Here is a 57,671-nt window from a genome sequence, read left to right as displayed (position 1 = left end):
TAGTGTCGTGATGAATAGGGTAATAACGTGGAGAAATGTCTGCAACCAAAAGTTTTTGAACTAGCTCTGGATATTTTGTAGCAAACAACATGGCTGTTTTTCCTCCCATAGAATGTCCTAATAAAATGATATCTTCTAGGTTGTGTTTGTCGCAATAGTTTTTTAGATCCTCTGTCATTAGCTCATAATCAAAATCGTGAGCATGAAAACTACGACCATGATTGCGTTGGTCTACTAAATGTACTTGGTAATTAGATTCAGAGAATTGTCTGGCTAAGGTTTTCCAATTATCTCCCATACCTAAAAAGCCATGCAAAATAATAAATGGTTTTCCTTCTCCTATAATGTTAGAGTGTAAGATCATTTTAGTTTTTCTAAATACATTTTTATAACATTTTCAGCACCCAAGTATAGGCTTTCTGAAATTAACGCATGTCCTATAGATACTTCTAAAAGCCCAGATATATTGTCTTTAAAGTACTTAATGTTGTCTAATGATAAATCATGTCCTGCATTAACGCCAAGGTTTAATGTATTGGCTAAATTAGCACAATCTGCATAAGGTTTTATAGCATCTTTGTTGCCTAATTTATACTCATGTGCAAAAGCTTCTGTGTATAATTCAATTCTGTCGGTTCCTGTAGCTTTAGCTCCTTCTATTTGGTTTAAATCTGGGTCAACAAAAATAGATGTACGAATGCCATTGTCTTTAAATTCTTTAATTACGTCAACCAAAAAATCTTTATGCTTAATTGTGTCCCAACCTGCGTTAGAGGTGATGGCATCTTCAGCGTCTGGTACCAAAGTAACCTGAGTTGGTTTTATCTCTAAAACCATGTCTATAAATTTTGGAATTGGGTTGCCTTCTATGTTGTACTCAGTATATACTTCTGGTTTTAAGTCGTAAGCATCTTGGTAACGAATATGTCTTTCGTCTGGTCTTGGATGAATAGTTATGCCTTCTGCTCCAAAACGTTGCGCGTCTTTTGCAAACTGAACTACATTTGGTAGATCTCCGCCACGACTATTTCTTAACGTTGCAATCTTATTTATGTTAACACTTAATTTTGCCATTTTATTCAATTTTGAAACACAAAAATACAGAACTCATCTTGGGTTTTTATGGTTATTTTTGATTAATTTGCAAGATATAGAAGCTCATAATATGCAGTTACAGAATTTCGTAATAAATGATATAAAGCCACTAGGGATCGCAGATAAAATAGGTGATTTGCAATTGTTATTTAATCAGTTGACATATTCACATATTCCTATTCAAAATGAGGGAATATATATGGGTTGCATTTCTGAAACAGATGCACATTGTTTTGATAGTGCAAAGCCTATTAGTGAATATAATTATACCATTGAAGGGTTTTTTGTTAGATCTACAACCAACTGGTTAGATGTGCTTGAAGCGTTTGCTTTAAATGATTCTAATATAATGCCAGTGTTAGATGAAAATAATAAGTACATAGGTTATTATGAACTTAATGATATTATACATTTATTTAATGAAACTCCGTTTTTTTCAGAGCCAGGAGGAATTTTAATTGTAGAAAAAGGTATACATGATTATTCGTTTAGTGAAATAAGTCAAATAGTAGAAACGAATGATGCTAAATTATTGGGAGCATTTATTTCTAAAATGAGTAGTGATTTAGCACAAATTACGATTAAAATTGGTAACTCAAGTTTAAATGATATTATTCAAACTTTTAGGCGTTATAGCTATAATGTAGTTTCTGGCCACGAAGAAGATTCATATATCGAAAGTTTAAAGGAACGTTCGCAATATCTCGATAAATATCTAAATATGTAATGATGAAGATAGCTGTTTATGGTCAGAATTATGCCAAAGAATCTTCACAAAAAGCCTTTGAAATTCTTAAAGAAGTTCTTTTTAAGCATAACGTTGAGGTATTTGTAGAGGAAGCTTTTTTTAAGCAACAAGATGACGTTTGTCAAGAAGAAGATACGATTAATACTTTTACAGAGTTAGATAAAAGTTATGACTTATTGATAAGTATAGGTGGTGATGGTACTATATTAAGAGCTATAACTTACGTAAGAGACTTAGCTATTCCTATAGTAGGTATTAATACAGGTAGGCTAGGGTTTTTAGCAACTATTCAAACAGATGAAATTGAGGTGTCGCTTTCCGAAATTTTTAAGGGTGACTATAAAATCTCTGAACGTTCTTTGTTGAGTGTGTCAACGACACCTACTAATAATAGTGTAGCAGAAACAAATTTTGCACTTAATGAGATTGCATTGAGTAGAAAAAACACCACATCTATGATAACTGTAGAAACCCATCTCAATGACGAGTATCTTACATCGTATTGGGCAGATGGTCTTATTCTCTCAACACCAACAGGTTCTACAGGATATTCTTTAAGTTGTGGAGGGCCAGTAATAACTCCTGAGGCAAATAGTTTTGTGTTAACACCAATTGCGCCTCATAATTTAAGCGCACGTCCTTTGGTAATACCAGATAATACGGTTGTTACTTTTAGAGTTAATGGTAGAGAAGATCAGTTTTTAATGTCTTTAGATTCTAGGATTGTTACACTCGCAAATACAACAACTGTTGCTGTTAAAAAAGCAGATTTTACTATTAAGTTAGTTGAGCGTTTAGATGAAACCTTTTTAGAGACCCTTAGGAAAAAATTACTTTGGGGAGAAGATCGCCGAAATTAAATTAGTTAGCTGTTAAAAATAGATTATTGGTTGAGGTTTTTTGATAGATTGTAATTAGTTTTCATGTACTTTAAGTTTCAAATTCTTCTTTGTTCGTTTTTGTGTTCAACTTTCTAAATTATACAATAAATGTAGATAAAAACTGTTTATCTGTAAAGACATTTAGTGTCAAATTATTATAGGCTAATCATAATTGTTATATTTGCAAACTTTGAAAGATTTATGAGGTACTTATTCCTGGTTTTTATAAGTATGTGCTTCCTGCAGAAAACAGATGCCCAAATCTATGAGATTGGTGTGTTTGTTGGTGGAAGTAATTTTATTGGTGATGTTGGTGCTACCAATTATATCTCACCAAATCAAGCTGCTTTTGGAGCTATGTTTAAGTGGAATAGAAGTCCTAGGCATTCGTTTAGAGCTTCAATTATTTTTTCAGATTTAGAAGGTATAGATGGGAAATCGGATGACCCAAGACGTGTGCAAAGAGGTTATAGTTTTAATAATAGTATTTTAGAAATATCCGCTGGAATGGAATTTACGTTCTGGGAATTTGATTTACATACAAGTGGTATACAAGGAACACCATATTTGTATTCAGGTATATCTCTTGCAAAACATGATAATTATTACTTCGCACAAAGCGGACATTATACATCAGAAGGCACAAGTAGTTGGGCTTATGGTATTCCAATGGTGTTGGGATATAAAACCAACATCAGTAATCATTTAGTGTTGGCTGCAGAAATAGGTGCGCGTTACACCTTTTCAGATGAGTTAGATGGAAGCGTGCCAGATAGTGAGCAAAGAGAACAACTTAGTTTCGGAAATACAAATAGCAATGATTGGTATGTGTTTTCAGGAATTACATTAACTTACACCTTCGGGAGAAGGCCTTGTTATTGCAATTTTTAAATGAATCTAAAAGAACAAATAAACTTAGAAAAACTTCCCAACCATTTAGCAATTATAATGGATGGTAACGGTCGCTGGGCAAAACAACAAGGCTTAATGCGTGTCATTGGTCATGAAAACGGAACCAAATCTGTGAGACAGGTTGTTGAAGCTAGTGCAGAATTAGGCATAAAAAACTTAACACTCTATGCATTTTCTACTGAAAATTGGAATAGACCAAAAATAGAGGTGCAAACATTAATGAAGCTTTTGGTTAAATCTCTAAAGAAAGAGATAAAGACACTGCAAGACAATAACATAAAGTTATCAGCTATAGGTTGTCTTAATGATTTGCCTAAAAAAGCACATAGCGAGCTATTAGATGTTATAGAAAAAACAAAAAATAATACTAATATGACATTAACCTTAGCGTTAAGCTACGGATCTCGTGAAGAAATTGTTAATGTTATTAAGGAATTATCAGTTAAAGTTAAAAATAATATAATTTCTCCTGAAAGTATTGATGAATCCATTATAAATAAGCATCTTTACACGCAAAATTTACCAGATGTAGACCTGCTAATTCGCACAAGCGGTGAGCAAAGAATCAGTAATTTTTTATTATGGCAAATTGCCTATGCAGAATTATATTTTACAGATATTTTATGGCCAGATTTTACAAAAGAAAATCTGTACGAATCACTCATAAATTATCAAAATAGAGAACGAAGATTTGGAAAAACAAGCGAACAACTTACCTCATAAAGAAGCACTAAACACTTTTACTAAGCTTATTATCTGTGTGGCATTATTTATTACAATGCCATTCATTGGTAATGCTCAAATTAAAGACGGAGCAAAATATTTAATTAAAGAGATAGTAGTAACAGGAAATACCAATTTTAGTCCGCAAACCATTATCGCTTACTCTAAGCTTAGAAAGGATGAGGAGATACAAGTAGGTGGAGAGAAAATTGCTAATGCAGTTAAAACCCTATGGAAATCTAATCTTTTTAGTAATATAGATATTTTTATCACTAATATAGAAGGTAATACGGCAAATTTAGAAATTCGTCTTATTGATTTGCCTGAGCTTAAAGATGTAACCATTAATGGTATTAAGAAAGGTAAAAAAGAAGAAATTATTAAAGAGAATAAACTTCAATCTGGTGTAAAGGTTACAGAGAATCTTATTGCTACTACCAGAAGTTATCTTACCAACAAATACAAAAAGAAAGGTTTTCTAAACACTAAAGTGAAAATTGTTACCACAGAGGTAATTGATTCTGTTGAAAAAGAACGCGTTAATATGCGTGTTAATATAGATAGAGGAGAAAAGGTTAAGGTTAAGAATATTAATTTTATAGGTAACGAAAAACTTAAGGATAAGAAACTTCGTAAAGCAATGAAGAATACGAAGAAGAGAAGTCTTAGTCCACTGAGAATTTTCAAGCGTTCAAAATATATAGAAGAAAATTTTAGAGAAGATTTAGTTAGCATTGTAGATAAATATAAAGAAAAAGGATACAGAGATGCTAGGATTATTTCAGACTCAATTATTTACAATAACGATAAGACAATTAGTTTAGATATTAAACTAGAAGAAGGGGAAAAATATATATTCGGTAAAATTGAATTTATAGGAAACACGGTTTATAGTGATAGGCAACTTGCGTCATTATTAGGTATTAAAGAAGGCGATACATATAATGGTGTTGAATTAAGAGAGCGTATAGATGATCCTAATAATCCTGATGCTGTCAGTATAGCAAATGCATATCAAAACAGTGGTTATATGTTTTCTACAATAAACCCTGTTGAAGTAAGCGCTGAAGGTAATGTTATTGATATGGAAATTCGTATTTCCGAAGGTAAACCTGCCTACTACAATAATGTAACAGTAGTTGGTAATGATGTTACAAATGATCATGTCATTTATAGAGAAATTAGAACCCGTCCAGGTGAACTTTACAGTAAATCTCAAATCATTAGAACTTTAAGAGAATTAGGGCAGTTAGGTTTCTTTGATGCGCAACAACTAGTGCCAAATATTAAAAACCCAAATCCAGTAGATGGTACATTAGATATTGAGTATGAAGTGGTAGAGCAAGGTTCTAGCCAGATACAACTGCAAGGTGGTTATGGTGGTGGTGGTTTTATAGGTACCTTAGGATTATCGTTTAATAACTTTGCAATTAAAGATATTTTTAAGAAAGAAGCATATAAGCCTGTACCAAGAGGTGATGGTCAGAGTTTAGCATTAAGACTGCAAGCAAGCCAGTTTTTCCAAACGTATAGTTTTTCATTTAGTGAACCTTGGTTAGGTGGAAAAAAACCATTTCAATTATCAACATCATTATCATACTCGAGACAATTTTTATTTGATTCACAAACCCGTAGAGCAGATAGAGATAGGAGGTTTAATATTCTTGGGATAACAGTAGGTGTGTCTACAAGGTTAAGAGAACCAGATGATTATTTTTTATTGTCCCAATCAATAAGTTATCAAAATTATGATTTAAATAATTATAATACAGGTTTGTTTACTTTTGGCGATGGTAGTGCAAATAACTTATCTTATACCATTGGGTTAAGTAGAAATAATTTATATACAGACCCTATCTTTCCAACAGGAGGTTCAAATTTTTCGGTATCAGCAAAGTTTTCTTTCCCTTATTCTTTAGTTAATGGGGTGGATTATAAAGCTCTAAAAGAAGAGAGAGATACTTTAGATCCAGATAATGCAGACGATATTGTTCGAATAGGTGAAATAGACCAAGAACGTTTTAAATGGTTAGAATTTTATAAAATAAAATTTAAAGCAGATTGGTACACAGCATTAACAAAAAAGTTAGTTCTTAGGCCTAGTTTAGAGTTTGGTTTCCTAGGGGCTTATAATAATGATAGAGGTGTAATTCCGTTTGAACGTTTCTTTGTAGGAGGTGATGGACTCGGAAACTTTGCTTTAGACGGAAGAGAAATAATTCAGCTTCGAGGTTACCCTAATCAGTCATTGTCTACCTCAGATGGTGGATCTATATATAATAAATTTTCTCTAGAACTACGCCATGCTATTACTTTAGGAGCCCAAGCAAAAATATATGCTCTTGCCTTTTTAGAAGGAGGTCAGTCTGTTAATAGCTTTAGAGATTTTAACCCTTTTGACGTGCATAGATCAGCAGGTGTAGGTTTAAGAGTGTTCATGCCAGCCTTTGGTTTATTGGGGATAGATTTGGGTCATGCCTTTGATGATTTACCCAACGGTAATTCTCCAAGAAAATGGGAAACACACTTCATAATTGGACAACAATTTTAAGTTTGGCACGATATTTTCAAACTGCTAAATAAGTATTTCATTATGGTGTTAAAATTTTTAAGAATATATTTCGTTAAATTTGAAGATTAGTAACACTAATAAACACGACAAAATATTGTTTAACCATAAACAAGTCTAAAAACACAAACAATCATGATGAAATTTAAAGTTCTTTTTTTATTGGCAATAATAGGTCTAATGAGCTTTAGTGTTAATGCACAACGTGGTGTTAGAATAGGCTATATTGATACCGAATATATTTTACAAAATGTACCAGAATATCAACAAGCTTCTACACAATTAGATAAAAAAGTTTTACAATGGAAATCTGAGATAGAAAAAAAACTCAATACCATTGAGCAAAAGAAAAAAGAGCTAGAAAATGAAAGTGTGCTTTTAACAAAGGAGTTGTACGAAGAGCGCATGGAAGATATTTCTTTTGAAGAAGCTGAAATTTTAGATTATCAACAAAAGCGTTTTGGACCTAATGGTGATTTAATAATACAAAAGCGTCAATTAATAGAGCCAGTACAAGATCAGATTTTTGCAGCTGTTCAACAAATAGCCGAAACAAAAAAGTTTGATTTTGTTTTCGATAAGTCAGCTGATGTTGTTATGCTTTATTCTGCTGAGCGTTACGATATTAGTGAACAAGTTTTAAGAACGATAACAAGGACATCTAAGCGTAGCCAAGCTAAAAGTAAAAAAGAGCGCAAAGCTTTAGAGGAAGAGGAAGTTGTACCAGTAGTTAGTGAGGAAAAAGACGAAAGACAAAAAGCCCTAGAAGAACGTAAAGCAGCAAGAGAAGCAGAATTAGCAGCAAAACGTGCAGAGCGAGAAAAAGCTTTAGAGGCTAGAAGAGCAAAGCAAGACTCAATTAGAGCTGCTAAAAAAAGAGAGGCAGATGAGCGTAGGCAAAAAGTTTTAGACGCAAGAAACAACAATGCAGATGAGGATAAAACTACTGTAAAAGAAAGCCAAGCAAAAGAAAGTACGTCTAAGGTGAAAGACAGTACATCTAAAGCAAAACCTACTGTTAAAGGAAAAAGTAATGTAAAGTCAGACAGCACAAAAGCAAAGTCAACTATAGAAAAAGATACTTTAGGCACAAAAAAGCAGCCTACTGTTGCAGAAATAAAAGCGAGAGATAGAGCAAAAAGAAAAAAGGCTCTTGAAGCAAGAAAGAATAAAATATTAGAACAAAGAAAAAAAGCTCGAGAAGAGCGTGAGAAACAATTAAAACGAAGAGATTCTATAGCAAAAGCTAAGAAAAACGAAGAGGAAAATAATTAACAATTTATAACACACAAATACAATTTAGAAAAATGAAGAATTTAAAAACACTATTAGTTGCATTAGCACTTTTTGTAGGCGCATCTACTTTTGTAACCGCACAAAGTAAAATTGCACATATTAATAAGCAGGAATTAATAAAGGCTATGCCAGCATATAAAACTGCACAAACTGAAATCGAGCAACTTGGAAAAACATATGAAGCTCAATTTCAAGATTCTTTAAAAGAGTTAGAGAATAAGTTAAAACAATACGATGCTGAAGCACCTCAACAAACACAAGAAGAGAACCAAAAGCGTATGCAAGAGGTTGAAGGTATGAAACAAAGTATTGGACAATACCAACAAAAAATGAATCAAGATTTACAGAAAAAAGAGTTTGATTTGTTAAAGCCAATAGTAGAAGAAGCAGATGCAGCTATTAAAGCAGTTGCAAAAGCACAAGGTTTTCAGTATGTTTTAGATTCTGGTATGTTAATCATGGCTGAAGGTAAAGACCTTATGATAGACGTTAAAGCACATTTAAAAATATAATTACAAACAAAATAAGTTTTTTAGAAAGTCGCTTTGTTAAAAGCGACTTTTTATTTTTGTAATATAGCATAAAGATAAAATCTCGATTATCGGGTGAGTAACAAACCAATAGGCATATTCGATTCTGGTGTAGGTGGTACATCAATTTTTAAGGAAATACATATGTTATTGCCTAAAGAAAATTGTATCTATTTAGCAGATAGTAAAAACGCACCTTATGGCAATAAATCAGAGAAAGAGATACAAGAGCTTTGTATTAAAAATACCGAATTATTACTTAGTAAAGGTTGCAAACTTATAGTGGTAGCTTGTAATACTGCTACAACAAATGCGATTACTTATTTAAGGGAGAATTATAACAGTTCATTTATAGGAATAGAACCAGCAATAAAGCCAGCAGCACTTAGTACCAAAACTAAAGCCATAGGTATATTAGCTACCAAAGGAACACTAAGCAGTCAATTGTTTCATAAAACATCAGATATTTACGCTAATGGTGTTAAGGTTATAGAGCAAATAGGAGAAGGCATAGTACCCTTAATTGAATCAGGTAAATTATATTCTGAAGAGATGAAGAATTTACTAGAATTATACTTAAAACCAATGCTAGATAAAAATATAGATTATCTAGTTTTAGGCTGTACGCATTATCCTTATCTCATACCTGTGCTCACAGAATTGTTACCTAAAAAAGTGAAAATTATAGATTCAGGATTAGCAGTAGCCAAACAGACCAAAGCTATTCTTTTAAAAAGCAATTTGTTGAATAATGAAACAAAAGTTCCTTCTATAAAATTATATTCTAATGGGAATCTAGAAGTCTTAAATTCCATATTAAAACATCAATTTAAAACAGAATATTTAGATTTTTAATAAAACTTATTCCTTAAACCAACCAGAGTATTTTACATAGTTATTTGCGATCCTATCAATTTCACCCGAAATTAATTCTTTACTTATATCCTTAACTTTTTTAGCAGGTACACCTGCATAAATGCTTCCAGATTCTACAACTGTATTTTTAGTGACTACTGCTCCAGCAGCAATAATACTATTGCTTTCTATAACACAGTCATCCATAACGATACTTCCCATCCCAATAAGTACATTATCGTGTATGGTACAGCCATGTACAATAGCGTTATGACCAATGGATACATTATTTCCTATAGTAGTTGGTGATTTTTGGTATGTAGCATGTATAACAGCTCCGTCTTGTACATTAACTTTATCACCCATTTTTATAAAGTGAACGTCTCCTCTAATGACTGCATTAAACCAAACGCTACATTGGTTTCCCATAGTAACTTCGCCAACAATTGTTGCATTATCTGCAATAAAGCAATCTTCAGGAATTTGCGGATCTATATTTCTAACAGGTTTTATTATTGGCATATTTAGTTGTTGTTTTATAATAATGCAATTTAAGGATTAAGAAAAACCTTATCAAGTAATTGTAGAAGAAAAGCCTTCTCTTTGGGAAGATTTAGATGGGCTTTTTCAGTTTGCTAAAAACATCCCAGATAACTACACCACAACTCACAGAAATGTTCAAAGAATGTTTAGTGCCAAATTGAGGTATTTCAATTACACTGTCACTTAGATTAACCACATCTTGAGAAACACCTTTTACTTCGTTGCCAAATACAAAAGCATATTTTGTATTAGGAGATGGTTTAAAATTATTTAGCATAGTTGCATTTTCTGCTTGTTCAATAGAGCATACTTTTACCGCATTAGCTTTTAGTTTTTTAATAACACTTAGTGTGTTTTCGTGGTATTCCCAATCTACAGTTTCTGTGCTGCCAAGTGCTGTTTTTCTTATGTCATTATGAGGTGGTTGAGCAGTAATGCCACACAGATATATTTTCTCAATTAAAAAGGCGTCACTTGTTCTAAATACAGAGCCAATATTATTTAGGCTACGGATATTATCTAAAACTATAATAATAGGTGTTTTTTTAGCTTGCTTAAATTCAGTAACTTCAAGTCTGTCTAATTCGCTATTTTTTAATTTTCTACTCATTTATCTTATTCCTGCTCAGATAGGAGTCTTATGTTTTAGGTTTTTTACTTAGTTCAGAATAATAATTTATTATTGTTGAAATCTATATCTAATTGTAAATAACTTATGCTCAAATGACTTTATATAACAAGGCTATTTAACTAAATTAGCAATCTTACAATTCCGATAACCATCGGGCAAAAATAAACAAATCTCTTGGTAAAAAAGGCAAAAAAAGAAACACCATTAATGAAGCAATACAATGCTATTAAGGCAAAATATCCTGATGCTTTGTTGTTGTTTAGAGTAGGCGATTTCTACGAAACTTTTGGAAGTGATGCTGTTAAAACAGCTAAAATTTTAGATATAGTTTTAACTAAGCGAGGTGCAGGTAGTGAGAGCGAAACAGAACTTGCTGGTTTTCCGCATCATTCTTTAAATACCTATTTACCAAAACTTGTTAGAGCAGGTGAGCGTGTTGCAATCTGCGATCAGTTAGAAGATCCTAAGCAAACTAAAAAAATTGTAAAGCGTGGTGTTACAGAATTAGTAACTCCTGGCGTGGCTTTAAATGATGATATTCTTCATTCAAAATCTAATAATTTTTTAGCAGCTGTTCATTTTGATAAAAAGTATATAGGTATTTCATTTTTAGATATTTCTACAGGTGAGTTTTTAACCTCGCAAGGTGATGCCGATTATATAGATAAATTACTTCAAAATTTTAACCCAAGTGAAGTATTAATTTCTAAAAAAAGTAGAAAGGAATTTAACCAAACCTTTGGCGAAGATTTCCATACATTTTATTTAGAAGATTGGGTGTTTCAGGCAGATTATGCTAATGAAACGTTGACCAAGCATTTTAATACAAAGACCTTAAAAGGGTTTGGAGTAAATGAGTTGTATGAAGGTATCATAGCTTCTGGAGTTGTGCTTCATTATTTAAGCGAAACCAGACACAATAAGCTAGAACATATTGCTACAATCTCTAGAATTGCTACAGATGATTACGTGTGGATGGATAAGTTTACCATTAGAAATCTTGAGTTATATCATTCTACAAATGCAAATGCAGTTACGCTTATAAACGTCATTGATAAGACCATTTCTGCTATGGGAGGCAGAACATTAAAAAGATGGTTGGCACTACCTTTAAAGCAAGCTGATAAAATAAAACAACGTCACCAAGTCGTTCAGTTTTTATTAGATAATAATTCTGTTCTTCAAAAGATCCAAGGTCAGATAAAGCATATTGGTGATATTGAACGTTTAATATCTAAAATTGCAACTACTAAAGTAAGTCCGCGAGAGGTCATTCAGCTTAAAAATTCATTAGAGGCTATTGTGCCAATAAAATCAGTAGCAGAGTCTTGTAATAATGAAGCTTTAAAGATTATTGGTGAAAACCTTAATAATTGTGATGTGCTAAGAACTAAGATAAAGCAAACACTTAACGAAGAGGCTCCTGTAAATGTTCTTAAAGGAAATACAATAGCTGAAGGGTTTTCAATAGAATTAGATGAGCTTAGAGGTTTGTCTAAATCTGGTAAAGACTATTTAGATAGTATGCTTCAGCGAGAGAGTGAGCGTACAGGTATTCCGTCTTTAAAAATTGCTTCAAATAATGTGTTTGGTTATTATATTGAAGTACGAAATACACACAAGGATAAGGTGCCGGAAGAATGGGTTAGAAAGCAAACTTTAGTAAGTGCAGAACGCTATATTACAGAAGAGTTAAAAGAGTACGAAGCCAAAATTCTTGGAGCAGAAGAGCGTATTTTAGCTATAGAACAGCAGTTATTTACCGAATTGGTGAATTGGATGCATCAATTCATAATTCAGGTGCAACAAAATGCCCATTTAATAGGTCAGTTAGATTGTTTGTGTGGATTTGCAAGTCTAGCAAAATCTAATAAATATAATTATCCTCAGATTGATGATAGCTTTGATTTAGATATAAAAGATGGTCGTCATCCTGTTATAGAAAAACAGTTACCTATAGGAGAACCTTATATTGCTAATGATGTATATCTCAATAGAGACTCTCAGCAAATGATTATGATTACAGGACCAAACATGTCTGGTAAATCGGCAATTTTAAGGCAAACCGCTTTAATTGTATTATTAGCACAGATAGGAAGTTTTGTGCCTGCAAAAGAGGCTAGGATTGGTTTAGTAGATAAAATATTTACACGTGTAGGTGCAAGTGATAATATTTCTATGGGAGAATCTACTTTTATGGTAGAAATGAATGAGACAGCTTCAATTCTTAATAATATTTCAAACCGCAGTTTAGTATTATTAGATGAAATAGGACGTGGTACAAGTACTTATGATGGTATTTCTATAGCTTGGGCTATTAGTGAATATTTACATGAGCATCCTACAAGACCGAAAACACTTTTTGCGACTCATTATCATGAGCTCAATGAGATGACTGAGACTTTTACGAGAATTAAGAATTTTAATGTTGCTGTTAAAGAATTAAAAGATAATGTACTTTTTGTTCGTAAACTTGTAGAAGGTGGTAGTGAGCATAGTTTTGGGATACATGTAGCAAAAATGGCTGGTATGCCACAACAGGTTATAAGACGTGCCAATAAAATTTTATCGAAGCTTGAAAAATCTCATTCTAGTGAAGAATTAACAGATAAAGTAAAGTCTATAAAAGATGATATGCAGTTGAGTTTCTTTAATTTAGATGATCCATTGCTTGAAGATATAAAAGAAGAAATCCTTCATACGGATATTAATACTTTAACACCTGTAGAGGCACTTATGAAGCTCAATGAGATTAAGCGAATGTTGGTAAAGAAAAAGCAAGCTTAAATATATTTTAATTTATTTTAAAAAAGTCTTTGCATTTATAATAAATAGTTTAAATTTGCATCCGCTTTTACAGCGAAAAGTTCATTAAAAAAGACTACGCGAAAGTAGCTCAGGGGTAGAGCATCACCTTGCCAAGGTGAGGGTCGCGGGTTCAAATCCCGTCTTTCGCTCTATAAAATATATACCAATTAAGTTGCAGACTGCAACTTGGATGCTGAAGTGGTGGAATTGGTAGACACGTTGGACTTAAAATCCAATGGCCATTATGGCCGTGCGGGTTCAAGTCCCGCCTTCAGTACTAAATAAAAACCTCAACCGTTTGTTTATTAACGAGTTGAGGTTTTTTGTTTGTTGGTGTTTTGTTGTTTATCCCCATATTTTCCCCACAATTTGATGATAGGTTAATTATTTGTCTCGTTTATTCAATGTTCAAAACTTTGAATAATCTCATCGAGTCTTATAATTAGTTCTTCTAAAATTATTTTATTAGGATTTTTTAATTCATTTGATTTAATATACGCTGTTATATTCTCGTGAAGGGTTTTAAAAAAAGGTAGTTCTTTATTTGGTTCGGAAATGTATGTTTTCTTATAAATATCAACAAGGGCATTGCTAAAGGTTAAGATATTTTTATTTTTCAATTTGATTAACGAGTCAAAAAAGTCTTTGCCGTTTATAAACTGGAAAAGACCATTTTCACGATTTAAGGTTTCTTTTAAGAAGTCATCTACCTCATCATAATCTAAGGATATTATATCAAATATTCTGTTTGCATTCTCCTTCTTTAATTGTTTGTTTTTTTCGTCATGCAACTCAAGAATTTTTACATCTATTTCATTTAACGCTTCATCGCCTTTGAAGACTCTTATACCTTCAATCTGTCTGTATTTACCAAAATTAATTTCGCACTTTTGATTAGCGATTTCCAACCCTTTGTGAAGTTTTGCAGTTAATTCCTCTTGACTCATATTTAACGCGCCTATCTTGATAAAATACTTGTAATTATTGAAAAGAGGCTGGTAGTCATAAATATCATAGATTCCTTTTTCTGCATAATCTAAGACATCAATTAAATTTTTTTCAAATTCTTCATTCTCAAGTATTCTAAAGTTATAGCCCATTAGGGAATTAAAAGGCTTGTATTCTTCTGCCCCTTCAATTTTACCATTGTTGCGGTCAATTTCGGATTTTAAATTTTCTTCGTTTAGGTAGCCAGTTAAAATAAACTCATATATGGTAGTTGAAAATGAATACATGTTTTTTTCGTTTTCACTTCCCAAATATTCTTCAATAAACTCATCTTTGTAACTTTTTTCTTTTTCAACTTCAGGCTCTGCACCGATAATTGGTTTGCCGAAATTATTATTAAGTGATGCTCCAAAATCGATGAACATAGCAAAACCATCGATTCCTTTGTTGTCGTCTAAATCTGAAATTGTCAATCTGCCTTTTTTAAACTCCGTACTTATAATGGCTGTAAAGAATAACATTCTATCCACACTAATATCTTCTTCATCTGCATATAATTTATAAACCTGCTTTACATTTTCTAAGTAAAAAATGAATGTTCTTAAGTTCTCGATTTTATGTCTCTTGAAGAAATTAATTATTGTTTCCTTTTTTGAATTCAAAAACTTTTTAAAATCTTCTTCCTTAATTTTTTTGACATAGCCTTTAAATAATTCGTCGTAATTAGCAGTATAATAAAGTACTCTGCCTACTACCTTTTCCTTTATTCTGTCATAACTATTTTTTTCTTTTATTTCTTCTTCAGCAGAACAAATAATGACTTTGGTGTTCTTATGCTCGGTATATTCATTGATGAGACCTAAAATATTTGCTGAATCAACTGGACACCGCTCTAAATCATCGAAACAAAATACTTTTTTGGAGACATCGAGATTAATATTTATTCCTTTAGTTAGGTCAGTTAATTGAGTGCCTCTCCCAAATATTTTTCCACCAACATTAACCAAATTGTTTAATGCCTTCAGAACATTTTTAACACCTTTATTTTCTAATGTGTCAGAAAATGGTAGAAGACGACTGAATATTGTCCCTTCAATTTCTTTTATGCTTTCAATACCATTAAGGCTTATGTATATTGGGTCAAATCCTTTCTTCTTTGCTATTTCTTCAAGGGGATTTTTCCATAAATGGGTTTTTCCACTTCCCCATTTACCACTAATTAATATTGCATAACTTGTCTTTTCCTTAGTTAGGTAACTGTCAAATATTGCTTCTATTTTTTTTGATTCCATAGTTTTATACTCTTAGTATTCTGCAAGTTATTTTGAAAATATGAGTTTTAATATAATTTAGTAAAATTATATTAATAGTGATTCTTAGAAAAAATGCTATTTCCAAGTTGATTAGGTTAATTGAATCTGCCGCATTTTTTGGTAAATAAGCAATGAAATAGATTGCCTAATAGCCATCATTTTACCACCGTTAAGCGTTGGTGAGCAATTATTTTGAGTCTATAAGTATAAATAATTCTTTACTCCTTTTTTACGTCTCTTCACCGTCGTTTTACCGTTGTTTTACTACGGTTATTATATTTTTATTCAGAATAGGTTTCATTCCTCTTCTAATTCTTCAGAGAGATTTAAATTTAGTTTTACTGGACAATCAATAATGTTGAACTTTTCATCTGCTAAAAACATTTTATTGTCACTCCAAGATAGTGAGTCTGCTTCAATTAGTTTTTCATTTACTTCTTTAAGGAAAGGTATTGTGTCAGGAATAGTTTTTCTAATTGTTGTGTAAACTTTATAGTATTTATCTTCTTTTGAGGTGATAGAATACATTTTCTGTAATGTGTCTATCTGAGAATTACAATACCTTAACAGTCGTAAATTCTCTCCTCTGTTTTCGTTAGAAATTTCTAGCCAATGTCTATAGCCGTTAGCGGATTCATTAAAGGATTTTAATTCTGTTTCTAAATATAAATACTTAGGGTAATCAACTAAAGAATCTATTATAATTGAATTTAAATCGACATTTCTTGGAACTCCAATTGTGTTTTCGTTAGAAGTTATATACTTTCTAACACTAAAAGTTATTTCATTTTCATTGTAATTTTTGTTGCTACACGAAAATATAATTAACAGTGACAGGATAATTCTAAAAGACTTCATTTGAAAAAAAAAAGTTGCACTGCCAGTGCCAAACAGTAGTGTTAAAAAAGAAGCGTGGAACTGAATCATACTTTCTAAAGGTATCGCCAAACACCTAATTCCAATACAGACAGCCCACGCCCTTTCGGACGTAGTCATATATCTGTATTCTTCGGAATTGTTTGAAATTGGCGATTTCTTAGAAAAAGAATACGATTACGCTACTATGCTTTTGTATGTCAATTTACGGTTTTATTCCGTTCTCAAATATATTAAATAAATATGATCTTAAGCTGTGATCACTATTAGGAGTTGAATCGAATTAACTATTAATTATTATATGATTGAAGTTATTATTTAAGATGAAAGCCTTTATTTTACGATTTTTGATATTTTCCGATTAATAAGTCTTCTCAAATCTTGTTTCACATCATCCAAGTGTTTTTCTCCATCAATTATATTTACATAGTCTGGAAATTCTTCTTCTAAAATTTCTGAATCATCATTTTCATAAAAATCCTTAATTATGTTTTCGGGAACATATTTAGTTGGAATTTGTCCAGAATATTTTCTGTTAATATTTCTTTGTAAACATGTTTTAACAGATGTATTTAGATAGAATATTAATGACTTTTTCATTATGTTTTTACTTAATAAGCTTCTATAAAAATCGTAATAAACATTTCTAGAAAATTCTACAATTAAAATTTCGTTTTCTGAATTATCAATCCTATTAATTAATTCTAATTCGCATCTATTATAAATGTCATTTTCAGTAACTATAAATCCATCTGGTTCATGATGTTCTATTCCGATAATATTTATGTCTTTTGACCAATCATGTAAAATATTATAATCATCAATGTAACCTATGGATTCTTTTTGATAATTTAACTCTTGAAGATATTCAAAAAGTTCATTTGCTATTTCTGATTTTCCTGAACCTGGACGTCCAATCAAAAAGATATATTTGGGAAAAGCATTCAATATTTGATCTAAATATGCTTCAGTAATTTTAAACATTTTTGGTATCTCAATTCTATAATCTAAATCAAAAGAGCTAAGTTCGTTTTTTTTTGATATTAAAAACTCATTAAATGATAAGCTTCGTCTATTACTCCATACATTTAGAAATGTTTTTGTCAAAGCGTAATTTAGTGCTGAATCGTTTACTAGCAGTGCATTTTTACTTTTCTGTTTTTCTTTTTTAAGGGCAAAAACTGAGTGTTCATTATTAAATAATGTAAAATTCAAGTGTTGACCAATATTCCCAGAAACAAATTTCAACTCGATTCCTTTTGTTATCATCTCATAAGCTCCTTCATATCTTTCATTAATTGATGATACTAATACTTTTACTTCTACTCCTCTATTACTCTGATTTAATAAATTTTCTTGAAGATTTCTTATAGATTGATTTTCATCGGCTGAGTCAAGTGTATTAACGCATAAGTAACATGAGGAACTAGTTAATAAGATTTGATTGTTTATTTCATTAAGGTACTCATTTCTACTAGCTATATATTTTAAACAATCGTCAGTTAAATAATCTATCAAACCTGTTTTAATTCTATTAATAAAATTAATTATCATTTTACTAAATCTTTTAACGTCTCCTACTTAAGTTTATAGATTGTATTCCCTTGTTGGCTTAAGGTGCTTTTTACTTTGCCGATATTTTTAAGCTTTTCTAACTCAGACTTAATACTGTATGAGTCGAATTCCCTCAGCTTCTCGAAACCATCTCTCTTACCACCCCATTTTTGGATTCTTAAAGGGGAGAAGTACCACTTGTTATAGGCTTTTAGAAACCTCAATATTTCATTTGATAGTGTGATTTGAATTCCTCCACCTGGTTTGACAATTTCATTTGATAGGGACTTTACTTTTTGACTATCTTGACTTAATAGTGTTTTGCTTTCATGAATATTTTTGATTGTTTGTAAGATTCCTTCTGTTACGTTTAACCATGCTTCATCTATATTCTCCCAAGTTGTAATTGGCTTGCCATCCCTAGGTAGAGCTTTTAATTCTTTAAAGGGACCTTCTTTCCATAGGCATGGCTTTAATATTATTGGAATTACGATTGTTTTCTCCTCTTTTGCTTGATCCATAGCAAATATTGTCTCACTATCGTAACAATAATCTGATGCTAAGAAATTAGAGCTAATTAATAATAATATGATTTTGGCTGATTGCATATTGAGGTTTATTTCTTCTTTCCAATTATTGCCAGGGGCAATTCTTCGATCATACCAAGTTTCAATAATACCTTGCCTTTTAAGTATTGTAAGGTGCATCTCGAGTTCTTTTCTAAAAACTTCATCCTTGTGAGAGTAACTATAAAATATAGGTATGTTATTGCTCATATTGTTCTGTATTAAAGAATATTTATTCAGTGTGATGTATTTTTTTTAATTGTTTTAATGACTTCTCGTATGTTGCTTTTTGCCAATCAAGTGGATTTAATTCATAAAATTTATCAGAATATACTTTATGCTTTTTAGCATTTTTTATTCCTAGATAACAATGAGATAAAGTAGCATATACCCACTTTAAATCACTTCTGATTTCAAAATCCTCTTCTTTGCTTAATTGATCAATAATTTCGATGATTTCTTTTCGAGCTTTAATTGCTGCATATTTTAGGTATGTTTTTTCATCAAAATCGTGAGTGACCTCAGACTTTAATTCAAGACATAAAGCATAGTTTTCTCCAGTGTAATAATCTTGATTAATGGTAAACCCTCTTTCATAATATTCAATTGATCTATCTAAATATTCAATTTCCATTTTATTATTTTCCCATAGTCTTTTGTAAATTGCTCCTGTTATACCTAAAGTCTCAGGGTCTATGGTGTTTCTATTATCTGGCTCTAGCTTACTAATTATTCTTAACGCATCTATTAAAGCTATGTTTGGTTTTACTGTCTCATCTTTATATGTACAAAATGCTTGTTGCTGTATGTAATATTGGTCGTTTTCAATTTTATCAACTAGTTTTTTCCATAGCTTTTTAGCTTGAGTGAAGTTGTTTTTAGACATTTCGAACTCGGCTCTTTCCGTAAGTGAAAAAATACTATCTTCTTTTTCTTTTAAATTTTTAATGATCTGATTATACTCATTTTCTGGTAATGAGTATGGTTTTACACTCGGAATATGATAAAATAAAGGACTATCGATTTCTTGGTTTTTGTCAACACTAATGATTAACTCTCTCAATTCTTTAACACACCTTTTGACCTCCTTGTCTTCTATATTATTACCCATGTGAGAGTAAGAAAATATTTTATTGCGACTAATATCAAATGGAATAGCTCCTTCTTTTTCTTTTATAACAATTGTAGCAAAACGCTTAGCGCCATGTCTTATGCCCAATTCATATGTAGCATTAAAATTAAAGGTAGTTATATCAGCAATTACAAGATCAGCTTGGATCAATAAAGCATACATATTTTTGTCTATGATACCAGATTCAATGATTTCATCGCTCCTTATACAAGTAAATCCAGCTTTTTTAACCGCAGGTTTTATTATTTTATTATAAGTAATATTGAGGTCGTATGTTTTACCTGATAATGGATCTGTTTTTTTTCCATATCCCATTATTACAAAACATATTTTTTTCATGATTATGAGTTTTTATTTAAAATGATATATTTTTACCTCTCTTTCAGCAGCTTTAGAGCCAATTTCATAGAGTAGTTCTTTGTTTTTAGATTCAGACATTTCTCTTAGAGAATTAATATGTTCTTCTGTTAGGTCTGTATATCCTAGATCATTCAGTTCGTTCTCGTCTAATAGCACATTGTATCTTATATAATGTAATAAGGGTTTAGAGGTTAAATTGTCGTTTTTCAGATTGCCTATCTCCCGATCTATTTCCTGTGATGTTGATGGAGGTTGAGACATATATTGAAGTAATGTTTGATTTAAATAATTAGCATCTTCCATAAAGATTTCAGGCATTAATCTTGCCCAGCCAAGTTTTCCTTTCTTAAGCATCTTTTCATAATTATATCTTTTGGTAGAAGTTCCTGTGCCTATCGAATAAATAGATAGATTATTTGCTCCTGTTTCCCAATTATAAGGGAAGCCTTTTAATGTTGTTAATAGGAATAGTTGTAATGAAGGATTGTTAGCCAAACTTACACCACCATCAATAAAGGTTCCTATTTCATTTGCTCCTACATTGATTTTTTGTGGTTGAAAATAGGTGGGAGCTGCGGTGCTAGCTCTAATTAATTTGTATAATAAAATACCTTTGTTTTTTTCATAATATTTGGCTTTTGGATGATTTGTTAGTGGCCATGTGCTAAGTGTATCGATTCTTTTGGTTATTATACAAAGAGATGTCTTTATTTGATCAGAACCTAAAGTATAATCTCTGAACACTTTTTTTAACTCTTCTTCAAGAGGTTTATAATCATAATCAGCTTTATACCATTTAAAGGGGTTCTTGAAGAATCTTCTCTTTTTTCCAAAAATTTTATCACCTAAACGAAGGTATAAGTCTTTAATCTCAGAAGCTGTCATACCTATACAGAGACCTGCTGCTATAATTGCTCCAGTACTTGTGCCTCCGATTAAATCAAAATATTCGTATATTTTTAACTTAGGATTATTCTCTTTTTCTTGAATTGTTTTTTCTATCTTTTCAAGGTAACCTAAAGTCAGAGCTCCTCTAATTCCTCCTCCGTCTAGTGACAATATTCTTTTCATTTCATTGAAGTTTAAATAGTGTATTCATCCAAATATGAACGGAGTGGATGGTAGTAATTATTATGCCCCTTTATGCGATTCGAATTAATTAAGGTTTCTTTGTTTACACCTCTGATATTGCTTATGTGAGTGTTCAAATCATAAATATCTCTTATGATTTTTGCAGTTTTTGTATAATCTGGGATGTCATCTTTTGAGATTCCCTTTAAGGTTAAAACAGCTAAATCCGTTTTATCATACCCATAACCAATTTCAAAAGGAACCCAATTAGATTTCATGGTTGTGGGAGAAACAAGCACTAGCATATGGGAACTATTATTAATACCTTTTGTCAAGGCACTTGTTACTTTTCCAGGATTATTTTTTTGATTTGATAACTTTAAATCTCCATCATATTCGTCAAAATAAACATCGATCCTTGCATCAATAAGATAATCTGCTACTCTTTTTGCATGTGATTTATCATTATTCTGATATGAAATAAATACACATTTTATATTTCTTTTTAAAAACTCAGATCTTGAGTTGTATTTTGTAGCAGATTTAATTCTATTTATCGCCATTATTTTAGAATTTCTTTTATTGAATTAATGTTGTTGCCAATTACTTTAGATGAATTTCTTCTTATAAACTGCGGTATACTATATTGCCCATATGGTTTTATGGCAACTATTTCTTTCTTTAATTCCTTGGCAATTTTAATTTCAGTCATTACAAATGAATTCTCTTCTAAGCCAGAATTTCCAAGAACTAGAATTTTACTGCAGTAAAACATTTGATTTCTAAATATCTTTTCTAATTTCTCTTGTTTTTTTTCGTTGAATGCTTTGAATTCTGGGATAGAATGATCATAAACTTTAATTTTATATTTATTCAGTTTCTTCTTTAAGGACAAGTAATCATCTGACCCTTTCTTCCATGAGTGACTAATGAATATTCTTCTTTGTTTGCTAGTATTATTTTTAAACAGATAATTTAAAGCTTCATTTATTATGAGTCCTCCTGCTATATATTTTATAATACGATTCATGGTCTTACTCTAGTCTTATCAGCAATAGGAGTTTCTCTTTTTTGAAAGGTTTGTTCAATATATGCTTCGGGGTTTTTTATAAATTCATGCCATGAAACCAGAACGCAATAGCGATCATCTTCATCATGATGACATTTGTCATTTGGGATATAATAATTGTAACTGAATTCACTTATTGTTGTAGAGTTATCTATTTTGACTACATTATGTGAATTTCCGCATTTAAGGCAATGATAAGAACCCTGAAAGATGGCATTATTGGCTTCTGGAAGCACTATTCCTAAAATTCCATTCCTTGTATTTCCCTTACCATTATATAGGGATGCTTGTAACTCTCTTTTTATGAAGCGTTGTTCATATGTACCTTGGTTTTCTGAGCTGTGCGCGCCAATTAAATGAATTGTTACAGTTGATTTTGATAGATAATCTCTCCTGATAACACTTAGGATATAATCGATATCATCTGAATCTATTGATACGTTAAGTGATTTATCAATCATGTCAATATTTAGATTATTCTGGATATATTCTTTATATTTTTTATCCTCCATTTTAAATGAGATAAAGCATTTTCTAGCCATTTCGTTTTTCGAATTTTATTAATGCTACAAATATCCAATCATAGTATGTATGGGTCAATCCTAAGAAATAATGTATTTGCATCCTTAATATTGAGGATATAAAACACTAAGTTCTGACTATTGATTTAGGATTCATTTGGTTAGACATTTGTAACTGAATTTTAAAAGACTTTAATTATGAAAATTGAACAGACTAATGAAAATGAGATATGTGCCTTTCCAAATGATAAGGACAAATCTCCAATTCTTCCTGATGATACAGGGAGTGAAAATGGAAAACCACGACCTGATGGTGAAACAATGGGGAAACAAGAAGAGGAAGAGGAAGAAGATGTAGATTAGTGATTATTAATTGCTTATAATTTATTACTTTTATTATAATGTAGGTTTTCTATAAGTTGCTAGATAACCTACATTTTTCTTTTCAATTTATATCTATGAAAAAAGAACTAATAATTACGGTGTTTTTTTTAATTAATTTTTGCAACATTTTATATGGTCAGAAACCTAATTCTAATGAAGAATTAGATGCCTTAAAAAATGATACAACTAAGGTCAATCTTTTAAATAAGTTAGCTTCGGATTTCAAGTCCAATGATTCAATAGCGAGATCATATGCACTAAGAGCCAAAAATATTAGTGATTCAATTGGCTTTAAGAAAGGTGTTTCAGAAAGCTTATCTAAGTTAGGTCTTATTGAAAAGACAGCAAGTAATTATTATGAAGCCATTGGTTATTATAAACAATCATTAATTATTGATTTGGAAAACAATAACATATACGGGCAGGTAAGGGCTAATATACAGATTGGACGAGTATATCAAAAACTGGAGGAATATCAAACGGCCTTAAGTTTTAGTCTAGAGGCCAAAGAAAAATGTAAAAAGATTAATAAAAAAGAGCTATTAGCTTCAATTTGCGGAACTATAGCCTCGATATATAAAAGTCTTAATTCTTTTGATTTAGCCCTTGAGTCATATCATGAAAGTATTAGAGTTAGAGAAGAATTAGGTAATTCTTCAGATTTAGCTAAATCTTATTTGAATATAGGTGTTTTATATAATTCTTTACGTAATGACGAGCAAGCATTGTTTTATTTGAGAAAAAGTGAGTTAATATATACCGAACTAAAAAAATCTTCTTCGATAGCTAAAGTTTATAATAGTTTGGGTTATAATTATGCCATTCGAAAGGACTTAGATAGTGCTCTTGTTTATTACCAGAAAAGTTTAAACATTAAAAAAGGAATTAATGCAAGTAATCAAGAGATTTTACTTAATAACATCGGGGGTATTTATGAAGAAAAAAATGAATTCAATATTGCACTAGGTTATTACTTAGAAAGTATTGAGCTGGCTGAATCTTCATCAAATAATCAGCAACTTGTAACTAGTTTTTATAATATTGGTAAGTTGTATAGAAAAATGGGTAATTTCTCTGAAGCTCTTAATTATTTAAATAGAAGCTTAGATCTTACTAAGAAATATCGAGATGACATAGTACGATTAGAGCTTTTAATAACATTAGCAGAGGCGTACGAGAGTCTAAAAGACTATAAGAATGCATCTTTATATAATGAAAAACATATTGTCCTAAGAGATAGTATTGATGAAAAATACAGAGATGCTGAAAAAATAGAAACTAAATACCAAAATGAGATAGAGAAAAACAAACTATTGAGAAAAGAAGAAGAAGTAAATCAAGAAAAAATTTTAAGGTTGGCTTCTGAGAGCAGAAGGAAGAACTTAGTTTTATATACGCTAATTGGTGGTTTAATTTTATTGGCACTATTATTTTTTGTTTCATTTAAAGCTTATAAGGCAAGAAAAGCTAAGGAGATAGCAGAGAAAAATCAGAAAATTGAAATTCAAAAAAATATAGAACTATTAAAAAAACAAGAGTTGAGGTCAATAAAGGCAATGATAAATGGTCAAGAAAGTGAAAGAAAGAGAATAGCTCAAGATTTACATGACCGTTTGGGAAGCATGTTGTCTGTAATTAAGTTGCGTTATAAAAATGTTGAAGAAAGTTTAGATAAACTTAAAGATGAAAACAAAGAGCAATATGAACAAGTGAATACATTATTGGATGAAGCATGTGAAGCTGTTCGAGAAATTGCACATAATATGGTTTCCGGAGTGTTGACGAAATTTGGACTTTTAGCAGCATTAGAAGACTTGAAAAATACAATTGAGGGTACAAATACTTTTAAGATTGAATTACTTTCTCATGGCTTAGATGACAGATTGGAGAATACACTAGAAATGGAGTTGTATGGAATAATTCAAGAATTAATTCATAATATAATTAAGCATGCTAAAGCCAGCGAAGTAAGTATTCAGTTAGTTAAAAGGGCAAATGAAATAAATCTTACTGTTATAGATGACGGTATAGGTTTTGACTATATAGAAAGCTTAGAGTATAATGGTATGGGATTAAAGAGTGTTATTTCAAGAGTAAGTTCTTTAAATGGTGTATTCAGTATAGATTCTGGAAAAGGAAATGGCACTACTATTAGTATTGATTTACCTCTGTAAGTATAAATAAGGTGTAAGAAATGAGAAAAATTAACATATTAATTGCTGATGATCAGCAAATTATCATTGATGGACTTAAGTCTTTATTAGCTGAGAAAGATGATATACAAGTTGTAGGTGAGGCTGTTGATGGCGAAGCTGTATTAGATTTTATTAAAAATCAACCTGTTGATATAGTTATTCTAGATATTGAAATGCCAAAGTTGTCTGGTATCGAAGTCACTAAAATTATAAAACGAGATTTCTCTAAAGTTAAAGTACTTATATTATCAATGTACAATAACGAAAAATTTGTTCATAATGTAATAGAGATTGGTGCTGATGGTTATATTCTTAAAAATAAAGGTAAAGAAGAACTTGCTTTAGCAATTAAATATATAGCTGAAGGCGATGAATATTTTGGAAGGGAAGTTGAGAAAACCTTCAGATTAAGTCAAAAGAAAAAGAATTTAGAATCGCAAAATGTTCAACTTACTAAGCGTGAAATTGATGTCCTTAAATTAATTGCCATAGGGGATACCACACCAATTATTTCTGAAAAGCTATTTATTGCTCACAGTACAGTAGAGACACACCGAAGAAATCTTATAGAAAAAACTAATGTAAGAAATTCAAAAGGTTTGGTTAAATATGCTATAGATAATGGATACTTGTAAGCTTTCTCTTATCCTCAGTATTGAGGATAAAATTAAATAAATAAATCAACATTTCTGATGTTTTATTATAGCTACTAATATAGAAGATTTGTAGTGTTTAATTATAAATTCTACAAATTATGTCTAAACTACATATTGATTATTCAAAAAAAATAGTAAGTCAAATAGGTAAAGCTGCAGTCGTTTTACCTGGCTCAAGTGTACAAGTTGGTGATATTCTGCAATTCCCTGAAGGTAAAAGTTTTTTTAAAACGGCACCTTTTGGGAGTTTTAAGAAAATTACAGATTTATCAGGATTAAAAGTGAACTACGATGTCTTTGATGATGATAACTCACCTGATACTTATGAATTTAAGAGTAATGACTCTTTAGATTTTGATTTTGAGTTAAATGGGAAAGGAGATCCAGGATCGGACATATTACCTAAAGCAGAAGCCAAAGTGAAAATTTCTTTCTCTAAGGAAGGAGCCATTTTTTTTCAAGCAATTGAATGTACAACACAATCTCTCAATAATATTCATGAGCTTGAAAATACCGTGATGAATAATGAAAGTAAGTTTGTTTGGAAGGATACTTATTTAGTAACATCAGTAACCACTGCAAAGAAGGCACTGGTTGCTTTTTCTAATTCAAAAAAATCTGAATTAGTATTGGGAGGAGATGTAGAAAACCTTAATTCAAGAAATGCCTCTCAATTAAGTCTAAATACAAAGTTAAAACGTGAAAAGCTTAGTGGTAATGTGCTGTTTAAGGATTGGTCAGATGATGTCACTATATTTATGGATGTGATAAGGTTTAAGAAAAAGGATTTTGCAAGGGAGAAAGATATGAGCTTTGATTCCAACCCTGCCATTGAGGAAAACTTTAATGAAGAAAGGATTGAATTAAAGGCCTTGGATCTTAAATCTTTTTTAAATGAAGAAAATCAACTCTAATCAGAATGATATGAGAAGAGCGTTGATAGTGGGCATAAATCATTATGATAGAAGTCCTTTGGATGGTTGTATTAATGATGCAATGCACATGTATGAGGTTTTGAGCCGAAATGATGATGATAGTGTGAATTTTGATTGTAAGTTATTGGTTTCTGAAGAGAATTCGAGAAATAAAATAACAGTAACGAGATTGAAAAAGGAAATTTTCAATTTACTTCAACAAGAAGCAGAAATAGCTGTATTATATTTTTCAGGTCATGGTGCAGCAACAGATATTGGTAGTTACTTAGTAACTCAGGATGCTCGAAAATATCTAGAAGGTGTTTCTTTAGATGAGGTGATAGCATTGGCGAATTCTTCTAAAGTCAGAGAAGTGATTTTAATTTTAGATTGTTGTCATAGCGGGCATTTAGGAAATATAAAAGGAATAGGTTACCGAAAAGCATTGTTACGTGAAGGGGTGTCAATTCTTACTTCTAGCAGGGATACGCAATATTCCATGGAAAACTCTGACGGTCAAGGTGTATTTACGTCTATTATTTATCAAGCCTTACGAGGAGGAGGAGCAGATATTTTGGGAAATGTTAATGTTTCAAGGGTATATAATTATGTGGATCAACTTTTAAATACATGGGAACAAAGACCAATTTTTAAATCTCACGTATCCAAGATGGTAACTATAAGAAAATGTAAACCTAAAATAGAATTCAGTGTTTTAAGAAAGCTGATTGAATATTTTACTAAAAGTGATACTAAGTATATTCTAGATAATTCATATGAAAGATCTCTGGGATCTAATAATGAAACCAATATTAAGGTTATGGAGTACTTGCGAGAGTATTACAGTTTAGGGTTATTAAAGGTAAATGGGGTTAAATATCTATATCAAGCAGCAAGAGATAACAAATCCTGTGAACTTACTTCGCTGGGACAGTACTTCTGGAGGATGGTGAAAAACAATAGAATTTAGGAAAAGCATCAATATGAATTCAAACACGAAAGTATTTATAAGTCATAATCACACAGATGTTTTTTATGCGGAAATTCTTATTGACATATTTAAAAAAATTGGTGTTTCAAGTTCTAATATTTACTGCTCCTCAGTTGATGGCTATGGAACTTCATTAAGGGAAACTTTTTAACTGAAATAAAATCTTGGTTGAATAATGATGTTGTTGTTAAAGCTAACATTTACTCTACATTTTATTGTTAGTGTATTTATTTATATATAATCCTTTTATTATTGTAACAGATTTTGTCATCGATATCTTTTGAAGCGGAGACATGGCTTAAAATTATCAGGGTGTACTATTATTAATGAGCCTTTATGGTAAATAGGGAATGAGTTTTCTGCCCAATTCTTCCGTAATTCCCTAATGTTCAAATTCTTGTTAATTATTTTGACTCTCTCATTCTTTTTGATTCGAATAACAAAACCGTTTTCAATTGCTAAGATTTTATAAGATTGAACAGTAGAGGCTGGGATTTTTAATAAGTTTGATAAATAAGAAATTGAAATAGGGTACTGTAAATCAAGGATTGGTAATGAGCCTCCTTTTTTTCGCTCCTTCCATTCAATGTGCTTTTTAAGCTTACATTGATAAGAGATTACAGCACCCATAAAATATCCTAAAAAGGCATCTTTGATAATATAGTTTTGATGAAATTCCACCTTAGAGGTGAACCTAAGTCCAGTTGTTATCTCTAGTCGCTTCCAACTTCTTAAAAATAGATTCCCATGTATATCCTTGTTTACCCAATTTAAACCTATCAAAATAGCCAAATGACGATAGCTAGTTCTTTTGCTGATTGCCAAGTATGTTAAAGTTTTCTGAGAAACTATGTCAGTGTATTTAACCATGCCGTTTCTTGATTCATTCTTAAGATAAATATAGAGTCTCAGAGGCTTAGTGATGTTTTCTTTTAAAGAATGTTGGATTAGTTGAATAGGAACGTATTTAACCATCTAAATAGACTTTTTTAGAGCATTGCTTCATTAATATTCTCTAGAGAATAAAATATACGTCTGCCAATCTGTTTAGGCTTTAGTATACCTTGTTTATTCCAATTATGTAAGGTGCTGATATCAACTTTTAACAGTTTGGCAGTTTCTTTACGTGTAAGATATTTTGGCTTTTGAAGTTCTTTCTTAGAATGGTTTTCAATGAGATCTTTGATGCCTTTTATAATATCGGCTTTTAGCTCTTCAGCCGATATACCGTTTAATAATATTTGATTTTTTTGCATAGTGATAATTTTTAATTACTATGCAAATATTGTTTGCTAATCCTTCTTATGAGGTAACAAAATTGTAGTATCTAGGGTTTGATTTTGTATCGGTTTAATTAAATAAATCTTTTATGGTTGAATAAAGTGCATCTCTTTTGGGATTACTAGTGGAACGAAAATGTTTTAATTTTCCTAAAAAAATTTCATAATTGTCATTAAGCCAATCTATATAATCTGATTGCTTGATTATTTTGTTTATATAATTATCTCTTATCATAACAAAATAGATGTAACTCATATCAGCTAATTGAGATTTTGGGTCGCTAAGCATGTTCCATTTCTCAAATATTTTAAATGCATTTAATGAGTTAAAAATTTTGGGGTAAGGATTATTAATTTTTTGTGGGGTAATCTCTAGATGAATGTTGTTGTTAGTAACAGTACTATTTTTAATTAATTCCTGAAAAGTTTTAAAATTCTCATTATTTACTTTTTTGTTAGGTTTGCCGAACATCTGGTTTGATAATTCTTTAGCTGTAATCTTTATTCTATAAGTCTCGCTAACATCTTCTAAAATATCCAATCTTGATTTATTACTTTCTATAATATCCAGCATTTCTAATACGTTTGATTTATTGAATGCTAATCTTTCAAAGAAGTCATCATAATTCATTTCAAACAGCTTTTAAATTTTCAGTTTTCTCCACTGGAGTAGTTTTTTCGGTCAGATTAATTTTGTCATAATACTCGGCAATTTGTTGAGCGTAGTCTGCGCTCTTTTTGCCTATGTATTTTAAAAACATTTTTTCCGTACTGTGTGCAGTTACTTGCATTAGAAGTACAGTCGGTATTCCACTACCGTAATAATTGGTTGCGTAAGAACGTCTGCATACGTGGGTGCTTATAAGTTGCCATTTCTCATATATACCTATTTCAGTCCGCTTGGTTTCATTATTGAACAATTGACCTTTAGTAGGTTGGTTGATTTCGGCAAGTTTGCATACGTCTTTACAGTATGTATTGAATTTTTGTATTGAAATCTTATAAGGTAAACCATTATCGTAAATTTCTTTGGCTTCTTTATTAAGTGGTATAGTTACCTCCTTATTAGTTTTTTGCTGCACTATCTCAATTACTTTACGTCCATTTCGGTAAACAAAGTTGTTGTCGGTTATATTTAGTAAGTCGGTTGCCCTTTGCCCTATATTACAGCCAAGCAGAAGCCATTTTCGGGCGTTTTCCAAGGCTTTTGAATGCGATATGTCTAATTCCTTGATTTTTTGAAGTTCGTTATTGTCAAGATAGATTATAAATTCATTCTTTATGGATTTTGTTTTTATTTTTTTTAATTGAGGGTTAATCTCAATATTTAAAGTCTCAGCATTATTACATACACTTTTGACATTACTTAAAATCTTTAGAGCATAATTTTTTGTAAACTGCTTTTCATTAATTAGAAAACTTAAAAATCTTTTTTTGAATTCTAAATTCACATCATAAACTTTCAGTCTTTTACGTTTGAGTTTTTCGAACTCTAATATTAGGCGTTTAGTGTTTTTGTAAGCATTAATACGACTTTTAGATAATCCGTAGCCACCTTTTTGGTTTTCTCTTACGGGGGCATCTTCTAATAAGTAATCAATATTATTAGTTAGGTAGTTTGAATAGGTTTTGTTATTGTTTGGGTTGTTAAAATTGTCTATTTCGTTTTTTAGCCAGTCAGATGTGATTTCAGACTTTGGAAAGTCATTTAGTTTATTTTCAATTTTAGACTTGAGGCTTCTTATTTGGTCTTTCAAGGAATTAAAATGCTTCAATTCCTCTTTTGGTGCTGAAATGGTGGTTTTGAAATCTTTGGTTTTGTCACTCCAGTAGTTAGACTTTATATATTTGCCAGTTGAAGCAGTGATATCGACATCTCTGCCAATTCTTAACCTTAAATAAATTGAATAATTATCTTTTTTGGAATATTTCCTTATGAAATGATTCAGAGTAGCCATGCTTTAAATTTTATTAAACACATCAAATATACAATTGCATCCCCGCAATATCCCCACATTTTCACGATATTATTCAACTTCTTTAAAGTCGGTTAGTTCACGAACAGTCTTTTATGTAATGTTTTATGGGGTTTTTGATTTTCATTCAATCTTAAGTGTCATTAGTTTAAAATCCCGCCTTCAGTACAAAAGCCGAAACATATGTTTCGGCTTTTTTGTTTTTAATCAGTTTATAAACATTATTTCTACAGGTTTAATAAGTGCTTTTTTTGTAAAGTGTTTCTTATATAATTAAATTTAAATTGTCTTTTGTGCTGAATTATAGGTATTTAAACGATGTTTGTGTGGTTACTAAAGTCATTTTTTTTACTTTTTAATAACCAATTGACATTAAAATCAACTATTTATTTTCATAACACTCAGAATTTACATTGTTTATTTAAATCCTAATAAAAATGAATGTACCTATCTGGTTCGGTAAATTCTATTTAGATTCTTTTAGTTAATATTTTGTCGTTTGTAGCAATTAATTCATATGTAATTGCTGCCCTCACTTTCTACTTTTTTTTAATAATCCGATAGCTTATGATTGTTATAATAAACTATAATGTTCCATATTATGAAATATTTTATTTATTCATTTTACCTTGTAACATCTTTAATTTTATTGAGTTCACTAAATTTATTTAATTCTAAATTAGTAATAAAAAATGCAGAAGTAAGCGAAACTTCTGTATTAAAAACTGTTGATGCGTTTATTAGTCAGGGGCAATTACGTTTATCTTTATATGAGAGCAATGCATTAGCTAATAATGAATCTGCAGCAGATGGTTTGTTGATTTTTTTCGATACAGAAGGTAATAATACTATTGATGAAAATGATGCGCTTGATATTCCAAATTTAGATGAAAACTTTTCAGTTAATAATAACGGTATTTTATTAAGCATTGAGAGTAGAGCAACTCCTATTAATGATGAAGAACTTCAATTAGAAGTTAATACATATAGAGATACAGAATATACTATTGTAGCAGAAGGTATCTTTATGCAATGTGCAACAGCATTTTTATATGATGTTTATACAGATGTTTTTACCGAAATCCCTCAAAATGGAACGGTTAATTATAGCTATTCTGTTAATCCAGGTATATCTTCATCTGTTGCTAATAATCGTTTTAAGATAATTTTTGAAGTTGAAGATTCTCAACTCACCTGGAATGGTTCTGTTTCTAATGATTGGGATGATTCAAATAATTGGACTCCAAATGAAGTGCCAGGTATATGCTCTGAAGTAACAATACCATTAACTGAAAATCCACCGCAAATGTCAAGCGATATGACCATTGCAACTATAGCTATTAATCCTGGGTCAAACTTGTGTATACCTCTTGGTGAAACTTTAAATGTTACAGGCGATTTGAATATGTATTCTCAGTCATATTCATATTCTGGGTTAATTGTAAATGGAGCAATTTCAGTAGCAGGAAATACCAAATACCATAGATACACCAACTCAGAATTAAATAATAGAGATTTAATAGCACCTCCATTAGCAGGGCAAAGTTGGACGTCTTTTTTAACTAACGATAATAATCATAACGCTAATATTCTATATAATAATGGTGCTGTACCACCAAATACAAGTTATTTATTTGGTCCATTTGAAAAAGGTGCAATCGACGATTATTTGGTTTATAATTATAATACGGTAGAAACGTTATCTTCTGGTCGAGGCTATAGAGTTGCAACAAATATGCCTATAGAAGATAGTAATGGTGAAGCATTAGTTTTTACAGGATCTTTAGTTACAGGTTCTGTTAATGTGCCTATTTGGAACGATGTTACAGGTAGTTTTCCTGAATGGAATCTTATAGGTAATCCTTACGCTTCATACATAGACGTAAATGTTTTTTTAAATCACGTAGGGTCAGTTTCAGGCGTATCTAACCTCAGTTTACTAGATGAAAATACAGCAGCTATTTATGGTTATGATGCAAATGATACTGATGGTTCTAATTGGACAATTACAAATTTTATTGAAGGGCCAGCTTTAATAGCACCTGGTCAGGGCTTTTTTGTATCGTCTAATTTGTCATTTGCAAATTTAGAGTTTACACCAGATATGCAGGTTGAAGGTAAATCTGATGATTTTATTATTGGTAGAACATTAAGTGATTTAGATTTTGTTAAAATAAAGATGAATACATCTTTAGATAGTTCTATAACATCTATTTATTTTCACGAAGACGCAAGCTTAGGTTTAGATGTTGGATATGATGCAGCAGTTTTTGGAGGTAATACTTTGGGTTTTGCATTGTATTCTCATTTGGTACAGGATAATGTAGGGACTCCAATGGCAATACAAACGCTTCATTCTGGTGATATTTTAGATGTTGTTATTCCGTTAGGTGTAAATGCAAATCCAGGGGAAGAAATACGATTTAGCATTGAAGAAATAACATTGCCAGCCACTACTAACGTATATTTAGAAGATACTGTTGCTAATACATCTACTTTGTTAACTAATTCAGACTATATCATACTGTCTACAGCTTTTATATCTGGAACAGGGAGGTTCTTTTTAAGAGTTAATGAAGATGCTTTATTAACCATTAATAATGATTTAGAGACTTTAGATGTTTTTTTATTAAATAGCTTAAATGAATTAGTAATCAGAGGACAATTGCAAGAAAAAACTAAACTAGCCTTATACGATATTCATGGTAGAGAAATACTTTCATTCAATTTAGATGTATTTGTTTATGAACATCGTATTAATTTATCTTCACTTAATGAAGGTATTTATATTGCAACTATTCAAAATAAAATATGGAGTAAATCAAAAAAAATTATTATTGAATAAATAGGCAATAGATGTACTTAAGAGCTAATGCAAGTAAAATTAGAATAAGTTATTAAACAGACTAGAAATAAAAAAGCCTGATAATAATCAGGCTTTAGTTTTATACAAAGACAACTTTTTAGTGGCCTTTCATTTTATCTACTGCATCTTTGCCAGCTTCTTTTGCTTTGTCAACAGCATCTTTTCCTGCATCTACTGCATCGCTAGCAGTTTCTTTAGCGTTATCTACTGCATCATTTGCAGCATCAACAGCATTGTCAACTGCTTCTTCAGCAGCATTAGCCGCATCATTTGCAGCTTCTTTAGCACTATCAGTAGCGTCATTGGCCGCGTCAACAGCATCGTTAGCTGCTTCGTTTACAGCATCTGTAGCATTTTCTACTTCAGCTTCAGTTTTTTCTTTGGTTTCTCTACAAGAAGTAAACGATAAACCTAATGCAGCAACAAGCGCTAAGCTTAATACAACTTTTTTCATTTTAATATAGTTTTAGTGTTAATTATTGTTAAAGCACTAAAGTACTAATTTTAATGAAATTTTAACAAAATTTCAGCATTTATTAATAATGCAAATTTATTATAGATTAATGTAATCTTGAATTTTAGTCACAGCTCCTCTATTTTTTTCTATGTAATCAGCATTGATTTTACCTTGTTTTTTTCTTAGTGAGGGATCTGTTTTTAAGTTGCTTATTATTTCTTTAAATGCAACAGGTGTTTTGATTGATGTAACTCCTTCGAGCTTAATAAGTGTTTTAGCCTCAGGGAATTTATCATAGTTTTTACCAATTATTATTGGAACGCCAAAAACGGCTGGTTCTAGTATGTTATGTAAACCTGTATGTCCTGCCGCACCACCAACATATACCATGTCTGCATAGCTATATACTCGGCTTAAGTAACCTATGGTATCTAGGATAAATACGTTGCTATCTGATATGTTTTTACCACTCATCATTTCAGAATAGCTAATGGTTTTTACCGTTAATTGCGATTTAATTGAGCTAGTGTAGCTTTCTTTTATGTTGTGAGGTGCGATAATAAATTTAATATCTGGATTTTGATTAATGTAATCTAAGAAAAGTTTATCATCATCTGGCCATGTACTTCCAAAGACAACACATAATTGATTGTTTTTAAATTTTTCGATAAAATCAACCGTATTATCTACTTTTAATTGATTGGTGACACGATCAAAACGCGTATCTCCTGAAACAGAAACATTATTATAGTTTATATTTTTAAGTAGTGTTTTAGAATTTTCATCTTGAGTGAAAATATGTTTAAAAGCAAATAAAGAAGCTTTCATAAAACTACCATACCATTTAAAGAAGTTTTGAGATTCTCTAAAAACAGCAGAAATAAGTATAGCATTTAGATTGCGTTTTTTTACTTCTAATAATAAATTTGGCCATATTTCGTATTTAACAAAAACAATGTAATCTGGATTTACAAGATTTAAAAAACGTCTGGCATTTGTTTTTGTATCTAACGGAAGGTAAACAACGACATCTGCAATTGTTGTATTTTTTCTAACCTCATAGCCAGAAGGAGAAAAAAATGAAAGAACAACTTTATAGTTAGGATATTTTTCTTTTAAAGCTTCAAAAACAGGTAAACCTTGTTCGTATTCTCCTAATGAAGCGCAGTGATACCAAAAGGTTTTGTCTGTAGGCTTTATAGAGGATTTAATTTTATTAAATGTAGCTTTTCTTCCATTAACACCTAATTTTAATTTTAAATTAAAAAGGGCTAATAGTTTAATTACAACACTTGCAATATGAATTCCTATGGAATAGAGTAATCTCAAAAAAATAGATTTGCGCTAAAATACACTTCTTTCGATTAATTGCATTGACTTAGCAGTTACAATTTTGTATTTTCGCCTAAAGCATTTTAAATCATGCTTTTTTTTGAAAATATTATAATCCTTCACTGAATGAAAAAAATTCAAATGGTTGACCTTCAAGGTCAATATGCAAAAATCAAAGCTGTTGTAGATCCTTCAATTCAAGAAGTTATGGACAGTGCTGCTTATATAAATGGCCCTAAAGTTCATCAATTTCAAAAGAATTTAGAGACGTATTTGGGTGTTAAACATGTTATTCCATGTGCTAATGGAACAGATGCGCTTCAAATAGCAATGATGGGCTTAGGTCTTAAACCTGGTGATGAAGTTATTACCGCAGATTTTACATTTGCTGCTACCGTAGAGGTTATTGCACTATTGCAATTAACACCTGTTTTGGTAGATGTAGATCCTGTTACATTTAATATAGATGTTGATGCAATTGAAAAAGCAATCACACCAAAGACTAAGGCTATAGTGCCAGTACATTTATTTGGCTTGGCTGCCAATATGGATGCTATAATGGATTTGGCAAAAAAGCATAATCTTTATGTTATTGAAGATAATGCCCAAGCTATTGGAGCAAGTTATACGCACAAAGATGGAAGTAAAACAAAAACAGGAGCCATAGGAGATGTCGCTTCGACTTCATTTTTTCCGTCAAAAAATTTAGGATGCTATGGAGATGGTGGAGCCATTTTTACAAACAATGATGATTTAGCACATACTATTAGAGGTATTGTTAACCATGGTATGTATAAGCGTTATCATCATGATGTTGTTGGTGTTAACTCTAGACTAGATTCAATACAAGCAGCAGTTTTAGATGCTAAATTACCACATTTAGATGCATACAATAAGGCAAGACGAGAAGCTGCTAAAAAATATTCTGAAGCATTTAAGAACCATCCTAAAATTACAACACCTTCAGGTTTAGAGAGCCATGATGAAGATGATGTGCATGTATTTCATCAATACACTTTAAAGTTAGAAGGAGTTGATAGAGATGCATTGGTAGCTCATTTGCAAGAAAATAATATACCATGTGGTGTATATTATCCTATTCCTTTACATAACCAAAAAGCTTACCAAGATGAACGTTATAATGAGGAAGATTTTAAAGTTACTAATCACTTAGTGAAGTCGGTAATATCTTTACCAATGCATACAGAATTAGATGATGAACAGATTGAATTTATTACGTCTACAGTTTTGAATTTTATAAATAACGATTAAATGAAAATATTAGTTACAGGAGGTTTAGGCTTTATAGGTTCTCATACAGTTGTAGAGCTACAGAACAAAGGTTTTGAAGTTGTAATTATAGATAATTTAAGTAATTCTTCTATTGATGTTTTAGATGGTATTACAGCTATTACAGGCATAAAACCTCATTTTGAAAAGTTAGATCTTAGAGATAAAGCCGATGTTATTCGCTTTTTTGAAAAGCATAATGATATCATTGGTGTTATTCATTTTGCAGCAAATAAAGCTGTTGGTGAAAGTGTACAAAAACCATTAATGTATTATGAAAATAATATAGGAACATTGGTTTATATGCTTCAAGAAATATCTAAACTAGAGAAGCAAAATTTTATTTTTAGTTCGTCTTGTACCGTTTATGGACAGGCAGATGAATTACCAATTACTGAAAATGCTCCAGTAAAACCAGCAGAATCTCCTTATGGAAATACAAAACAAGTAGGTGAAGAAATTATTAGAGATACCTGTAAGGTTAATGAAAGTTTAAAAAGTATAGCTCTAAGATATTTTAATCCTATAGGTGCGCATCCTTCAGCAGAGATTGGTGAGTTGCCAATTGGTGTGCCACAAAATTTAGTACCTTATATTACGCAAACAGCCATTGGTTTACGCGAGCAACTATCGGTTTTTGGTGGTGATTATCCAACACCAGATGGTACTTGTGTAAGAGATTATATTCATGTGGTAGATTTAGCAAAAGCTCATGTTTTAGCATTACAACGTTTATTAGATGATAAGAATAACTCTAATTACGAAGTATTTAACTTAGGTACTGGCAAAGGAAGTTCTGTATTAGAAGCCATCCAGTCATTTGATAAAGTCTCTGGCGAAAAATTAAATTACCAGATTGTTGATAGGCGAGAAGGTGATGTTACTGCAGCTTATGCAGATACTAATAAAGCTAATGATATTCTTGGTTGGAAAACTGAATTAACCTTAGATGATGCTATGGCATCAGCCTGGAAGTGGGAGCAAAAAATTAGAAATAAATAAAATCACAATTTTATTTATTTCTAATTTTGATTAAATATTTATTTGGTTTCAAGAGGAGTATGTTTTGTACTCCTCTTTGTAAAACTACTAAATAGTAACATAAACATACCAGTAGTTACTGAAACGTCTGCTAAATTAAATATTCCTGTTTTAAAGATTCCTCCTAAATTTATAAAGAAAAAATCGGTAACTTCTCCAAAAACGATTCGGTCAAAAACATTAGCGATTCCACCTCCAACAATGCAGCAAAACGCAATAAGACTTAACCGATCGAGTTCTTTTGTTTTTACGATATAGTAGATGACATATATTAATACCAGAGTTGGTAGTATTAAAAGAAATATTAAACGTAGTATAGGGTTCATATCGCTTCCCATACCAAGAAAAGCTCCTTTGTTTTCAACCCAAATAAGCTGAAAATATTTGCCAATAACATCAATTTCACCTTTTCTTCCTGGGATCATAGAGCCTCTTACTACAACTTTAGTAATTTGATCAATTGCAATATTGAATATGATAAGGAGTGTTATAAATAGATTCCTATTCAAAGCAGTAGATTTAGGCGTTATTTTCGAGTGTAGCAGAAGCAGTTTGAGCTTCTCTGTTTATTTTTTTAACTAATCCTTGTAAAACTTTTCCAGGGCCAACTTCAGTAAAGTGAGAAGCTCCGTCAGCAATCATTTGTTGTACAGACTGTGTCCATCTTACTGGCGCTGTTAATTGAGAAATTAAATTTGCTTTTATCTCATTTTCATCTGTTATCGCAGAAGCAGTAACATTTTGATAGATAGGACAATTAGGTTTGCTAAATGTTGTATTTTCTATAGCAGCAGCTAATTCTTCTCTAGCAGGTTCCATCATTGGTGAGTGAAATGCTCCACCTACAGGCAATACTAAAGCACGTCTTGCTCCTTCTTCTTTTAGAGTTTCACAAGCTTTATTTATAGCTTCAATTTCACCAGAAATTACTAATTGACCAGGACAGTTATAGTTTGCAGCAACAACAACACCTTCGGTTTCGTTACATACTTTCTCTACAACTTCATCATCTAACCCTAATACAGCTGCCATAGTACTTGGTTGTAATTCGCATGCTTTTTGCATGGCCATAGCACGTTGTGATACTAGTTTTAAACCATCTTCAAAAGTTAATGCGCCAGCAGCAACTAAGGCAGAAAACTCACCAAGTGAATGACCAGCTACCATGTCTGGTTTAAAATTATCGCCCAAAGTTTTTGCTAATATTACTGAATGTAAAAAGATTGCAGGTTGTGTTACTTTGGTTTGTTTTAAGTCTTCAGCAGAACCTTCAAACATAATGTCGGTTATAGAAAAACCTAAAATATCATTAGCTTTTTCAAAAAGTTCTTGGGCTAAAGGTGAATTTTCATAAAGGTCTAAACCCATACCAGAAAACTGAGCTCCTTGACCAGGAAATATATATGCATTCATGTGGACTAATTTTTTTAGTGCTGCAAAAATAGGAATTTAATTCATATTGTAACTTACAGCTCTACTAAAGGATGTCAATAAAGAAGTATAGTTTTAAAACAATTATTCTTCAGCTTCTACCCTTACAAATACACCAAGTGCATTATCTACATTTAGATGAAGTTTTAAAGTGTCAGAGGAAATACTAATTATTTTTGCCAAATCAGATGATATTTTAGAATTATATAATCTTATTTGTGATGAGAAAATCTTAAAAGGTACTCTTGGAGTATAGTACCCATCAACTTTTTTATTAAAATAAAGATTATCATAAAAATTAAGATAAGTTGAATCTATGAGTTTTTCTAGCTTAGGATCGCCTGCAATTAGCTTCCAAGTTCCAAATAGATTTTTTTCTTTAAAAGTTTCATATTCTGTTGTTTCAATTTCTGTGATTGGTTCATCAGCTAATGTATTTTCAGTTTGATTATCAATGTTTTGACTTTCTCTGTCTTCATCATTTGATTTACAGCCTTGATTGAGAAAAATAAACAATAGAATTAGAGAATAACAACGCATTTTATTTCTTTAAGTAAGTTATAAATGAAAATGCATAGTTATGATCTTCATCAGCTTCATGAGTAGTTCTAGAAACTTCTTTCCAGATGTTTATATCAACGTTAGGGAAGAAGGTGTCAGCTCCATCAAAAGAAGCGTGTACTCGTGTTAGTTCTAGCTTGTCCGCAAGATTAATAGATTGTTTATAGATTTCTCCACCACCAATTATAAACGGTTGACTGTCCTTTCTAGCTGCATCTATGGCATCTTCTATATTATTAACAACAATGACTCCATCTGGTGCTTTGTAATCTTTTTGTCTAGTAATAACAATATGTGTTCTGTTAGGTAATGGTTTAGGAAAACTCTCAAACGTTTTGCGACCCATAATAATATGATGACCAGATGTTAATTTCTTAAATCGCTTTAGATCATTGCTGAGGTGCCAAATAAGGTCGTTGTCTTTGCCTATGGCATTGTCTTCACCAGCTGCAACAATTATGGTAAGTTTATTAGCGCTTTTTTTTTCTAAAGATTGAGTTTCGTTATAAGCTTGCGATTGCGCTATTTTTTTTTCTTCTTTTAAAAATTCTTCTTTAAGCTTGTTTATACGTTGTTGTTGTTGATTTACAAGCTTGTTGAGTTGTTGTTTTTCCCAATCTTTACCCATAAATTTATTGGTGATAAAAACGTTTATAAAATGATATATAAATAAAAACAACCAGATAAGTATGGCATAAACAAACCAATTAATACCTGCTATGGTAAAATCTTTTCCTATACCAAGAACCGTATTAGCAAGAATTAAAAACACGGCACCAATTAAAAACACAACAAAATGAACATATAAGCGTTTTTTCTGTTTTATGCGTTTTTGAGCATTTTCTATAAGCTCTAATTGGTCTTTATCTATTGTTGAAGTTTGTTTTTTCTTTCCGAACATAATCCAAAAATTATCTGATAAATATACTTCTTTTTCATAAAAAGATTTCACCAATATTATATAGTATAATTTTAGATTTATATAAAAAATATTGATTATAAATGCGGCACACTTTAAATTAAGTAATACAGATAATACTTAAGAAGTTATAAGCCTACTCTGAAATAACAAACACAATAGGTATACTGTATTTAACATCTACAGGTTCATCACCATAATATCCTGGTTTGTCAAATTTAGGCACTAAACTTATTACGCGTATGGCTTCTTTCTCTAAAGCGGGATGAGGACCTCTTGCTATAACATTAATAATTTCTCCTGTTTTGCTTATGGTGAAGTTTATAAAAATTCGTTTTTTACCTGGTGATAGACCAAGATCTGAAGTGAGTTCTGTACTAAAATTTTCACCAATAATTTGGTTTATTTTTTTATTGGTACAACGTTTCATACTAAGTTTATCTAAGTTAGAATCACAACCACTATATGCAGGGAATTCATCTACTTCACGAAAAGGCATTTCTTTTGAAGAATCTACTTTATATTTTTCTAATTTTATAATTCCATAATCAGTCTCAACAATTTTATAATCTATTTTTATACCATACCTAACTGAAGGTAAAGAAGCATCTATCTTGGTTTGGTCAAAATCTATCTTAGGGAATTTATAGAGTAGGGAATCTATAATAGCACGTTCTTTTTTAATTGTAAAAAAGGATTCGGTACCTTCGTTGATTAGATTTCCTGATAAGTCAAAATTAAAAAACAAGTTTTCGCTTAAACGACCATTTTGGTTTATGTTTTTTAAAAAAATTAAATCCTTTTTACTTATGTTTTCAATAAAAAGAGAAAAAACAAGATAGTCAAAGTAATTTTTTTTGTCTTTAGCAGTGTTACAACCGTCACAAATGATAATATCAAATTCTTCTATAGATGAAGTTTTTGCAGGTGGAGGTGCAATTTTATTTCTATATTCAGAATAATCTTCGGTTTCATTTACTTCTTGTACTTCTTGTGAAAAAGTGTTTGTAAAAGAAATTAAAAAGAGAAAAGAGAAAAAATAATATTTCATAGAAAGCTTAAACTGCAACAACACCCTTTATGTGAGGATGCGGATTATAATCTACAAGTGTAAAATCTTCAAACTTAAAATCGAAAATATCCTTGACTTCAGGATTAATAATCATTTTAGGCAAAGGTCTTATGTCTCTAGAGAGTTGTAATTCTAATTGCTCTAAATGATTATTGTAGATATGTGCATCACCAAAAGTGTGAATAAACTCTCCTGGTTGATAACCACAAACTTGAGCCATCATCATTGTAAATAAAGCATAAGAGGCTATATTAAACGGTACGCCTAAAAAGATGTCTGCACTGCGTTGGTAGAGTTGACAAGATAGTTTGCCATTTGCAACATAAAATTGAAAAAAAGCATGGCAGGGAGGTAACGCAGCTTTACCATTAGTAACATTTTCTGAAAACGATTTTGAGGTGTCTGGTAAAACAGAAGGATTCCAAGCAGATACTAACATTCTTCTGCTATTTGGGTTGTTTTTTAGTGTGTTGATAACTTCCTTTATCTGGTCAATATCTTCACTTGCCCAATTGCGCCATTGATGTCCGTAAACTGGACCTAAGTCACCATTTTCATCAGCCCATTCGTTCCAAATTCTTACACCATTCTCATTTAAATAATTGATGTTAGTATCACCTTTTAAAAACCAAAGTAATTCATAAATAATAGATTTAAGGTGTAGTTTTTTTGTGGTTACCATAGGAAACCCTTCGCTTAAATCAAAACGCATTTGATAGCCAAAAACACTTTTAGTTCCTGTGCCTGTTCTATCTCCTTTTTCGTTACCGTTTTCTAAAACGTACTTTACTAAATCGTGGTATTGTTTCATAACATTTCCCACGAAAGTGGGAATCTCTTTAATTTAACTGATTTTTTAGGATGAGATGCTGAAATTGGTTCAGCATGACAAAGAACGAAGCTAAAAAAAAAGCTTCAAACCATACAGTAAGAAGCTGCTTATAATATAAAAAGTTATTAACGAAGTATTTGATAGATTCTTGCCTTCGCGGGAATAGGACTAGCCAATAATCATACCTGCAATAGTTGCAGAGATTAAAGAGGCAATAGTACCACCAATTAATGCTTTCATACCAAATTTAGACAATTGTTTACGTTGACCAGGTGCTAAAGAACCGATACCACCAATTTGTATGCCTATTGAAGCAAAATTTGCAAAGCCACAAAGCATATATGTTGCCATAATAATGGACTTTTCATATGTAAGGTGCGTAGCGTTTGATACATTTTTTAAGTCTGCTAACTGAATATATCCTACAAACTCGCTAGCAGCAAGTTTGATGCCTAGTAATTGTCCCATCATCATCATGTCTTCTTTTGCAACACCAATAAGCCACATTAAAGGAGCAAAAACAGTTCCTAAAATAGCTTCTAAAGAAAAACTTTGGTAAGGTGTGTTCGCTACCATCCAGCTATTAAGCGTTGTTACGTCTCCAGCCCAGCCTAATATACCATTTATCATGGCTATAAAAGCTACAAAAACTAAAAGCATGGCACCAACATTTACTGCTAATTTTAAACCTTCAGTGGTTCCGTTGGCAATAGCATCTAGTATGTTGGCTCCAATTTTTTCTTGAGATACTTTAACATCTGTATTAATGTCTTCAGTTTGTGGAAACAATATTTTTGAAATAACAATAGCACCTGGAGCAGCCATTACAGAAGCTGCTAATAAATGTTTGGCATAAACTAAGCGTAATGCAGGATCGTCACCACCTAAAAAACCTATATATGCAGCAAGTACAGCACCAGCAACTGTTGCCATACCTCCAATCATAACTAAAAGGATTTCAGACTTATTCATTTTTTCTAAATAAGCTTTTATTAATAAAGGAGCTTCAGTTTGTCCTAAGAAAATATTACCAGCAACACTTAAGCTTTCTGCTCCAGAAATTTTTAAAAGTTTACTAAGTAGCCAGCCAAATGCTTTAACTACTTTTTGAATAACACCTAGATAAAATAAGACTGAAGTTAATGCTGAAAAGAACAGTATTGTTGGTAATACTTGAAAAGCAAACACAAAGCCAAAAGTATCCATATCTACAACTAGTCCATTAAATAAAAACTCACTACCAGCTCTTGTGAAATCTAATATGCTAACAAATAAACTTCCTACCCATTCAAATGCTACTTTCACAAAGTTTACTCGCAAAACGCCAACTGCTATTAAAAGTTGAAATGCCAATCCAATTCCTACTGTTTTCCAATTTATAGCCCTTCTGTTACTGCTAAATAAAAAGGCAATGAATATTAGAGTTACCATCCCTAAGGCACCTCTCCATAAGCTATTAAATGAAAAGCCTTGACTTGGGATAATTGTATCTTTAGGTTTTTGAGCTAATTCTGATTTTGCAGCTAAATTGTCGTTAGCTTTTAAAGCTTTAAAACTATAAGATGTTAATTTTTCAGTAAACACAAGTGTTGAGTCTGTAAACTCACGTACTTTATATTTTCTTATAGTATCCTTAGGTTTGTTGTAATAAAAAACTAAAAGATTGTTTTGAAATGTATAATGACCAGATGCTTTAATATTGTCTTTGCGTGATAATTTATAGTCAAAATCACCATCTTTAAATTTTAGCATATCTGAGTCAGAAACAGCTAAAGATTCACTTGTTTGTGAGTTCTCTATGGAAACAAACTGCCATGTTTTCTCAAGTTCTTGTGCTTTAATTGATGAGAGTCCAATAAAAATAGCAAAAAGAGCTTTGAAAAAAAGTTTCATAAAATGTAGTTTGTTAGTTAGCGCTTAGAGATTTCATCTCTTATTTTTGCCGCTGTTTCGTAATCTTCATTATTAACGGCTTCTTCCAAGAGGCTTTTTAGTTCTTCGAGAGATTTGTTTTTATAGCCTTCTTGTTCGGCTACAGCACTTTCAATTTCTTCTGCAATAAGGTCGTCAACCAGAATACTATCTTGCTCTTCATCCTCATTTTTAGGATTTACTTTAAGATAAATACCTGCCTTATCTAAAATGTTTTTATAAGTAAATATTGGTGCCTGAAAGCGTAGTGCTAAAGCTATTGCATCACTAGTTCTGGCATCAATGATTTCTTCAATTTTATCGCGTTCGCAAATTAAACTAGAGTAGAAGACTCCATCTACCAATTTGTGGATGATTACTTGTTTAACAACGACATCAAATCTATCGGCAAAATTTTTGAATAAATCGTGAGTTAGTGGTCTAGGAGGACGAATTTCTTTTTCTAAAGCAATTGCAATAGACTGCGCTTCAAAAGCACCTATTACAATTGGTAGTTTTCTATCTCCATCAACTTCATTAAGAATTAAGGCATAGGCACCATTTTGTGTTTGGCTATACGAAATACCTTTTATATTTAAACGAACTAAACTCATATTTGTATGTAAGAATTTCTCAGTATTTTAAACTGAGATGTCCTAATTTGTCTTTCTTTTTTGAAAGGTTATAACTCTATTTTAGAATTACAAATAAGGCATAATACAAAGAACTGTTTAAATTTGGACTTTACCAACTACAAAATGCAGATTTGGATATTTTCTTAATACTTTTCGATAAAATGCTTAACTATTAAGAACATCTAAATTTAAACAGTCCTTGTGTATTACAAGGTAATAAAATTATGCGTTTTGAGCTTTAAAAGCTTTTAGTTTTTCTATTAATGCAGGAACTACTTCAAACGCATCACCTACAACTCCGTAATCAGCAGCCTTAAAGAAAGGAGCTTCAGGATCTGTGTTTACTACAACTTTTACTTTAGAAGCATTAATGCCTGCTAAATGTTGTATTGCGCCAGATATACCTATAGCGATATATAAATTAGATGCTACTGGTTTACCTGTTTGCCCAACGTGCTCTCCATGTGGTCTCCAGCCTAAATCAGATACTGGCTTAGAGCAAGCTGTTGCTGCACCTAAAACTTCTGCTAATTCTTCTACCATTCCCCAATTTTCAGGGCCTTTTAATCCTCTACCACCAGAAACTACTATTTCTGCATCAGCAATACTTACTTTATCTGTTGCTTTGTCTACAGACTCAACGCTAACACCTGAGTCTGGTAATGAAGGTGAAAAATCTTCAACAGAAGCACTTCCGCCAGATTCAACTATTCCGAAAGAATTATTAGACAATCCAACGATTTTTACATCTGTATTTATTTCTGTATTTGCAAAAGCTTTATTAGTGAATGCTGTACGCTTTACTACAAATGGAGATGTGCTAGAAGGTGCTGCAACAACATTAGATGCATAACCTGCTTCTAAGCCTACAGCTAGCATTGGAGCTAAATATTTACAATCTGCACTAGAGCTTAAGATAACTACTTTTGCATCATCGTTTTTTACTGCTTGCTCAACTGCTGCTGCATATTTTTTTGCATTAAATTCATTTAAAGTATCATCTTTAATAGAAAGTACTTTTGTAGCACCATAGTTCCCTAAGCTTTCAGCATTATCTGCATTAATAGCAACAGCTGTTACTGTAGTGCCCATTTGTTCTGCAACGGCTTTTGCATAAGATACAACTTCAAAAGCTGCTTTTTTAAATTTTCCGTTTTCTGATTCTGTATATACTAAAACTGACATTATTTTTAAGTTTTAAAATCTAAATCTCAAATTTCAAAATCAATCTTTTGAGATTTAGATTTTGTTATTTATATGACTTTAGCTTCGTTGTGAAGTAAGCTTACTAATTCATCAATGTTGTCTGCATCTATTAATTTTACAGCTCCTTTAGGTGCAGGTTTTTCAAAGCTTACATCTTTAGTTTCTGAGCTAGCATCAATAGGTTCAATAACTGTTAGAGGTTTTTTACGAGCCATCATAATTCCTCTCATGTTAGGAATACGAAGATCACTTTCTTCAACTAATCCTTTTTGTCCTCCAATAACTAAAGGTAATGAGGTGCTAACAGTTTCTTTTCCGCCATCAATTTCTCTTATTGCTTTGGCGTTTGTACCATCAATTTCTAAGCCAATACATGTGTTTACAAAATTAGCATCTGTCATAACAGCTAACATGCCCGGAACCATTCCGCCATTATAGTCAATAGATTCTCTACCTGCTATTACTAAATCATAGCCACCATCCTTAACTACTTTAGCCAATTGTTTTGCTACGGCAAAACCATTAGTAGCTTCAGTGTTTATTCTTATTGCAGAATCTGCACCAATAGCCAAAGCTTTTCTTAGTGTGGGTTCAGTTTCTGGTCCGCCAACATTTACCACGTCTACACTAGCACCTTGTTTTTCTTTAAGCCACATTGCTCTGGTTAAGCCAAATTCGTCATTTGGGTTAATTACAAATTGGACACCATTAGTGTCAAACTTGGTGTCTCCATCAGTAAAATTAATTTTGGAAGTCGTATCAGGCACATGGCTAATACATACTAAAATCTTCATACTTGTATCTAATTTAAGTTATGTTATTGTAAATAATTGTACTAAAACGCTTGTGTAAAAACGATAGTAAAATCTCTGTTTTTTGCTAATTTTTAAGACAATTTTTATCCTAAAATATTGCGGTTACGAAGGTAATTATTTTATTTGAAATTTTTATTATGCGTGCATAATAAATTTTAAAGAAATTTGAGTCATCTATTTTTTCTTTTATTTATATTTTTGCTATTCGTTTAAAAACAAAAGAATGAAGACTATTCAATTTAGAGAAGCCATTGCAGAAGCTATGAGCGAAGAAATGCGCAGAGATGAAAGCGTTTATCTTATGGGTGAAGAAGTTGCCGAATATAATGGTGCTTACAAGGCATCAAAAGGCATGTTAGATGAGTTTGGACCTAAGCGAGTTATCGATACTCCAATTGCGGAGCTTGGTTTTGCTGGTGTTGCTATTGGCTCTACAATGACAGGTAATCGCCCTATAGTTGAGTATATGACTTTTAACTTCTCTTTGGTTGGTATTGATCAGATTATTAATAATGCTGCAAAAATTAGACAAATGTCTGGTGGACAGTTTAAGTGTCCTATTGTTTTTAGAGGTCCTACAGCATCAGCTGGTCAGTTAGCTGCAACACATTCTCAAGCTTTTGAAAACTGGTACGCAAATACACCAGGTTTAAAAGTGGTTGTTCCTTCTAATCCTTATGATGCAAAAGGTTTGTTAAAATCTGCGATTAGAGATGATGATCCTGTAATTTTTATGGAAAGTGAGCAAATGTACGGTGATAAAGGAGAAGTACCAGAAGGTGAATATACTATACCTATTGGTGTTGCAGATATTAAGCGCGAAGGTACAGATGTAACCATAGTGTCTTTTGGTAAAATTATAAAAGAAGCATATAAAGCAGCTGACGAGTTAGAAAAAGAAGGCATTTCTTGCGAAATTATAGATTTGCGTACAGTGCGTCCTATGGATAGAAAAACTGTAGTAGAATCTGTAAAGAAAACAAACCGATTGGTTGTGTTGGAAGAAGCTTGGCCATTTGGTAATGTAGCTACTGAAATAACTTATTTAGTACAATCTGAGGCCTTTGATTACCTAGATGCTCCTGTAGTTAAAATAAACACAGCAGATACTCCAGCTCCTTACTCTCCAGTGCTTTTAGAAGAATGGTTGCCTAATAGTAATGATGTTATAAAAGCAGTAAAAAAAGTTATGTATAAATAAATAAAACGTAGATTTCTACGTTTATAAAACTTCATTAGTAGCCTAAACTAAAGTTTAGCATGGTTATTGATGAAGTTTATTTTTTTTAAATTATGAAGCTAAGATTACTTGTCCCATTTTTATTTCTAGGATTTTTCACTGTATTTGCTCAAACAAAGGTTAGTGGTTACGTTTTTGATGAACAAAATGAACCTGTACCATTTGCTAATGTAATTTTTAAGGGTTCTACAGAGGGTACTATTACCAATGAAGATGGTAGATTTTATTTAGAATCTGAAGAAACTTGGGATGCTTTACAAATATCATTTGTAGGTTTCGAAATTCTAGAATATCCACTTACAAAAAAAGTGAATTACAACTTAAAATTCACATTAAAAGAAGAAGCAGCATCATTAAAAGAAGTCGTAATTGTAAGTGGTAAGCAATCTAAGAAAGCTTCAGAAAACCCAGCAATACGTATTCTAAAAAAAATATGGGAACGCAAACGTCAAAATGGTCTTAAGCAATTTAAGCAATATCAATACGATCAGTACGAAAAGGTTGAGTTTGATCTTAACACTATAGATAGCTCTTTAATTAAAAGTAAACTTTTTAAAGGAATGGAGTTTGTTTTTGAAAAGGTTGATACCTCTTCGGTTACAGGAAAGACATACTTGCCAATTTTCTTAAATGAGTCTGTAAAAAAAGTTTATGGTGATAATGAAATTAATGAAAAGCGTGAAGATTTAATAGGGAATAAAAACTCTGGTTTTAGTAATAATCAAGTGATTATAGATTTTATAGATGATTTATATTCAGACTATAATGTTTATGATAACTATTTAAAATTCTTCGACAAAAGTTTTGTTAGCCCTATAGGTAGAACAGGTGTGCAAACTTATAATTATGTACTGTCAGACAGTGCTTATATAGATAATAAATGGTGTTACAATATTATATATTACCCTAGGAGAAAGAACGAGCTTACATTTAAAGGAGATTTTTGGGTTAACGATTCTACCTATGCCATCAAAGAAATTAATCTTCAGGCTTCAAAAAGCGCTAACATTAACTGGGTAAAAGAAATCTACATAGAGCAAGAGTTTGAGGTTTTAAATGACTCAGTATTTTTAATTAAACGTGATTATTTCTTATCGGATTTTGCTTTTAATAAAAAAGAAAAATCAAGAGGAGTTTATGGTAAGCGAACTACCTTGTATGATAATTATAAATTCAATCAACCAAAAGAAGAAAAATTCTACGATAAGGTCGTTTATAATTACGATGCAGATGTTTACAATAGAGAAGATGATTTTTGGGAGAAAAACAGATTGGAAGTTTTAAATAAAGACGAGAAGGGTGTTTATAAAATGTTAGATACATTAAAGACCGTAAAAAAATTCAAAAGGTTGTATAACATTGGAAGCATTTTAGCTTCAGGATATGTAGAATTTCCAAGTATAAATTTTGATTATGGACCTATCTTTTCAACGTTTGGTTTTAATGATGTAGAAGGTATGAGATTGAGAGCAGGTGGAAGAACCTATTTTGGACCTAATGATTTATGGAGGCTTGAAGGATTTTTAGCTTATGGATTTAAAGATGATAAATTTAAATACGGAATTTCGGGTAAATGGTTGTTGGATAAGAAAAGTCGTTTTACCGTTTTTGGAGGTCAACGTAGAGATGTTGAACAAATAGGAGCAAGTCTTACAAGTTCTACTGATGTCTTAGGTAGAAGTTTAGCTTCGTCAGCCGTTATAGGTACTGGATCTAATGATAAATTAACAAACATTAGCCTCACTAATTTTGGAATGTCCTTAGAACCTTTGCGAAATTTTGAGATTCGATTAGATGGAAGTTTTAGACAATTAAGGTCTGCATCACCAACATTTAGTTTAGATTATAATGATTCTGAGTCACCAACAGGTGTGTCTTCTGAAGTCAATCAGTTTGAAAGTAGGTTGTCACTATCTTATTTTCCAAAACGACAAATGACAGGTTTTGGAGTAGAACGAAAAGAAAAGAATGATGATTTTGCCAGACTTTTTGCGCAAGTTAGTCGTGGTGATCGTAATTGGTTTGATAGTGATTTTAATTACACTAAAGTGCAGTTCTCTTATATACAGCCATGGCAAGTTGGTGGTTTTGGCAGGTTGACTACTTCAGTTGAAGCAGGTAAAACATATGGTGAGGTGCCTTTAGCTTTATTGAGTGTTGTGCCAGGTAATCAAACCTATTTTTCAATATATAACACATTCTCTCAACTCGATTTTTATGAGTTTGTTACAGATACCTACACATCGCTACATTTAGAGCACAATTTTAATGGACGCTTATTTTCTCGTATTCCTTTTTTAAAGAAGTATAATTTAAGAGCAATTGCAAGTATTAGAGGAGTTTGGGGAGAATTATCTGATAAAAATATTGCATTAAGTACAACAGGAAACCCTGTTGAGTTTCCTTTAGTTGCGCCAGATTCTAAAGTTTACTATGAATACAGTGTGGGTGTTGCTAATATCTTCAAAGTTTTACGAATAGATTTTAATTTTAGAGGAAACTATTTAGATAATCCAGATGCCAGACGATTTGGTGTTACAGGAAGTTTTGGGTTTTATTTTTAAACCCTTTTTAGACATTGCTTTAGTCTAATTCACTACATTTATAATGATAAAAAAGAGATAAAAATGATAAAAGAAAACCAATTAACATTTGATGTGTTAGTAGAAATACCAAAAGGTAGTCGTAATAAATATGAGTATGATTTTAAACTTAACAAAATACGTTTTGATCGTATGTTGTTTTCATCAATGATGTATCCTGGTGATTATGGTTTTATACCAGAAACCTTAGCATTAGATGGTGATCCTTTAGACGTTTTGGTAATGGGAACAGAGCCAACGTTTCCGATGTGTGTTATGGAAGTAAAACCAATAGGTGTATTTCATATGACAGACGAAAAAGGACCAGATGAAAAGTTAATTTGTGTACCTGTTTCTGACCCTGTTTGGAATCAAAAGAATGATCTCAGTGATTTAAATCCGCATAGAATAAAAGAAATTGAGCATTTTTTTCAAGTTTATAAAGATTTAGAAGAAAAGAAAGTTGACGTAGGTGGTTGGGGAAATGCAGATGAAGCGTACGATATTCTTAATAAATGTATTGAGAGATATAATAATAGCGATCACAAGACTAACGGAGACTTTGAGATTTAATTCTGTTATCGTGCAATAAAGAAAGCCCTTTTGCATATCTATGTGAAAGGGTTTTTCTATTAACATTTATTTAGTACTTTTGCCCAGTTTAAAAAGCGAATAACTAATCACAATAAATATAATATGGAATCATACATGATATATATGCCAATAGTGTTGGCAGTATTAGGACTGATCTACATGGTCGTAAAACGTTCTTCAATAATGAAACAAGATGCAGGTGATGGTAAAATGAAAGAAATTTCAGATCACATCTATGTTGGTGCTTTAGCATTTTTAAAGGCAGAGTATAAACTACTTACCTTTTTTGTTATAGGGGCAAGTTTGGCGTTAGCTGGTATTGCAGCTATAGTGCCAACGACACATTGGATGATTATTATAGCTTTTATAATAGGTGCTGTATTCTCTGCTGTTGCAGGTAATATAGGTATGCGTATTGCAACAAAAACAAATGTTAGAACTACGCAAGCAGCAAAGACAAGTTTACCTAAAGCACTAAATATTTCTTTTGGTGGTGGCACGGTAATGGGACTTGGTGTTGCTGGTTTAGCAGTATTAGGTTTAACAGCTTTCTTTATAATATTCTACCAGATGTTTATGGGAGGAGAGTGGACAAATACAGCAGACATGACTTTAGTATTAGAAACACTAGCAGGTTTTTCTTTAGGTGCTGAGTCTATTGCTTTATTCGCACGTGTAGGTGGTGGTATCTATACTAAAGCCGCTGACGTTGGGGCTGATTTAGTAGGTAAAGTAGAGGCAGGTATTCCTGAAGATGATCCTCGTAACCCAGCTACAATTGCTGATAATGTAGGAGATAATGTAGGTGATGTTGCAGGTATGGGAGCAGATTTGTTTGGTTCTTATGTAGCAACAGTATTAGCTGCAATGGTATTAGGAAACTATATCATTAAAGATATGGGTGGTGCAATAGAAGATGCCTTTGGAGGTATAGGTACTATTTTATTACCAATGGCTATTGCTGGTGCTGGTATTATTATTTCTATTATTGGTACATTTTTAGTTAAAATATCATCTAATGATGCAAAAGAAGCTCAGGTACAAAAGGCTTTAAATATTGGTAACTGGACATCTATTGGTTTAGTTGCTTTAGCTTGTTTCGGATTAGTTACATGGATGCTTCCTGAAACTATGAAAATGGAATTTTTTGGTGAAGGTTTAAAAGAGATTTCTTCAATGCGTGTGTTCTATGCTACTTTAGTAGGTTTAGTTGTAGGTGGAGCGATTTCATCATTTACTGAATATTATACAGGTTTAGGGAAAAAGCCAATCTTAAATATTGTACAACAATCTAGTACTGGAGCTGCAACTAACATTATTGCTGGTTTGGCTACAGGTATGATTTCTACATTTAGCTCTGTACTATTATTCGCAGCAGCAATTTGGGCATCGTATGCATTTGCAGGTTTTTATGGTGTAGCCATGGCTGCTTCTGCAATGATGGCAACTACGGCAATGCAATTAGCTATTGATGCTTTTGGTCCTATTGCAGATAATGCAGGTGGTATTGCAGAAATGAGTGAACAAGAACCAATTGTAAGAGAGCGTACAGATATTTTAGATTCAGTAGGAAATACAACTGCAGCAACAGGTAAAGGTTTTGCTATTGCTTCTGCTGCGTTAACTGCTTTAGCATTGTTTGCAGCTTACGTCACATTTACTGATATCGATGGGATTAATATTTTTAAGGCACCAGTTTTAGCAATGTTGTTTGTTGGTGGTATGGTGCCAGTAGTGTTCTCTGCATTAGCTATGAGTTCTGTTGGTAAGGCTGCTATGGAAATGGTAGAAGAAGTACGTCGTCAGTTTAAAGAGATTCCAGGTATTATGGAAGGTACTGGTAAACCAGAATATGACAAGTGTGTAGATATTTCTACTAAAGCATCTTTAAGACAAATGTTATTACCAGGTATTTTAACGATTGGTTTCCCAATAGTAATTGTATTAATAGGAATTTTAATCTACCCAGAAAACCATAAATTAGTTGCTGAAATGTTAGGTGGATATATGGCAGGTGTTTCTGTATCTGGAGTGCTTTGGGCAATTTTTCAGAATAATGCAGGTGGAGCTTGGGATAATGCTAAAAAATCATTTGAAGCTGGTGTGGAAATTAATGGTAAAATGACTTATAAAGGTTCTGATGCGCATAAAGCTGCTGTAACTGGAGATACTGTTGGTGATCCATTTAAAGATACTTCTGGTCCTTCAATGAACATCTTAATTAAATTAACTTGTCTTATCGGATTAGTAATTGCACCGATTTTAGGTGGACACGATTCTGACGAAGCACATGCTGCAACAGAAACTCAGCAAGCTAAGGAAATCATCTTAGATGAAGAGGTTTCAGAAATAGAAAAAGAAGATACTTTAGAAATTTCAGCAGTTACTAAATAATAAAACTTCACATTTAGATATAAAAAAACCACGTTAAGCAACGTGGTTTTTTTATATCTAAATTTTTCAATTAAAACAATCCATGGATTTCAGCATCTATTTTGTTAATGATGCCACCTAAATCCTCTGGATTAGCAACAAAATCTAAATCATCTACATCAATAATAAGTAGTTTGCCTTTGGTGTATTTTGTAATCCATGCCTCGTAGCGTTCATTCAATCTACTTAAATAATCGATACTAATGGTGTTTTCATAATCACGACCACGCTTATGAATTTGAGCTACCAAATTTGGTATTGTACTACGTAAATAAATAAGTAAATCTGGTCCTTTTACAAAAGATTCCATAAGCTCAAAAAGCGAAGAGTAATTTTCAAAATCGCGATTGGTCATTAAACCCATTGCATGAAGGTTAGGAGCAAATATATGCGCATCTTCATATATAGTTCGGTCTTGAATAATGTCTTTTCCGCTATTATGAATTTGGTTGATTTGACGAAATCTACTATTTAAGAAATATACTTGTAGATTGAAACTCCATCGTTCCATTTGATTATAAAAATCATCTAAGTATGGATTGTCTACAACATCTTCTAATTGAGCTTCCCACTTGTAGTGTTTGGCTAATAATTTAGTCAAAGTTGTTTTCCCTGCTCCTATATTTCCGGCAATAGCAACATGCATAATCTATTCTGTTTTAAGTTGATAGTGACGTAGAATTTCGTCGTCGTAAATATACAAGGTTTCATTCGTTACCAAAAACTGATTTATTAACAAATTAGAATGTGCAATAGGTTTTATCTTATTGCTGTTTTTAGAAAGTAAAAATAAATTTTCAGCATTTTTAAGTACCAAATGAGCTTTGCTAAAAGCCATTTTTTCATAGCCTTCATTTGGGTGTTTGGCTATTAAACTTCCGAAGTAATTATAGATGTATAAGAAGTTTTTTGTAAGCATATAGCAATTGTTATAATCGCTTTTAAGATCTAAAACTTCTGATTGTATAGGTACAGTTTTAAGCCTTGTTTTGTTGCTCTTGTAATCATATAGTTCTAGTTGTTGTAGGTCTTGATTAAAAAGCCATAAGGTATTGTCAAAACCAGTAGAAACAAAACTTACATTCTTATAGGTTGGTGTTGTGTTGAAATCTATTTTATAGATTTCAGCGAGACGATTGTCTAAAATTACAACGGTATTAAAATCTTTATAAAACAGGTTGATTTTTAATGGGTTGAAAGTGTTAGCAGAAGTGATTTCACTCAGCTGAAAGTTAGAGTAAGTAATTGTAGTGTCTTTAGTTTTTTTGTTGAACGTATTATCATCTGTAGAATAATATAAAGTACCAAAGGTGTCAACTCCAAAAATGTTTTTGGCTTTTAAGTGAGTTGAGTCTTTTATATGAATTTGTACTTGCTCTTGTGCTAGTAAAGAACAACTAAAAATGAAAAATAAATAAACAAACTTTTGCATAGGAAACAGAAAAATACAAAAATTGAACCAAATCTGATTGTGATTATAAACTTGTTTCAGAATCTAAAATTAGAGTAGAGCAAAATACACTTTTAAGACATTGAATAAATAAAGTAAGACAAAAATTAGCAAGAACTTTTAAACCGTTAATTTATACCCAAAGCCACGTATATTAATAATCTGTATGCTATTGTCTTTTTTTAGTTTTTTTCTGAGTTTTGTGATAAATACATCCATACTTCTTGCTGAGAAAAAATCATCTGTTCCCCAAAGTTTATTTAATATTACAGAGCGATCTAAAACCTGATTTTTATTCTTAATTAAATGAAACAATAAATGCGCTTCTCTGTGTGTGAGTTGTATAGGTTCTTCTTCTAAATATTGTAATTGCTGTTTAGGAAAATTGAAAGTGTAGTTGCCAACAGCTAAAATTTTTGACATTTTTTGAACCTTTGTTCTATTAAGAAGATTGTGAATCCTAACAATTAGTTCTTCCATACTAAAGGGTTTCTTAAGATAATCGTTACCGCCAATAGAAAAGCCTTCGACAACATCAGACGTTTGCGACTTAGCCGTTAAAAATATAATAGGAATTGTGTTGTCAATGGCTCTAATTTCCTTAGCTAAAGTAAAACCATCTTTTTTTGGCATCATAACATCTAGCACTAAAACTTCAGGATGATTTGTTTGATAGTTTTCAAATGCTTTTTCTCCATTTTCACATAAAATCACTTCAAAATCCCTTGTTTCAAGGCTTTCTTTTATAATCTGCCCTAACGCAGTTTCGTCTTCTGCTAATAGTAATTTAATTTTATCAGCCATTTGGAAGTGTAATTTTAAAAGTGGTTAGATCTTTCGCTAAATTTAAATCTATTGAACCGTTATGTTTTTCAATAATAGTTTTAGTGTAGTATAAACCAATTCCAAAGCCTTTAACATCGTGAGTGTTCCCTTTAGGAATACGGTAGAATTTTTCAAATATTCGATCTTTATTTGCTTTTGAGAGCGTATTACCATTATCAGAAATTAAAATATCGAAACTATTTTGTTGCGGAATTAAATCTACAGAAATGATTTTACCTCCATATTTTACAGCATTATCTAGTATATTGTTTATAGCATTTTCAAAATGAAAGACATCAAGTTGAGTTTCAGGTTTTTTTACTTTAAGACTAGCATTAAACTCCTTTTCAGGAAACTGAATTTTATATCTCTGCGTTAAATCATTTAGAAGTACAACCACATCAACAGTTTCTTTATTTAGTTCTAAATTGTCACTATCTAAAGTTGCAGTTTCAAGTAATTTTTCAACCATAATATTTAACTTGCCTAGTTGCTCAGAAGACATGTTAATGTATTTTTTGGTTTTTTCTTTATCATCTATAACATTAAAGTTGTTGATGCTCTCTAATACTACACCAATAGTAGCGATAGGTGTTTTAAACTCGTGTGTTATGTTGCTGATTAAATCGTTTTTTACTTCGGCTAATTGTTTCTGGTGCTTAATGATTTTTAAAAGATAAAATAAACAGCTAACAATTCCTAGAACAAGAAGCATTGACAGAATTAAGCCAAGTGTACTTCTTTTGAATGTTTCTAAGACAGGATGTTCAAAGTTTAAAATT

At 31.5% G+C, this 57,671-nt stretch carries 54 protein-coding genes and 2 tRNA genes (1 of these 56 running past the window's edge); 23 read left to right on the top strand and 33 right to left on the bottom strand.

What is annotated here, in order from left to right; genetic code table 11:
* Positions 1 to 364: the beginning of an alpha/beta fold hydrolase gene (locus tag N4A42_RS03055; protein ID WP_294069689.1), read on the bottom strand. Its footprint begins 401 nt before the window's first position; only the first 364 of its 765 coding nucleotides appear in the window; its start codon is at positions 362 to 364; its stop codon lies off the left edge, out of view.
* Complete coding sequence (locus N4A42_RS03050; RefSeq protein WP_294069686.1) at positions 361 to 1,074, bottom strand: pyridoxine 5'-phosphate synthase; 714 nt, start codon at positions 1,072 to 1,074, stop codon at positions 361 to 363. The genes N4A42_RS03055 and N4A42_RS03050 overlap by 4 nt, the downstream gene beginning before the upstream one ends.
* A 91-nt stretch (positions 1,075 to 1,165) precedes the next feature.
* On the opposite strand from N4A42_RS03050, the gene N4A42_RS03045 reads away from it, so the two are divergent.
* The 8 genes from N4A42_RS03045 to murI all read left to right on the top strand — a co-directional run bounded on the left by N4A42_RS03045 (position 1,166) and on the right by murI (position 9,609).
* On the top strand, positions 1,166 to 1,822 hold the full coding sequence (locus tag N4A42_RS03045) for a CBS domain-containing protein (protein ID WP_294069751.1): 657 nt from the start codon (positions 1,166 to 1,168) through the stop codon (positions 1,820 to 1,822).
* Between the two features lie 2 nt (positions 1,823 to 1,824).
* Positions 1,825 to 2,703, top strand: coding sequence for an NAD kinase (locus tag N4A42_RS03040; RefSeq protein ID WP_294069748.1), 879 nt, complete (start codon positions 1,825 to 1,827; stop codon positions 2,701 to 2,703).
* 222 nt (positions 2,704 to 2,925) lie between these two features.
* Positions 2,926 to 3,615 (top strand): DUF6089 family protein, encoded by a 690-nt coding sequence (locus N4A42_RS03035; RefSeq protein WP_294069683.1) that lies wholly within the window; start codon positions 2,926 to 2,928, stop codon positions 3,613 to 3,615.
* Complete coding sequence (locus tag N4A42_RS03030; RefSeq protein ID WP_294069680.1) at positions 3,616 to 4,359, top strand: isoprenyl transferase; 744 nt, start codon at positions 3,616 to 3,618, stop codon at positions 4,357 to 4,359. It abuts the gene before it with no gap.
* Positions 4,328 to 6,910 (top strand): POTRA domain-containing protein, encoded by a 2,583-nt coding sequence (locus tag N4A42_RS03025; protein ID WP_294069677.1) that lies wholly within the window; start codon positions 4,328 to 4,330, stop codon positions 6,908 to 6,910. Before N4A42_RS03030 ends, N4A42_RS03025 begins: the two co-directional genes overlap by 32 nt.
* A gap of 153 nt (positions 6,911 to 7,063) precedes the next feature.
* Positions 7,064 to 8,203, top strand: coding sequence for an OmpH family outer membrane protein (locus N4A42_RS03020; RefSeq protein ID WP_367172475.1), 1,140 nt, complete (start codon positions 7,064 to 7,066; stop codon positions 8,201 to 8,203).
* Between the two features lie 32 nt (positions 8,204 to 8,235).
* Positions 8,236 to 8,736, top strand: a complete 501-nt coding sequence (locus N4A42_RS03015) for an OmpH family outer membrane protein (protein WP_294069674.1) — start codon at positions 8,236 to 8,238, stop codon at positions 8,734 to 8,736.
* A 93-nt stretch (positions 8,737 to 8,829) separates the two neighbouring features.
* Entirely contained in the window at positions 8,830 to 9,609 is a 780-nt protein-coding gene (gene murI, locus N4A42_RS03010) for a glutamate racemase (protein WP_294069671.1), read from the top strand.
* Positions 9,610 to 9,615: 6 nt separating this feature from the next.
* Here the strand turns inward: murI and N4A42_RS03005 are convergent, their stop codons facing one another.
* Together N4A42_RS03005 and N4A42_RS03000 are read right to left on the bottom strand one after the other, a co-directional pair.
* Positions 9,616 to 10,131: a gamma carbonic anhydrase family protein gene (locus N4A42_RS03005; protein ID WP_294069669.1), complete on the bottom strand. Its 516-nt coding sequence runs from the start codon at positions 10,129 to 10,131 to the stop codon at positions 9,616 to 9,618.
* 91 nt (positions 10,132 to 10,222) lie between these two features.
* On the bottom strand, positions 10,223 to 10,762 hold the full coding sequence (locus N4A42_RS03000; protein WP_294069666.1) for an RNA methyltransferase: 540 nt from the start codon (positions 10,760 to 10,762) through the stop codon (positions 10,223 to 10,225).
* 195 nt (positions 10,763 to 10,957) lie between these two features.
* Here N4A42_RS03000 and mutS point away from each other — a divergent pair, with 195 nt between their 5' ends.
* The 3 genes from mutS to N4A42_RS02985 all read left to right on the top strand — a co-directional run bounded on the left by mutS (position 10,958) and on the right by N4A42_RS02985 (position 13,868).
* Positions 10,958 to 13,570 (top strand): DNA mismatch repair protein MutS, encoded by a 2,613-nt coding sequence (gene mutS / locus N4A42_RS02995; RefSeq protein WP_294069663.1) that lies wholly within the window; start codon positions 10,958 to 10,960, stop codon positions 13,568 to 13,570.
* A 98-nt stretch (positions 13,571 to 13,668) separates the two neighbouring features.
* Positions 13,669 to 13,740, top strand: a tRNA-Gly gene (locus N4A42_RS02990).
* Positions 13,741 to 13,783: 43 nt separating this feature from the next.
* A tRNA-Leu gene (locus N4A42_RS02985) sits at positions 13,784 to 13,868 on the top strand.
* A gap of 124 nt (positions 13,869 to 13,992) precedes the next feature.
* On the opposite strand, the gene N4A42_RS02980 is transcribed toward N4A42_RS02985, so the two are convergent.
* From N4A42_RS02980 to N4A42_RS02940, 9 genes are all read right to left on the bottom strand, one after another.
* Positions 13,993 to 15,831, bottom strand: coding sequence for a P-loop NTPase fold protein (locus tag N4A42_RS02980; RefSeq protein WP_294069660.1), 1,839 nt, complete (start codon positions 15,829 to 15,831; stop codon positions 13,993 to 13,995).
* A 318-nt stretch (positions 15,832 to 16,149) separates the two neighbouring features.
* Entirely contained in the window at positions 16,150 to 16,779 is a 630-nt protein-coding gene (locus N4A42_RS02975; protein ID WP_294069657.1) for a hypothetical protein, read from the bottom strand.
* A gap of 282 nt (positions 16,780 to 17,061) precedes the next feature.
* Positions 17,062 to 18,282, bottom strand: a complete 1,221-nt coding sequence (locus N4A42_RS02970; RefSeq protein WP_294069654.1) for an AAA family ATPase — start codon at positions 18,280 to 18,282, stop codon at positions 17,062 to 17,064.
* A gap of 23 nt (positions 18,283 to 18,305) precedes the next feature.
* Positions 18,306 to 19,058 (bottom strand): toll/interleukin-1 receptor domain-containing protein, encoded by a 753-nt coding sequence (locus N4A42_RS02965; RefSeq protein ID WP_294069651.1) that lies wholly within the window; start codon positions 19,056 to 19,058, stop codon positions 18,306 to 18,308.
* Positions 19,059 to 19,080: 22 nt separating this feature from the next.
* Positions 19,081 to 20,319, bottom strand: coding sequence for a tetratricopeptide repeat-containing protein (locus N4A42_RS02960; protein WP_294069648.1), 1,239 nt, complete (start codon positions 20,317 to 20,319; stop codon positions 19,081 to 19,083).
* A 12-nt stretch (positions 20,320 to 20,331) separates the two neighbouring features.
* On the bottom strand, positions 20,332 to 21,411 hold the full coding sequence (locus tag N4A42_RS02955; RefSeq protein ID WP_294069645.1) for a patatin-like phospholipase family protein: 1,080 nt from the start codon (positions 21,409 to 21,411) through the stop codon (positions 20,332 to 20,334).
* An 11-nt stretch (positions 21,412 to 21,422) separates the two neighbouring features.
* Positions 21,423 to 21,974, bottom strand: a complete 552-nt coding sequence (locus tag N4A42_RS02950) for a toll/interleukin-1 receptor domain-containing protein (protein WP_294069642.1) — start codon at positions 21,972 to 21,974, stop codon at positions 21,423 to 21,425.
* Positions 21,974 to 22,441: a TIR domain-containing protein gene (locus tag N4A42_RS02945; protein WP_294069639.1), complete on the bottom strand. Its 468-nt coding sequence runs from the start codon at positions 22,439 to 22,441 to the stop codon at positions 21,974 to 21,976. The genes N4A42_RS02950 and N4A42_RS02945 overlap by 1 nt, the downstream gene beginning before the upstream one ends.
* Entirely contained in the window at positions 22,438 to 23,022 is a 585-nt protein-coding gene (locus N4A42_RS02940) for a TIR domain-containing protein (protein WP_294069636.1), read from the bottom strand. The genes N4A42_RS02945 and N4A42_RS02940 overlap by 4 nt, the downstream gene beginning before the upstream one ends.
* Positions 23,023 to 23,199: 177 nt before the next feature.
* Here N4A42_RS02940 and N4A42_RS02935 point away from each other — a divergent pair, with 177 nt between their 5' ends.
* The 5 genes from N4A42_RS02935 (at position 23,200) to N4A42_RS02915 (ending at position 28,120) form a co-directional block, all read left to right on the top strand.
* The gene (locus N4A42_RS02935) at positions 23,200 to 23,364 is read left to right on the top strand and encodes a hypothetical protein (protein WP_294069634.1); all 165 of its coding nucleotides are present in this window, start codon (positions 23,200 to 23,202) and stop codon (positions 23,362 to 23,364) included.
* Positions 23,365 to 23,459: 95 nt separating this feature from the next.
* On the top strand, positions 23,460 to 25,559 hold the full coding sequence (locus N4A42_RS02930; protein ID WP_294069632.1) for a sensor histidine kinase: 2,100 nt from the start codon (positions 23,460 to 23,462) through the stop codon (positions 25,557 to 25,559).
* Between the two features lie 20 nt (positions 25,560 to 25,579).
* Positions 25,580 to 26,215, top strand: a complete 636-nt coding sequence (locus N4A42_RS02925; protein WP_294069631.1) for a response regulator transcription factor — start codon at positions 25,580 to 25,582, stop codon at positions 26,213 to 26,215.
* Positions 26,216 to 26,334: 119 nt separating this feature from the next.
* A complete protein-coding gene (locus N4A42_RS02920; protein ID WP_294069629.1) occupies positions 26,335 to 27,150 on the top strand; it encodes a hypothetical protein in 816 nt (271 codons plus the stop codon).
* On the top strand, positions 27,131 to 28,120 hold the full coding sequence (locus tag N4A42_RS02915) for a caspase family protein (RefSeq protein ID WP_294069627.1): 990 nt from the start codon (positions 27,131 to 27,133) through the stop codon (positions 28,118 to 28,120). Before N4A42_RS02920 ends, N4A42_RS02915 begins: the two co-directional genes overlap by 20 nt.
* A 288-nt stretch (positions 28,121 to 28,408) precedes the next feature.
* On the opposite strand, the gene N4A42_RS02910 is transcribed toward N4A42_RS02915, so the two are convergent.
* The 4 genes from N4A42_RS02910 to N4A42_RS02895 form a co-directional block, all read right to left on the bottom strand.
* Positions 28,409 to 29,116, bottom strand: a complete 708-nt coding sequence (locus N4A42_RS02910; RefSeq protein ID WP_294069625.1) for a hypothetical protein — start codon at positions 29,114 to 29,116, stop codon at positions 28,409 to 28,411.
* 14 nt (positions 29,117 to 29,130) lie between these two features.
* A complete protein-coding gene (locus N4A42_RS02905; RefSeq protein WP_294069622.1) occupies positions 29,131 to 29,397 on the bottom strand; it encodes a helix-turn-helix domain-containing protein in 267 nt (88 codons plus the stop codon).
* Between the two features lie 94 nt (positions 29,398 to 29,491).
* The gene (locus N4A42_RS02900; RefSeq protein ID WP_294069619.1) at positions 29,492 to 30,052 is read right to left on the bottom strand and encodes a hypothetical protein; all 561 of its coding nucleotides are present in this window, start codon (positions 30,050 to 30,052) and stop codon (positions 29,492 to 29,494) included.
* Position 30,053: 1 nt separating this feature from the next.
* Positions 30,054 to 31,379 carry a tyrosine-type recombinase/integrase gene (locus N4A42_RS02895; RefSeq protein WP_294069617.1) on the bottom strand — a complete coding sequence of 442 codons (1,326 nt, stop codon included), beginning with the start codon at positions 31,377 to 31,379 and terminating at the stop codon, positions 30,054 to 30,056.
* Positions 31,380 to 31,998: 619 nt separating this feature from the next.
* On the opposite strand from N4A42_RS02895, the gene N4A42_RS02890 reads away from it, so the two are divergent.
* The gene (locus N4A42_RS02890; RefSeq protein ID WP_294069614.1) at positions 31,999 to 34,242 is read left to right on the top strand and encodes a T9SS type A sorting domain-containing protein; all 2,244 of its coding nucleotides are present in this window, start codon (positions 31,999 to 32,001) and stop codon (positions 34,240 to 34,242) included.
* A 118-nt stretch (positions 34,243 to 34,360) separates the two neighbouring features.
* On the opposite strand, the gene N4A42_RS02885 is transcribed toward N4A42_RS02890, so the two are convergent.
* Both N4A42_RS02885 and N4A42_RS02880 read right to left on the bottom strand, forming a co-directional pair.
* Positions 34,361 to 34,717: a hypothetical protein gene (locus N4A42_RS02885; protein ID WP_294069611.1), complete on the bottom strand. Its 357-nt coding sequence runs from the start codon at positions 34,715 to 34,717 to the stop codon at positions 34,361 to 34,363.
* 99 nt (positions 34,718 to 34,816) lie between these two features.
* Positions 34,817 to 36,049 (bottom strand): glycosyltransferase N-terminal domain-containing protein, encoded by a 1,233-nt coding sequence (locus tag N4A42_RS02880; protein WP_294069609.1) that lies wholly within the window; start codon positions 36,047 to 36,049, stop codon positions 34,817 to 34,819.
* A 129-nt stretch (positions 36,050 to 36,178) separates the two neighbouring features.
* Here N4A42_RS02880 and N4A42_RS02875 point away from each other — a divergent pair, with 129 nt between their 5' ends.
* Entirely contained in the window at positions 36,179 to 37,324 is a 1,146-nt protein-coding gene (locus tag N4A42_RS02875) for a DegT/DnrJ/EryC1/StrS aminotransferase family protein (protein WP_294069607.1), read from the top strand.
* Positions 37,325 to 38,344, top strand: coding sequence for a UDP-glucose 4-epimerase GalE (gene galE / locus N4A42_RS02870; protein WP_294069605.1), 1,020 nt, complete (start codon positions 37,325 to 37,327; stop codon positions 38,342 to 38,344).
* Between the two features lie 38 nt (positions 38,345 to 38,382).
* On the opposite strand, the gene lspA is transcribed toward galE, so the two are convergent.
* The 10 genes from lspA to N4A42_RS02820 form a co-directional block, all read right to left on the bottom strand.
* Positions 38,383 to 38,892: a signal peptidase II gene (gene lspA / locus N4A42_RS02865; protein WP_294069602.1), complete on the bottom strand. Its 510-nt coding sequence runs from the start codon at positions 38,890 to 38,892 to the stop codon at positions 38,383 to 38,385.
* Positions 38,893 to 38,902: 10 nt separating this feature from the next.
* The gene (fabD, locus tag N4A42_RS02860; protein ID WP_294069599.1) at positions 38,903 to 39,796 is read right to left on the bottom strand and encodes an ACP S-malonyltransferase; all 894 of its coding nucleotides are present in this window, start codon (positions 39,794 to 39,796) and stop codon (positions 38,903 to 38,905) included.
* A 102-nt stretch (positions 39,797 to 39,898) separates the two neighbouring features.
* A complete protein-coding gene (locus tag N4A42_RS02855; RefSeq protein WP_294069596.1) occupies positions 39,899 to 40,354 on the bottom strand; it encodes a hypothetical protein in 456 nt (151 codons plus the stop codon).
* A gap of 1 nt (position 40,355) precedes the next feature.
* Positions 40,356 to 41,276 carry a dihydrofolate reductase gene (locus N4A42_RS02850; protein ID WP_294069593.1) on the bottom strand — a complete coding sequence of 307 codons (921 nt, stop codon included), beginning with the start codon at positions 41,274 to 41,276 and terminating at the stop codon, positions 40,356 to 40,358.
* 154 nt (positions 41,277 to 41,430) lie between these two features.
* Positions 41,431 to 42,345 carry an energy transducer TonB gene (locus N4A42_RS02845; RefSeq protein WP_294069590.1) on the bottom strand — a complete coding sequence of 305 codons (915 nt, stop codon included), beginning with the start codon at positions 42,343 to 42,345 and terminating at the stop codon, positions 41,431 to 41,433.
* Between the two features lie 7 nt (positions 42,346 to 42,352).
* Positions 42,353 to 43,177, bottom strand: coding sequence for a thymidylate synthase (locus N4A42_RS02840; protein WP_294069587.1), 825 nt, complete (start codon positions 43,175 to 43,177; stop codon positions 42,353 to 42,355).
* A gap of 189 nt (positions 43,178 to 43,366) precedes the next feature.
* Entirely contained in the window at positions 43,367 to 45,091 is a 1,725-nt protein-coding gene (locus N4A42_RS02835) for a nucleoside transporter C-terminal domain-containing protein (RefSeq protein WP_294069584.1), read from the bottom strand.
* A 17-nt stretch (positions 45,092 to 45,108) separates the two neighbouring features.
* Positions 45,109 to 45,723 carry a bifunctional nuclease family protein gene (locus tag N4A42_RS02830; protein WP_294069581.1) on the bottom strand — a complete coding sequence of 205 codons (615 nt, stop codon included), beginning with the start codon at positions 45,721 to 45,723 and terminating at the stop codon, positions 45,109 to 45,111.
* A 243-nt stretch (positions 45,724 to 45,966) separates the two neighbouring features.
* The gene (locus tag N4A42_RS02825; RefSeq protein WP_294069578.1) at positions 45,967 to 46,929 is read right to left on the bottom strand and encodes an electron transfer flavoprotein subunit alpha/FixB family protein; all 963 of its coding nucleotides are present in this window, start codon (positions 46,927 to 46,929) and stop codon (positions 45,967 to 45,969) included.
* A 68-nt stretch (positions 46,930 to 46,997) separates the two neighbouring features.
* Positions 46,998 to 47,744 carry an electron transfer flavoprotein subunit beta/FixA family protein gene (locus N4A42_RS02820; RefSeq protein ID WP_294069575.1) on the bottom strand — a complete coding sequence of 249 codons (747 nt, stop codon included), beginning with the start codon at positions 47,742 to 47,744 and terminating at the stop codon, positions 46,998 to 47,000.
* Between the two features lie 244 nt (positions 47,745 to 47,988).
* Between N4A42_RS02820 and N4A42_RS02815 the strand changes: the two genes are divergently transcribed.
* The 4 genes from N4A42_RS02815 (at position 47,989) to N4A42_RS02800 (ending at position 54,575) form a co-directional block, all read left to right on the top strand.
* A complete protein-coding gene (locus tag N4A42_RS02815) occupies positions 47,989 to 48,966 on the top strand; it encodes a pyruvate dehydrogenase complex E1 component subunit beta (RefSeq protein WP_294069572.1) in 978 nt (325 codons plus the stop codon).
* Positions 48,967 to 49,058: 92 nt separating this feature from the next.
* Complete coding sequence (locus tag N4A42_RS02810; RefSeq protein ID WP_294069569.1) at positions 49,059 to 51,569, top strand: DUF5686 and carboxypeptidase-like regulatory domain-containing protein; 2,511 nt, start codon at positions 49,059 to 49,061, stop codon at positions 51,567 to 51,569.
* A gap of 63 nt (positions 51,570 to 51,632) precedes the next feature.
* The gene (locus tag N4A42_RS02805; protein WP_294069566.1) at positions 51,633 to 52,160 is read left to right on the top strand and encodes an inorganic diphosphatase; all 528 of its coding nucleotides are present in this window, start codon (positions 51,633 to 51,635) and stop codon (positions 52,158 to 52,160) included.
* Between the two features lie 123 nt (positions 52,161 to 52,283).
* Positions 52,284 to 54,575 (top strand): sodium-translocating pyrophosphatase, encoded by a 2,292-nt coding sequence (locus N4A42_RS02800; RefSeq protein ID WP_294069563.1) that lies wholly within the window; start codon positions 52,284 to 52,286, stop codon positions 54,573 to 54,575.
* A gap of 70 nt (positions 54,576 to 54,645) precedes the next feature.
* Here N4A42_RS02800 and N4A42_RS02795 read toward each other — a convergent pair whose 3' ends face one another.
* The 4 genes from N4A42_RS02795 to N4A42_RS02780 form a co-directional block, all read right to left on the bottom strand.
* A complete protein-coding gene (locus N4A42_RS02795; protein WP_294069561.1) occupies positions 54,646 to 55,260 on the bottom strand; it encodes a deoxynucleoside kinase in 615 nt (204 codons plus the stop codon).
* 3 nt (positions 55,261 to 55,263) lie between these two features.
* Positions 55,264 to 56,046, bottom strand: coding sequence for a hypothetical protein (locus N4A42_RS02790; protein WP_294069558.1), 783 nt, complete (start codon positions 56,044 to 56,046; stop codon positions 55,264 to 55,266).
* A gap of 138 nt (positions 56,047 to 56,184) precedes the next feature.
* Entirely contained in the window at positions 56,185 to 56,868 is a 684-nt protein-coding gene (locus N4A42_RS02785; protein WP_294069555.1) for a response regulator transcription factor, read from the bottom strand.
* Positions 56,861 to 57,671, bottom strand: an 811-nt coding sequence (locus tag N4A42_RS02780; protein WP_294069552.1) for a HAMP domain-containing sensor histidine kinase, incomplete at its 5' end; no start/stop codon positions are given. The genes N4A42_RS02785 and N4A42_RS02780, both read right to left, overlap by 8 nt.

The sequence above is a fragment of the Winogradskyella sp. genome, assembly GCF_025210595.1.
Lineage (GTDB): Bacteria > Bacteroidota > Bacteroidia > Flavobacteriales > Flavobacteriaceae > Winogradskyella.
Note: the sequence above shows the minus strand (reverse complement) of the source record. Positions and strands in the feature narration are given on the sequence as shown.

Bases quoted from the DNA above. Each gene is read 5' to 3' on its own strand.
- N4A42_RS02905 (WP_294069622.1), bottom strand. From the start codon at position 29,397: ATGCAAAAAAATCAAATATTATTAAACGGTATATCGGCTGAAGAGCTA.
- N4A42_RS02920 (WP_294069629.1), top strand. From the start codon at position 26,335: ATGTCTAAACTACATATTGATTATTCAAAAAAAATAGTAAGTCAAATA.
- N4A42_RS02840 (WP_294069587.1), bottom strand. From the start codon at position 43,177: ATGAAACAATACCACGATTTAGTAAAGTACGTTTTAGAAAACGGTAAC.
- N4A42_RS02845 (WP_294069590.1), bottom strand. From the start codon at position 42,345: ATGAAATATTATTTTTTCTCTTTTCTCTTTTTAATTTCTTTTACAAAC.
- N4A42_RS02785 (WP_294069555.1), bottom strand. From the start codon at position 56,868: ATGGCTGATAAAATTAAATTACTATTAGCAGAAGACGAAACTGCGTTA.
- N4A42_RS03050 (WP_294069686.1), bottom strand. From the start codon at position 1,074: ATGGCAAAATTAAGTGTTAACATAAATAAGATTGCAACGTTAAGAAAT.
- N4A42_RS03045 (WP_294069751.1), top strand. From the start codon at position 1,166: ATGCAGTTACAGAATTTCGTAATAAATGATATAAAGCCACTAGGGATC.
- N4A42_RS02825 (WP_294069578.1), bottom strand. From the start codon at position 46,929: ATGTCAGTTTTAGTATATACAGAATCAGAAAACGGAAAATTTAAAAAA.
- N4A42_RS02875 (WP_294069607.1), top strand. From the start codon at position 36,179: ATGAAAAAAATTCAAATGGTTGACCTTCAAGGTCAATATGCAAAAATC.
- N4A42_RS02850 (WP_294069593.1), bottom strand. From the start codon at position 41,276: ATGTTCGGAAAGAAAAAACAAACTTCAACAATAGATAAAGACCAATTA.
- N4A42_RS02805 (WP_294069566.1), top strand. From the start codon at position 51,633: ATGATAAAAGAAAACCAATTAACATTTGATGTGTTAGTAGAAATACCA.
- N4A42_RS02885 (WP_294069611.1), bottom strand. From the start codon at position 34,717: ATGAAAAAAGTTGTATTAAGCTTAGCGCTTGTTGCTGCATTAGGTTTA.
- N4A42_RS02915 (WP_294069627.1), top strand. From the start codon at position 27,131: ATGAAGAAAATCAACTCTAATCAGAATGATATGAGAAGAGCGTTGATA.
- galE (WP_294069605.1), top strand. From the start codon at position 37,325: ATGAAAATATTAGTTACAGGAGGTTTAGGCTTTATAGGTTCTCATACA.
- N4A42_RS02890 (WP_294069614.1), top strand. From the start codon at position 31,999: ATGAAATATTTTATTTATTCATTTTACCTTGTAACATCTTTAATTTTA.
- N4A42_RS03035 (WP_294069683.1), top strand. From the start codon at position 2,926: ATGAGGTACTTATTCCTGGTTTTTATAAGTATGTGCTTCCTGCAGAAA.
- N4A42_RS02815 (WP_294069572.1), top strand. From the start codon at position 47,989: ATGAAGACTATTCAATTTAGAGAAGCCATTGCAGAAGCTATGAGCGAA.
- N4A42_RS02940 (WP_294069636.1), bottom strand. From the start codon at position 23,022: ATGGCTAGAAAATGCTTTATCTCATTTAAAATGGAGGATAAAAAATAT.
- N4A42_RS03040 (WP_294069748.1), top strand. From the start codon at position 1,825: ATGAAGATAGCTGTTTATGGTCAGAATTATGCCAAAGAATCTTCACAA.
- N4A42_RS02900 (WP_294069619.1), bottom strand. From the start codon at position 30,052: ATGAATTATGATGACTTCTTTGAAAGATTAGCATTCAATAAATCAAAC.
- N4A42_RS02945 (WP_294069639.1), bottom strand. From the start codon at position 22,441: ATGAATCGTATTATAAAATATATAGCAGGAGGACTCATAATAAATGAA.
- N4A42_RS02790 (WP_294069558.1), bottom strand. From the start codon at position 56,046: ATGCAAAAGTTTGTTTATTTATTTTTCATTTTTAGTTGTTCTTTACTA.
- N4A42_RS03020 (WP_367172475.1), top strand. From the start codon at position 7,064: ATGATGAAATTTAAAGTTCTTTTTTTATTGGCAATAATAGGTCTAATG.
- N4A42_RS03000 (WP_294069666.1), bottom strand. From the start codon at position 10,762: ATGAGTAGAAAATTAAAAAATAGCGAATTAGACAGACTTGAAGTTACT.
- N4A42_RS02925 (WP_294069631.1), top strand. From the start codon at position 25,580: ATGAGAAAAATTAACATATTAATTGCTGATGATCAGCAAATTATCATT.
- N4A42_RS02960 (WP_294069648.1), bottom strand. From the start codon at position 20,319: ATGAAAAAAATATGTTTTGTAATAATGGGATATGGAAAAAAAACAGAT.
- N4A42_RS02835 (WP_294069584.1), bottom strand. From the start codon at position 45,091: ATGAAACTTTTTTTCAAAGCTCTTTTTGCTATTTTTATTGGACTCTCA.
- N4A42_RS02980 (WP_294069660.1), bottom strand. From the start codon at position 15,831: ATGGAATCAAAAAAAATAGAAGCAATATTTGACAGTTACCTAACTAAG.
- N4A42_RS02795 (WP_294069561.1), bottom strand. From the start codon at position 55,260: ATGCATGTTGCTATTGCCGGAAATATAGGAGCAGGGAAAACAACTTTG.
- N4A42_RS03005 (WP_294069669.1), bottom strand. From the start codon at position 10,131: ATGCCAATAATAAAACCTGTTAGAAATATAGATCCGCAAATTCCTGAA.
- N4A42_RS03030 (WP_294069680.1), top strand. From the start codon at position 3,616: ATGAATCTAAAAGAACAAATAAACTTAGAAAAACTTCCCAACCATTTA.
- N4A42_RS02935 (WP_294069634.1), top strand. From the start codon at position 23,200: ATGAAAATTGAACAGACTAATGAAAATGAGATATGTGCCTTTCCAAAT.
- N4A42_RS02830 (WP_294069581.1), bottom strand. From the start codon at position 45,723: ATGAGTTTAGTTCGTTTAAATATAAAAGGTATTTCGTATAGCCAAACA.
- N4A42_RS02810 (WP_294069569.1), top strand. From the start codon at position 49,059: ATGAAGCTAAGATTACTTGTCCCATTTTTATTTCTAGGATTTTTCACT.
- N4A42_RS02930 (WP_294069632.1), top strand. From the start codon at position 23,460: ATGAAAAAAGAACTAATAATTACGGTGTTTTTTTTAATTAATTTTTGC.
- N4A42_RS03015 (WP_294069674.1), top strand. From the start codon at position 8,236: ATGAAGAATTTAAAAACACTATTAGTTGCATTAGCACTTTTTGTAGGC.
- N4A42_RS02855 (WP_294069596.1), bottom strand. From the start codon at position 40,354: ATGCGTTGTTATTCTCTAATTCTATTGTTTATTTTTCTCAATCAAGGC.
- N4A42_RS02820 (WP_294069575.1), bottom strand. From the start codon at position 47,744: ATGAAGATTTTAGTATGTATTAGCCATGTGCCTGATACGACTTCCAAA.
- N4A42_RS02800 (WP_294069563.1), top strand. From the start codon at position 52,284: ATGGAATCATACATGATATATATGCCAATAGTGTTGGCAGTATTAGGA.
- N4A42_RS02910 (WP_294069625.1), bottom strand. From the start codon at position 29,116: ATGGTTAAATACGTTCCTATTCAACTAATCCAACATTCTTTAAAAGAA.
- N4A42_RS02895 (WP_294069617.1), bottom strand. From the start codon at position 31,379: ATGGCTACTCTGAATCATTTCATAAGGAAATATTCCAAAAAAGATAAT.
- fabD (WP_294069599.1), bottom strand. From the start codon at position 39,796: ATGAATGCATATATATTTCCTGGTCAAGGAGCTCAGTTTTCTGGTATG.
- N4A42_RS02975 (WP_294069657.1), bottom strand. From the start codon at position 16,779: ATGATTCAGTTCCACGCTTCTTTTTTAACACTACTGTTTGGCACTGGC.
- N4A42_RS02950 (WP_294069642.1), bottom strand. From the start codon at position 21,974: ATGGCGATAAATAGAATTAAATCTGCTACAAAATACAACTCAAGATCT.
- N4A42_RS02965 (WP_294069651.1), bottom strand. From the start codon at position 19,058: ATGAGCAATAACATACCTATATTTTATAGTTACTCTCACAAGGATGAA.
- N4A42_RS02955 (WP_294069645.1), bottom strand. From the start codon at position 21,411: ATGAAAAGAATATTGTCACTAGACGGAGGAGGAATTAGAGGAGCTCTG.
- N4A42_RS02970 (WP_294069654.1), bottom strand. From the start codon at position 18,282: ATGATAATTAATTTTATTAATAGAATTAAAACAGGTTTGATAGATTAT.